Below are 57,671 nucleotides of genomic sequence, written 5' to 3'. Positions count from 1 at the left end.
TCTATCTCTTTTTCTCCTATCGCTGAAGATCAAGATGGTTTTGCGACGCATTATAGGGCTAATGTTGTGGTCAAAATTTCTTACAAAACAATCTATGGTGAGGATTTTTCTGTGAGTTTTGATGGGAGCAGTGATTATGCTGCGACTCAGGCAATGTCATCAGTTTCTGTTCAAATCGCACAATTTGAGGCAATCAAACTCGCCGGACAACAAGCCATCGATCAGTTTGTCGCCAAATTGTTCTATCAGGGGATCACTCATGATGCCAAAAAATCTCAATGAGTATTTGAGTGCAAAGGGGCAGGAAACACACCATTTCGATCCCCATAGAATCAAAAAGATCTTCCCCCTCTTTGCCAAAGATTTCTTGCAAACTTTTACGCCAAAAGTCATTCATATCGTGGGGACAAATGGCAAAGGAAGCACTGGACGCTTGATTGCACGCAACTTGAAAAATTATTTGCATTTCACTTCTCCTCATCTTTTTGCTTTCAATGAGAGGTTTTATTGTGATGGCTCTATTGTGAGTTTTAGGCGTCTTGAGGAAGTGCATCTTGAGATAAGCACAAGGGCTTATATGCAAGAAGTGAGTTATTTTGAATATGCCACTTTTTTGGCTTTGTTTTTGGCAAGAGATTTGGATTATTTGGTGTTGGAAGCTGGGCTTGGGGGGGAGTTTGATAGCACAAATGTGATTGAGGATAAGATTTCTGTTTTTACTCAAATTGGCTTAGATCATCAAGAAGTTTTGGGGGAGAGTGTTGTACAAATCGCTCAAACCAAACTCAAATCAATGGGAAGCGTCGCGTTTTTGGGGAGTCAAAATCATCTAGAGGTTTATGAAATTGCCCACAAAATAGCACAAGAAAAAGAATCAAACCTTACAACACTGCAAAAACCCCACTTGAATTTTTTGGAGCAAAACTTTTCTCTTGCGTGTGAAGTTTTGCGTTTCTTGGGTGTGGAGCCCAAGGTATTTGTATCGGATTTGTGTGGCAGAATGCAGAGGATTGCACCCAATGTGATTGTGGATGTGGGGCACAATGTCGATGGTGCTTTGGCACTCAAGAGGGCTTTGGGGAATGAGAAGGTGGTTCTTGTTTTTAATGCTTATTGGCAGAAAGACATTGAAGCTGTGCTAGAGGTGTTGCGACCTATAGTAGAGAAGGTGCAAATCATACGCATCTCAAACAATGAGCGTATTATCCAAGAACAAGTGTTGTGTGGAATACTTGAAAATTTGAAAATCTCTTATGATGTTTTTGATAACACGCTTTTGTCTTGCAAGCAATATTTGGTTTTTGGATCTTTTAGTGTTGTCGCTGAGTTCTTGAAACGCAGGGATGCTGGAGTGCTTGATGAAAAATAGATTCTTATTGAGTGTTGTGGATTGTGATGGATCAAGGCAATTTAATATCCACAAAAATGCAAAAAAGATCTTTTTGGCATTTACTTTGGGCGTCGTGTTGATGATTGGGGCAGGGTTTGTGCTGATGTATTATTTGATGGGCGAGATTGTGGATATTAGTCATAGCAAAGAAACAATGCTTGAAAAATACCGCTACATTTACGCACAAAATCAGACACTCAAAGATCGTATCAATCTCAAATCCAACGAGCTAATCGAGGTGAGCAAAAAGGTAGAGGATTTGGAAGAGATTGTCAATCTTGGCAAAAACACCGATGAAGTGGTCGCATCGCCTGTTGAGATCGATAGTGTGAGTGCATTTCAGAAGCAAATACTTTTGCAAGTGATTCCAAATGGGAATCCTCTCCAAGATTTCACAAAGATTGTCTCTTCTTCACAACGCATTCATCCATTGAAAAATATCACAGGGATTGCCTCGGGAGTGGATTATATCGTGGCTGTAGATACGCCTGTGTATGCGACAGCAGATGGCATCGTGGATTTGGTGCGTAATGGCAACAGTGGATATGGGCGTTTTGTAAAAATTGTGCACTCTTATGGATTTAGCTCGATGTATGCACATTTGTCCAAAATCGCAGTCAAACGCGGTGCATTTGTGCAAAAGGGGCAGTTGTTGGGGTATTCGGGCAATAGTGGAAATAGTGCTGGTGCGCGCTTGTATTATGAGATTCGATTTTTGGGTGGGTATCAAAATGCAATGGACTACATCTCTTGGAATGGAGGCAATTTTGAATCATTTTTCAAAAACACCGCACACATCAAATGGGCTTCTTTGCTCTGGGCGATTGAAGATCTCTCGCAATTACGCACTTATCGTTTAGATTATCAAGGAAAAACCGATGCAGGCTTGTGATAAACGCTTGGTGATTATGCTCACAGATGAGCAGGGAAGCAAAATCTTTAATATCCATATTTTGTTTAAATATTTTCTTTGGTATTTTCTTGTTTTTGTTGTCACTTTGATTTTTTTTGCTCTGGTGTCGATTCGCGTTTTTAACAATGAGCTTGACAACCTTGCTATGAGCAACCAAATGCTTGTCAATGAGTATGACAAAATGCTTATTTCCAACAATCAGCTCAACGAGCTAGTCAGCCGTCGCGTCGAAGAGCTTGAGCTGATTGGGGAGCGTGTGGAGTATTTGGAAGGAATGGTGGGGGTGCCATCTGATTCTGCAAACTATGAGAATCTAAGCTATGGGTTGCAAGAGAGGATCGAAAATGTGTCTTTGGCGAGTATTCAAAAAGCATTTGTGATGAAGTTTATCCCCAATGGCTACCCAATGGATTATTATCGGAGAATCTCTGATTATTTTGGCTATCGCCTCCATCCTATTTTGCGTAGAGAGCATTTGCACGCAGGGGTGGATTTTAGTGCAGAAGTCGGGACGCCAGTGTATGCGACAGCAGATGGTGTTGTGGAATTTGCAAGGAAAGACTATAATGGTGGCTTTGGAAATCTTATCAAGCTAGATCACTCATTTGGATTCCGCACCTTTTATGCACATTTGAGCAATGTGCTAGTGGCAAGAGGAGATTTTGTCAAAAAAGGGCAGATTATCGCTTATAGTGGCAATTCTGGTTTGAGCACGGGGGCACATCTGCATTATGAAATCCGTTTCTTGGGTGCATATATCGATCCCAAGAATTTTGTAGAGTGGAATATGAAGGATTTTGATTTAATTTTTAAAAAGGAGAAAAATATCCCATGGCAATCTTTACTCAAGATCATCAACACACTAATGAAGGAAGTGGAGCAACCATCATTGCAAGTGGAACAAAAATAAAAGGAGAGATTGACACTCAATGTCATTTGCATATCGATGGTGAGTTTGAGGGCGTGATCCACTCCTCGCATACTATCAATATTGGCAAAAGTGGCGTTGTGAATGGCGAAATCTATTCAGAAAAACTTATCGTGAATGGAAAATTTGTCGGCAGTGTGAAATCAAGAGTTGTTGAAATTATGCCTCAAGGCAAGATTGATGGAAAGGTAACAAGTCACGAACTTGTGATTGAGAGAAAAGGGATTTTGACCGGAGAGAGTATCGTCGAAGATGGGGATAGACTAGAGTAGATGATTGCAAGTTGTTTATATAAACTTGCAGAGCAAGGTTTGATTGATTTTGAGCTCTTGCTTGTTGCAGATCATAATGAGGCTAGTGAAGCTTGTGAGATGATGGAGTATCTTGCTTGTGGAATCAAGCCCTTTGTATTGCCTCATTTTCGTGCAATTTTTGGAGATGATTTGCGTAGCTTTTCGCAAGAACTCTCCGCACTTTTTGCGATTTTGCGAGAGTTTTATGCTTATGAGGGCAAAAAACTTCTGATCTCCCCATTTTCTAGCGTTGTGTATCGTATGCCTTGTGCAAAACATTTTGGTGGGCTAGAGATTGCCCCAAACCAAGATTTGGATTTGCAAGCATTCCAACAGAAAATCCTAGATTTGGGATATGAGGTTGTGGATCTTGTGGAAATGGAGGGGGAGGTTAGTTTCCGCGGGGATATTGTGGATATTTTTGTGCCTTCTAGTGCAAATCCATATCGTATTTCTTTTTTTGACAACATTGTTGAAGATATCAAAACTTTTGATTTGCAAACTCAAATTTGCCTCAATCTACATCATCAAACGCTAGAGATTCCTCCGGCTTTGTTTTCTTTGGATGCCAAAGAGGCAGAATCACTACAAGAAGAAATCTCTCAAAAATGCACTCAATCTTTGAGTGCGGATATGAGGAGTTTTGGGTTTTGGTTTTTGCAAAACAAAGTCTTGCTACCCAAAGTTTATAAGACTGCCATCACTCCTCAGGCAGTTGTGGAGGCACAGAGTTTTTTTGAATTCAAAGAGCAAAGCGATCTGTGTTTGCAAGATTTGGAAGAGTTTGTGGTGCTTCATCAAGATGAGAGGTATTGTGATGTGGCATTTGAGCTCAAAAATCTAGCGAACTTTATCGCTGGTTATGGGGATAGACAGATTGTTTTGTTGGCACCACAAGAATCGATGTTTGAGCATTTGAAATACTCCTATGATCTTAGTGGTGTGAAGTGCGAAGTGTCTCCTTGCATTGTGAATATCCTCACTCCCCAAAAGCTGATACTATCCATCAACAAAAAACAAAAAAAACTCAAAAAACGCCGCCCTAAGATTTTGCTTGATGAATTGAGTGTCGGGGAGTATGTAGTCCATAGCGATTATGGTGTGGGGATTTTCAGAGGGATTGTGCAGACGCAAGTTGTGGGGAGTGTGCGTGATTTTATGCGTATTGATTATCAAGGGGAAGATTCTTTGCTATTGCCTGTGGAAAATCTACATTTGATCGATCGCTATGTCGCAAATGCTGGAGGAGTGCCCACACTGGATCGTTTGGGCAAAGGAACTTTTGCAAAGCTCAAAGAAAAAGTGAAGGGGAAATTGTTTGAGATTGCTGGAAGTATCATTGCATTGGCGGCTAAACGCGATTTGTTGGAGGGGGATCAGATCATTTTAGAAGACTATGAGTTGCAAAACTTCCAAAAACATTGCGGGTTTAATTTGACACTAGATCAAAGCACTAGCATTCAAGAGATTTTGCAAGATTTGGGGAGTGGGAAGGTGATGGATCGACTTTTGAGCGGAGATGTGGGGTTTGGCAAAACTGAAGTGGCGATGAACGCACTCTATGCAGTTTGCAAGAATCATTTTCAAGGGGCATTGGTGGTGCCTACAACCCTACTTGCCTCTCAGCATTATGCGACTTTGCAAAAACGCTTCGAGCCATTTGGAATGCGTGTGGCTAAACTTGATTCTAATAGCAAAGACAAAAAGCGAGTGCTTGAGAATGTAGCAAATGGAGAGATTGATATTTTGGTGGCAACTCATAGTGTGCTTGGGGCTAGGTTTGCAAAGCTAGGATTGTTGATTGTCGATGAAGAGCACAAGTTTGGAGTTAAGCAAAAAGAAAAAATCAAAGAGTTGAGCCAAAATGTGCATTTGCTTTCTATGTCAGCCACTCCTATTCCTAGAACATTAAATATGGCACTCTCTTCAATCAAAGGTATGAGTGTCCTAAAAACTCCCCCCAAAGAGCGTGAGGGAGTGAAAACATTTGTCAAAGAGGGCGATGATGGGTTGATCAAAGAGGTGATTTCTCGCGAGATGCGTCGTGGGGGGCAGGTCTTTTTTATCCATAACCACATCGCAAGTATTGAGCAGAAAAAACAAGAGTTGCTTGATTTGATGCCTCATTTGAGGATTGGTATCATTCATTCCAAAGTCGGGGATTTGCAAGAAGAGAGGGTGATTGCAGATTTTGCAAAAGGGGAATATGATGTCTTGCTTTGCACCTCTATCATCGAATCAGGGATTCATCTTGATAATGCCAATACGATGATTGTAGAGGGGGCCGATCGCTTTGGAATCGCAGATTTACACCAATTGCGTGGAAGAGTGGGGAGAGGGAGCAAGATTGGCTTTTGTTATTTTTTGCTTCAAGATCAGGGGCGACTGACACAAGATGCGCGCAAAAGACTTTTGGCTTTGGAGCGTAATAGCTATTTGGGGAGCGGGGCTTCTTTGGCATATCACGATTTGGAGATTCGCGGTGGTGGGAATCTGTTAGGCGAGGCTCAAAGTGGGCATATCAAAAACATTGGCTATGGGCTATACCTCAAGATGTTGGAGGATTGTATCAATACCTTGAGTGGTCGTGAAACTCTGTATGCCAAAAGTGTAGAGCTCAAACTCAATGTGAGTGCCTATCTTAATCCCGAACTCATTGCTTCAGATCGTTTGAGGCTTGAGCTCTATCGCCGTTTGTCGTTGTGTAAAAGTGTGACTGATGTGTTTGAAATACAAGCAGAGATCGAAGATCGCTTTGGCAAACTAGATGTGTATAGTAGGCAATTTTTGGATTTGATTTTGATTAAAATTTTGGGCGGTGCTTGTGGGGTCAAAATGATTTCAAATTATGGGCAAAACATCAGCGTGCAGTTTAATGATGCAACCAAAGAAGTGCTTGTGGCAAATAGCAAAGATGACGATGATGTGTTAGCTAGAGTTTTGGAGTTTTTGAGAAAAAAGTCGCCTAATGTCTGCGTAGATAATAATTGATATAGAAGCGTATAAGTGTTTTTGTTTTGGGGTGCGGATAGTCTTTGTAGGCGATCTCTATGGTTTTGATGCTGTTGCGATCTAGCAAGATATAGCCACTCTCTTTGATGATTTTGAGATCTGAAATATCGCCATTGGGGTGCAAATAAAACTCTATGACATTGCCGCCACTTTGAGCCAACATCCCGGCATTGGGTGGGTAGCGTAGGTATCTCTGTGTGATTTTTCCGATATAGGAGAGATTGTTGAGAATGAATTCTTTTTCTTCAAAACCAAGTTGTCCAAAATCCGCTCCATAAAATTGAGAGATGTTTTGTTTTGTTTGGGTATCAGCGAGTTGGAAAGCGAGGGTTTCTTCAATAGGAGGTGCCTCACTGGCTTGATAAGTCGGAGTGGGGGGGAGGGAATCTTCTTGAGGCTTGTCTTGATTGGTGCTTGTTTGTTGCAATGGATGATTGGGGGTTGTTTGATTCTGAGGATTGTGGTTTTTTTGGGGTTTGGTTTTGGTCACTTGCTTTTGAAGGTGACTGCTGGATTTTTGTGTTTGAGGTTGAGCGTTTTTGGCGTATTTGGCTTGGGCATTTGCATCGCTAAAACGAAAAGAAGAAGCATTGATGCGTTCATCCCCAACTCCCTTTTTGAATCCTAATTCTTTGGAGTTGTGCAAAAACAAAGCTATCAATGCTAGGTGCAATAGAAGCGAGAGTGAGCAAGTGATAATAAGGCGATATTGTGTCATATCACTCCTCTTGAATGAGCTCCATAAAATCCTCTTGTTTGTTATGCTGTGTACTTGAATCAAGAAGGATCATTTCTTTTTGATTGCAAAGGACAAGATATGTTTTGTGATTGATTTCAATGGTGAGAAGCTTGAGATGTGAAGTCAAATAAACCTGTTGAAATGCAATGTTTTTTTGCAATGAATTCTGGTTTTTTCTTTTGACATAGAGGAGTAAGCCGATCAGAGAGAGGAGAATGAGAATGACAGCAGCATATTGCCACCAAAAATCTGAAGTCTCTATGGGGGTTTTGGCATCGATGGTGTCGGCATTTAGAAAAACGGGTGCCAACAATAAGAAAAAAAACTTTTGCAGTGTTTTGGCATTGAGTGACAATTCAGATTCTCTCTCGTGTGATGTAATACACAATTGCATCAGAATCAAGGATTTCATTGAGGCGGATAGCGAGGTTTTTCTCATACACCATCACCTCCCCTTTTCCGATCACTCTACCATTGACAAATGCCTCTACACTCTCTCCTGCAGGTTTTTGCAAATCGATCACAGAGCCTTTTTCGAGTTTCAAAATGTCTTTTAGGCTCAATCTTGTAGAGGCAAGTTGTGCGTCAAATACCACATCCATATCTAAAAGTCCGGCATAATTTGCCATCATTGTTTCAAAACTTTTGGCAAGTTCTACTTCTTTTTGCGTGTGTTCGTAATCTTGATTGAGAATGCTAGTTTCTGCCATTTTGTCACTCCATATAGATACTGCATTTTGTCCCATTTAGTTCAAAATGCAGTCCATTGTTTTGTTGGATTGTATAATCCTCTCCCCAAAATTGCGGTGTCCCAAGATTGAGATGTTTGTTTTGTTTGGAATATAAAACCTTGGCGTGTCCCACAACAAGATTGGCTAGTTCTTTGCTCAAGTCAAGCAAAATCTCTTGACTAGGCTGATCTTCAAAAAGCATTTCACTTGCTAGAAGTTTGAGAAAAGTCAATTCACAACAAAAAAAGATCTCTTGATTCTGAAGTTTGATGCTAGAAACAAAGCCTTGACGCACCCCTTCAGAGATTTGCGTGGGTTTGATATTGATGCTTGATTGGATAGTTTCAATAAAGCTAGAAATAAGAGGGTTCATTGACTTTCCTTGTCTTGTTTATGGTTTAAAATTTTGTTTTGTCACACATAAGTCCTGCACGAAACAATGTTGGCAATCAGGTTTGAGTGCCTTGCAAATATAGCGACCAAACAAAACGAATGCTTGATGTAAAGGACTTAAATTATCTCTAAATAATTTTACTAAATCTTCCTCTGTTTTTGCCGCCGTTTTTGATTTGCTAAGTCCTAAACGATGAGAAACTCTAAAAACATGAGTATCCACAGCCATAAAGTTTTGCTCAAAATACTCAATCAAAACAACATTGGCAGTTTTTTGCCCAACCCCCGGAAGCGTTTTGAGTTCTTCTTGTGTGTGGGGTATCTTGCCATCAAAATCTTGAATCACTTTTTGTGCCATTGCAATAAGGTTTTGAGCCTTGTTGTTAAAAAAAGAACAACTTTGGATGTGGGATTTTACCTCTTCAAGATCTGCTTGAGCAAGGATGGCAATGGTGGGATATGTAGCAAAAAGGGCTGGGGTGATGAGATTGACTCTTTTATCAGTGCATTGTGCAGAAAGCATCACACAGACAAGAAGCTCATAGAGATTGTTGTATTTCAATTCTGTTTTTGGATGCTGATAGTGCAACAAGAATCGTTTTTTGATGATTTGTGCCTTTTGGCTCATATTGCCTCAACGATAATGTTTTGTGCTTCTGTGTTTCTAAGAGCGATTTTGGTTTGATTGACTTGGACTGCAAGGGTGGCTTTGTTTGGCGTGAAGCAGTCGATTGTGATTTTTGCATCTTTGGAAATGCCCATCGAAAATAATCTATTTTTTAATGCCATATCTTGAGTGTGTATGGCACAAACTTTGTATGATTGGTTTGGGTTGCCCTCAAAAAGTGTCATAAGATCTCCTTAGTCTGATGTAAAGATTCTCTCGATGATTTTAAATGGCGCACTGATGATATCTTCGGCGATTGTGACTTCAGATTTTGGTTTTTCAAGCGTTCCTTTCAAAATTACACCTGTTGATATTTTACCTTCTTTGCCTAATAATAAATATCCAACAATTGGAATTTTGCTTAAAACTTCAGAGAGGGATTTGATTGTTGAAATTGTTAGGGCAATATCCATTTCCTGTGTCGCAAGTGTGATAATCCCACCACCGCTCACATCGATAGAATTGCCGACCAAATCGATTTTTTTGAGAGCAAGATATTCATCGTTGAGATTGATTCTAATGCGTCCTTGTTCGATTTGGTATCCATTGGCACCAAGCCCGGGTTTTTTGAATACAATCAGTGAGGGAATGGTATCAATCAAACCAAGCACATTTTGAAGTGTGGCGAAGTTTTTAAAGATTGTGTTTTGTATTTCAACTTCTGCACGCAATACTTTGTTTTTGTAGATTCCTTTGATGCCAAATAATCCACCTTCGACGATATCTTTGCCAAATAAGGTATTGACAAATGATGGACTAAAATTATTGGCTTTGAATTTGATAATGTCATCATAAAAATCCAAATTGGCAATACCATTTTTATACATCAAATCCCCTTTGATTTTGCCGTTTTTGTAATTGATGACAATCTCATCGCTAGGAACAATCACTTGTTTGTATTTGATTTTGGAGTTTTGAGATTCGAAATAGACTTTCAGAGTCGGCGTGTCTGAATGTTGCTGTTGTGCCTCTGTTGTTTCTTCTTGCTCCTGATTTTTTGCCAAAAAAGCAAGTATAGGGACTTTGTTGTCTTGAATTGCTGAGGTGGTGAAATAATAGTTCTTGAGCAGGACTTTGAGGAATTGATCTTGAAAATCGATTTGCAAATGATTGTCTGTGGTTGCGAGTGAGAAATTGTGGGGGTCTATTTTGATGGTGGCTTCAAGCTCTGTGATGGGATTCCAATGTGAATCAAAAATAGGATAGGTGAGTTGCTTAAGGCGAGTTTGGATGATGAAGTGTTCAAAATCTTTGGTTTGTAGGTTTGCACTACCTGCTTGGATTGCTAAATGTTGGAGCATTGGAGAGAAGGGATAGAGTTTGGAAAGATTTTCTAGATTGATTTGTTTGTTGGTATCAAAAATAATTTGGGTTTCAAACTCTGGAATCGTAAGAGTGGTTTGATCTGCGAAGTCAAGTTGGACATCAAAAGGCTGGGTGGCATTTTGGATTTTTAGGATTTGGGTGATTGGAGTGTCGCCAAATGAAATATCCAAAAGCTGTGGAGTGATCTCCCCTGTAAGTTGCTGGGTGTTCAAGTCGATTTGGCAATCAATCAGTCCTGAGAGTTTTGGATTTTCAAGTGCAACCTCGCTTTCTGTGATGTAGATTTTTTGTTCTTCTGGCGTGATGTCTAATTGGGTTTTGAGTGTTTTGGCAAACAATGGCATTCCAAAAATATCGAGTTGTGCATTTTGAGAAGTGATTTCTCCCAAAGCTTCAAAGCGTGTCGTGTCGTCTTGGTTAGTGGAGAATGCAAGCTGGAGCTTTAGATCAAGGAGAGAACTGGATTGATTGATGTCAAAATCCACATCATAGGCTTGTAGAAGTTGATGCATACGCTCATCCAAAACAGCATTTGTAGATCGCAGTGAAACAATGGTTTTTGGGTTTGAATCCAAATCAAGAATCTCCACTTTGCTCCCCTGAAGTGAGATGTCTGCATAGGTAGGATTCTCTAGCTCAAAACCCAATTTGTTGCTTTTGTAACGCATTGTGAGCAAAGGTGTTTGGATAGGCTCTAGTGCTTCTTGAAGTTTGAGATTGACATTGCTGACTTGGACTTCGGCATAGAGGCTTTTGAGGAGATTTTTTGTAAAACGCTCATCAAGCGTTGTGGTGAAGTAGAGATTGGTGATCCTGATGCTATCAAATGAAGCTTTTTGCATGAGCCAATCATCAAGCGTTGGGAGTTGGGCAATCTCTTTTTGGAATGCCTTGAGATTTTTGATGGGCGTGGTATAGATTTGGACATTGAGTTTTTTGAGATTGCTATCTCCTTTGATAATGGCTTTTTCACTTTCGTTTATATTTTCGCGATAGGTATTGGCGATAAGATTAAAAACTAATTGTTTTTTGTGTGGAGAGAAATTGAGACTGCCTTTGAGTGCGATCTGCATTTGCTCAAAGTCAAGTTTTTCGACTTCCAAGAGTAGATCGTCTTGCTTTTGGGTGATTTCAAAATGAGCTTTGAGCGAGGGGAAGATAAGCTCATATTGTTTTCCATCATACAGAATAGAAGCTTGTTCTTTGTTGGGGAAGATGATTTTTTTGATTTGTATTTTTTGGAAATATGACATCGCAATCAAGCTGTTTTGAAACCAACCAAAAGCATCTTGTGGATTGAGTGTGGAGCTTTCGCTTTGATCTGATGTGAGAACAAGCTCATCAAGCGTGAGCACTAGCTTATTGTCTAGCTTTAGATATAATCCATTCAAGGTGGTGTTGTAGATTTGGAAATGGCGTAAATGGATTCCAGAAGAGAGCAAAAAGAAAAAGTATAAGAGGGCTATAGCAATGAATCCCCCCAGAACACTCAATGTGATAAGGATTTTGTTTGATTTCTTTTTTGGTTTATGCATTTGTATTCTTTTTTATTGTAATTTAGTGATTTCTGTGCCAAAACTGATTGTCGTTCCCAATGGCTCAATTAAATCCATTATAGCATATTTGGGTAGCATACAAATTGATACCAATCGTTTGGATTCTTGGTTTTTGCGTTTTTTGGGGCATCCGCAAATGGGATGGATTGATTTGGGTGAGACACAAATCAAAAAGGCTGATTTGCTCTATAAAATCACGCGTTCCAAATCCGCACTTGTTAGCATTACATTGATCCCCGGAGAAACGACTTATTTCTTTTTTGAAGAAATTGCACGCGTGCTTCAAATACCCAAAGAAACTTTGTGGAGAGAGTATGTGGGTATGGTGGAGTGTGAAGAGGGCAATTTCATTCCACAGACTTATAGGGTCCCTTATGGCATTGGTGCCAAAGATTTGCTTGAGCACTTGCTCTCATACTCTCAAAAGCAATACATCACAATAGCTAGGGATTTTGGTTTGTCTATTGATAGTTTGCAGTGGAAAAAAACATTGAGCAAGGCTTCAATTATCCAAAAAGAATCTGCAGGTATTGATGAAATGCCTTTGATTTCTGCTGTCATTGACAATCGGATTGCTAGGGGTATGGCTTTGCAAATGGATGGAAGTTTGAATTATGGGAAGTATTCTCATAGTAAAGTTACCCCACAACGCATTCGCGAAGATCAAAGCCCTTATAATACCTATAAACACAAAGGTATCTCTGCGTGTCCTAGCGGTAGTGTTAGTGTAGAATCTATCAGGGCTGCATTGAAACCTGCTGATGTCCCATATCTCTATTTTGTGAGAAACAAAGAGGGGAAACATAGTTTTTCTACGAGCTATCAAGAGCATTTGAAAAATTTTCAAAAATAAAATGGTAATGTTAGGCTTTTAGTTAATATAATCTCGAGTTTAGAAGCTTTGTTAAGGAGGGCGTATGAAAGATGTGCCTGTATGGGTGATAGAAGAAAGGTGCAAGGGGTGTGATATTTGTGCATCGGTTTGTCCAGTTGGTGTTTTGTCGATGCGTTTGGATTCTAAAAAAATCTTAGGCAAGGTTGCTGAGGTTTCTTTCAAAGATAGTTGCATTGGTTGTCGTGAGTGTGAAACACATTGCCCGGATTTTGCAATTTTTGTAGCAGATAAAGGAGAATACAAATTTGCCAAAAGTAGCCACGAGGCACAAGAAAGAGGCAAAAAAATCAAAGCAAACCACTTTATGCTTCCGGCTGAATTTGGAGGATGTGAATGAGAGAGTTGATTATCAATGGAAATGAATTGGTGGCATTAGCTGCGATTGATTGTGGTTGTAATTTTTTTGGAGGGTATCCTATCACCCCATCAAGTGAAATAGCGCACGAAATGAGTGTAAGGCTTCCAAAAATCAATGGAACTTTTATCCAGATGGAAGATGAGATTAGTGGGATTTGTGTGGCTTTGGGTGCTTCAATGAGTGGCGCAAAAGCAATGACTGCAAGTTCAGGACCGGGCATCTCTCTGAAAGCCGAGCAGATTGGCTATGCGTTTATGACAGAAACTCCTTTGGTGATTGTAGATGTTATGCGTGGTGGTCCATCAACGGGACTACCCACAAGGGTTTCTCAAGGTGATGTGGAGTTTGTGAAGCATCCAACACACGGGGATTTTCAAGCTGTTGTTGTGGCTCCTTCTACATTGGAAGAAGTTTATATGCAAACAATCAAGGCATTTAATCTTGCTGAAGAATTGATGACTCCAGTGTTTTTGTTGCTTGATGAAAGCATTGGACATATGTATGGTAAGGTTTTTTTACCCGAAATCAATGAGTTGAAAATATCCAAACGCAAAGTTTTTGAAGGAGATCCAAAGGAGTATTTTCCTTATGGCGTTGCCGAGAATACCCCCGCAGTCCTCAATCCTTTTTTTGGTGGATATTATTATCATGTCACAGGACTTCATCACGGCAAAGGCGGCTTCCCTAGCGAAGATAGGGAGTTGGCTCAAGCATTGATTGATCGTTTGTGTGGCAAGATCAAAACGCGTGCAGAAGATTTGAGTGAATTTGTGGGTTATGAAGCTGATGATGCAGAAATAATGATTGTAGCTTATGGCTCTGTCTATCTTTCGGCAGTTGAAGCAGTGAATGCTCTAAGAAATGAGGGGATAAAAATTGGGATCCTTTCTCCAAAGCTTCTTTATCCCCTTGCCCCCAACAAACTTCAAGAGTTGTTGGGAAAAGCAAAATGTGTCATTGTGATCGAATTGAATCAAGGGCAATATCTTTATGAGATTGAGGGTGTTTTGCAAGAAAAAGTAGAGTTTTTGGGTCAAGCCGATGGGCGTCCTATCGATCCAGATGTAATGACACAGAGAATTAAGCAAATTATTTCAAGGAGACAATAATGGCTGTAGATTATAATGCATATTTACGCACAGATAAATTGCCTACTTTATGGTGTTGGGGATGTGGTGATGGCGTCATTTTGAAAGCCATTATTGGGGCAATTGACGCAAATGGTTGGGATAAAAAAGACATTTGTGTGGTGAGTGGAATTGGTTGTAGTGGGCGTATGAGCTCTTATATTGATTGTAATACCGTGCATACAACACACGGGAGGGCTTTGGCTTATGCAACTGGCATTAAACTTGCAAATCCTGACAAAAAGGTGATCGTTGTGTGTGGAGATGGGGATGCATTGGCTATCGGAGGAAACCATACGATACACGCCTGTCGTCGCAATATCGATCTTAATCTTGTTTTGGTGAATAACTTTATTTATGGTTTGACTAATTCTCAAACTTCCCCCACAACTCCACAAGGGTTTTGGACTGTAACCGCTCAATATGGAAATATCGATCCAAACTTTGATGCCTGTTCTTTGGCACAATCTGCGGGAGCGACATTTGTAGCACGAGAAAGCGTGTTGGAGCCCAAGAAAATGCAAAAAACCTTAAGCCAAAGTTTTGCTCACAAGGGATTTAGCTTTGTTGAGGTGTTTAGCAATTGCCATATTAATTTGGGTCGCAAAAACAAAATGGGCGAGGCTGTGGATTGCCTCAAGTGGATTGATTCTCTTAGTATTCCAAAGGCAAAATTTGAAATGTTGAGTGACGAAGAGAAAGTTGGAAAATTTCCTAGCGGTATTTTGTATCAGAGGGAAGCTCAAGAATATTGCGAAGCTTATGAGCAAGTGCGTTTGATGGCACGGGGAGAGAAAAAATGAGAAAGCAGTTGCGTTTTAGTGGAGTTGGAGGACAGGGGGTGTTGTTAGCTGGAGAAATATTGGCTGAGGCAAAAATGTGCAATGGTGGCTATGCCATTAAAGCTGCAAGTTACACAAGCCAAGTGCGTGGTGGTCCGACAAAAGTAGATATTTTGCTTGATGAAGAACCGATTTTTTATCCTTATGCAACGGAGGGAAGTATTGACTTTATGCTTTCTACCGCTCAAGTGAGTTACAATCAGTTCAAAACTGGAATCAAAAAAGGTGGGATCATTGTTGTAGATTCCAATCTTGTTACACCAAGCCAAGAGGATAAGAGCCATTTTAAAATTATTGAGATTCCTATTATTTCGATTGCCAAAAATGAGATTGGAAATGTAGTGACGCAATCTGTTGTTGCGTTGGGTGTCAGTGTAGAATTATCAAATGCGATTGAGCGTGATGTGGTTTTTGAGGTTATGAAATCCAAAGTTCCCAAAAAAGTATTAGATCTCAATATCAAAGCATTTGAAATTGGCGAACAATATGCTAGGCAGTTTCTTTAAGATGCTGTTTGGCACAATATCTTTTCTTATTTCAAATAAATTCCCCCCCTTTTTCAAAAACTTCAGCAGATTTTAAGTTTATTGTTTGTATGATTGCACTTCCCAATCAGTGAGACACTTTTTATCTCCTAGATTTTGGCTTTGTTTTTTAATTTTTATGATTCAAAAAACTATTGTTTTAATTTAGTCATTTAGAAATGTTTTGAAACATTGATTTGGTTGTTCTATTTTATAGCTTTGTCTTTTTGAGATATTGAAATAAGATAATGATCTTTGACAACTAAGCAAAAGAATGTTAAGTATTAACCTTTACAAGTCAAACAAAGACTTTAAAAAATAAGACTTAATATTCTGATGTCATTACAACTCTTATAACCCGTATAGATTTTTCTATATTGAAGTTATAACTTGTGATACACAGAGTTTTGGGACAAACACTTTTATGGAGAGTTTAGCCACTGATTCATTCTTTGGCTCAAACTTCCATTTTTTATGGAGAGTTTGATCCTGGCTCAGAGTGAACGCTGGCGGCGTGCCTAATACATGCAAGTCGAACGATGAAGCTTCTAGCTTGCTAGAAGTGGATTAGTGGCGCACGGGTGAGTAATGCATAGGTTATGTGCCCTTTAGTCTAGGATAGCCACTGGAAACGGTGATTAATACTGGATACTCCCTACGGGGGAAAGTTTTTCGCTAAAGGATCAGCCTATGTCCTATCAGCTTGTTGGTGAGGTAATGGCTCACCAAGGCTATGACGGGTATCCGGCCTGAGAGGGTGAACGGACACACTGGAACTGAGACACGGTCCAGACTCCTACGGGAGGCAGCAGTAGGGAATATTGCTCAATGGGCGAAAGCCTGAAGCAGCAACGCCGCGTGGAGGATGAAGGTTTTAGGATTGTAAACTCCTTTTGTTAGAGAAGATTATGACGGTATCTAACGAATAAGCACCGGCTAACTCCGTGCCAGCAGCCGCGGTAATACGGAGGGTGCAAGCGTTACTCGGAATCACTGGGCGTAAAGAGCGCGTAGGCGGGAAAGTAAGTCAGATGTGAAATCCTATGGCTTAACTATAGAACTGCATTTGAAACTACTTTTCTAGAGTATGGGAGAGGTAGGTGGAATTCTTGGTGTAGGGGTAAAATCCGTAGAGATCAAGAGGAATACTCATTGCGAAGGCGACCTGCTGGAACATAACTGACGCTGATGCGCGAAAGCGTGGGGAGCAAACAGGATTAGATACCCTGGTAGTCCACGCCCTAAACGATGAATGCTAGTTGTTGCCCTGCTTGTCAGGGCAGTAATGCAGCTAACGCATTAAGCATTCCGCCTGGGGAGTACGGTCGCAAGATTAAAACTCAAAGGAATAGACGGGGACCCGCACAAGCGGTGGAGCATGTGGTTTAATTCGAAGATACGCGAAGAACCTTACCTAGGCTTGACATTGATAGAATCTGCTAGAGATAGCGGAGTGCCACTTCTGTGGAGCTTGAAAACAGGTGCTGCACGGCTGTCGTCAGCTCGTGTCGTGAGATGTTGGGTTAAGTCCCGCAACGAGCGCAACCCTCGTCCTTAGTTGCTAGCAGTTCGGCTGAGCACTCTAAGGAGACTGCCTTCGTAAGGAGGAGGAAGGTGAGGACGACGTCAAGTCATCATGGCCCTTACGCCTAGGGCTACACACGTGCTACAATGGGATGCACAAAGAGACGCAATACCGCGAGGTGGAGCAAATCTCAAAAACATCTCTCAGTTCGGATTGTAGTCTGCAACTCGACTACATGAAGCTGGAATCGCTAGTAATCGTGAATCAGCCATGTCACGGTGAATACGTTCCCGGGTCTTGTACTCACCGCCCGTCACACCATGGGAGTTGTATTCGCCTTAAGCCGGGATGCTAAACTGGCTACCGTCCACGGCGGATGCAGCGACTGGGGTGAAGTCGTAACAAGGTAACCGTAGGTGAACCTGCGGTTGGATCACCTCCTTTCAAGAGAGATAAGCAAGCATTCATTTGCTTTGCTTCAACTTGACTTCTTTTGCTTAGTTTTCAGAGATTATTTATCTTTGGTGCATTGGGGCTTATAGCTCAGGTGGTTAGAGCGCACCCCTGATAAGGGTGAGGTCGGAGGTTCGAGTCCTCCTAAGCCCACCATAAGGGGAATTAGCTCAGCTGGGAGAGCGCCTGCTTTGCACGCAGGAGGTCAGCGGTTCGATCCCGCTATTCTCCACCAAGATTTCAAAGTCTAATCTAAGTCTTTATCAAAGGTTTAGATTAGACTTTTGTCTAAGCGTTATTTGATTTATCATTGTTAATAGCCTATAGTAATAAGACTACAATAACTCTGCTTTAAAAGAGTGTAGCAATACATTCAATAAGGCAGTGATGACTTAGAATCATTCATTACAAGCAGTTTTATCAATACTTTAAAAGCAATAAATAAGCTTTTAAGGGCAGATGGTGGATGCCTTGGCAAAGAGAGGCGATGAAGGACGTACTAGACTGCGATAAGCTACGGGGAGCTGTCAAGAAGCTTTGATCCGTAGATTTCCGAATGGGGCAACCCAATACATAGAGATATGTATTACCTTAAATGGAGCGAACCTAGGGAAGTGAAACATCTCAGTACCTAGAGGAAAAGAAATCAATAGAGATTCTCTTAGTAGCGGCGAGCGAACGGGGAAGAGGGCAAACCAAGTGCTTGCACTTGGGGTTGAGGACTGCAATATCCACTGCAATCATTTAGTAGAATAACTTGGAAAAGTTAGCCACAGAGGGTGATAGCCCCGTATATGAAAAGTGATTGCTAGGTAGCAGGATCCAGAGTAGGCCAGGACACGAGAAATCCGGGCTGAAGCCGGGGAGACCACTCTCCAACCCTAAATACTACTCTTTGACCGATAGTGCACAAGTACCGTGAGGGAAAGGTGAAAAGAACCGCAGTGAGCGGAGTGAAATAGAACCTGAAACCATCTGCCTACAATCATTCGGAGCCCTATGATTTATCAGGGTGACGGACTGCCTTTTGCATAATGATCCTGCGAGTTGTGGTATCTGGCGAGGTTAAGCAAACGCGAAGCCGTAGCGAAAGCGAGTCTGAAAGGGCGTTTAGTCAGATGCTGCAGACCCGAAGCTGAGTGATCTATCCATGGCCAAGTTGAAGTAAGTGTAATAGCTTATGGAGGACTGAACTCGTACCCATTGAAACGGGTTGGGATGAGCTGTGGATAGGGGTGAAAGGCCAAACAAACTCAGTGATAGCTGGTTCTCTTCGAAATATATTTAGGTATAGCCTCAAGTAATAGTAATAGGGGGTAGAGCTCTGATTGGGCTAGGGCTGCTCACCGCGGTACCAAACCCTGTCAAACTTCGAATACCTATTACCCTATCTTGGGAGTCAGGCGGTGGGTGATAAAATCAATCGTCAAGAGGGGAACAACCCAGACTACCAACTAAGGTCCCCAAGTTCTATTCTAAGTGGAAAATGATGTGAAGTTACTCAGACAACCAGGAGGTTGGCTTAGAAGCAGCCATCCTTTAAAGAAAGCGTAACAGCTCACTGGTCTAGTGATTTTGCGCAGAAAATATAACGGGGCTAAGATAGACACCGAAGTTGTAGATTTGCACCTTGTGTGCAAGTGGTAGAAGAGCGTTCGTATCAGCGTTGAAGGTATACCGGTAAGGAGTGCTGGAGCGATGCGAAGTGAGCATGCAGGAATGAGTAGCGATAAAATATGTGAGAATCATATTCGCCGTAAGTCTAAGGTTTCCTACGCGATGCTCGTCATCGTAGGGTTAGTCGGGTCCTAAGCCGAGTCCGAAAGGGGTAGGCGATGGCAAATAGGTTAATATTCCTATACCAACATTAGTGTGCGATGGAGGGACGCATAGGGTTAGGTGAGCCAACTGATGGAATAGTTGGTCGAAAGGTGTAAGTTGGGAGATTGGCAAATCCGCTCCTGTATCACAAACCTGACAGGCTCTTTGAAGTCTTCGGATGGAAGAGAGAATCACTGATACCGTCGTGCCAAGAAAAGCTTCTAAGTTTAGCTAATGTTGCCCGTACCGCAAACCGACACAGGTAGATGAGATGAGTATTCTAAGGCGCGTGAAAGAACTCTGGTTAAGGAACTCTGCAAACTAGCACCGTAAGTTCGCGATAAGGTGTGCCACAGCAATGTGGTCTCAGCAAAGAGTCCCTCCCGACTGTTTACCAAAAACACAGCACTTTGCAAACTCGTAAGAGGAAGTATAAGGTGTGACGCCTGCCCGGTGCTCGAAGGTTAAGAGGATTAGTCAGCCGCAAGGTGAAGCTTTGAATTGAAGCCCGAGTAAACGGCGGCCGTAACTATAACGGTCCTAAGGTAGCGAAATTCCTTGTCGGTTAAATACCGACCTGCATGAATGGCGTAACGAGATGGGAGCTGTCTCAACCAGGGATTCAGTGAAATTGTAGTGGAGGTGAAAATTCCTCCTACCCGCGGCAAGACGGAAAGACCCCGTGGACCTTTACTACAGCTTGACACTGCCGATGGGAGCATTATGCGCAGGATAGGTGGGAGGCTTTGAAATCTTCACTCCGGTGGAGATGGAGCCATCCTTGAGATACCACCCTTAATGTTTCTGTCTGCTAACTGGCTTATGTTATCCATAAGCAGGACAATGTCTGGTGGGTAGTTTGACTGGGGCGGTCGCCTCCTAAAAAGTAACGGAGGCTTGCAAAGGTTGGCTCATTGCGGTTGGAAATCGCAAGTTGAGTGTAATGGCATAAGCCAGCCTGACTGTAAGACAAACAAGTCAAGCAGAGACGAAAGTCGGTCATAGTGATCCGGTGATTCTGTGTGGAAGGGTCATCGCTCAAAGGATAAAAGGTACCCCGGGGATAACAGGCTGATCTCCCCCAAGAGCTCACATCGACGGGGAGGTTTGGCACCTCGATGTCGGCTCATCGCATCCTGGGGCTGGAGCAGGTCCCAAGGGTATGGCTGTTCGCCATTTAAAGCGGTACGCGAGCTGGGTTCAGAACGTCGTGAGACAGTTCGGTCCCTATCTGCCGTGGGCGTAGGAAAGTTGAGGAGAGCTGTCCCTAGTACGAGAGGACCGGGATGGACGTGCCACTAGTGTACCAGTTGTTCTGCCAAGGGCATCGCTGGGTAGCTACGCACGGATGTGATAACCGCTGAAAGCATCTAAGCGGGAAGCCAACTCTAAGATAAACTTTCCCTGAAGGTCGCAAGAAGACTACTTGCTTGATAGGTTGGATGTGTAAGTGTAGTAATACATTTAGCTGACCAATACTAATAGACCGTTTGGCTTATTTATTTAGATAAGCTCTTGTAATGTTTGAGCATCACTGCCTTATTGAGTGTATAGACTTATTACAAAGAAGCTTTTGGCTTCAAGGCTTGAAACAATGTGTTATAATCCCCTTAGAAAAGGGAATAGAGGATAAGCTTTTATCTTCTATTCCCTTTTCCCTGTGTCTATAGAGAGGAGGTCACACCCAGCTCCATTCCGAACCTGGAAGTTAAGCTCCTCATCGCTGATGATACTGCACTTTTCAAGTGTGGGAATGTAGGTCGATGCAGGGTTGGGATTTACTTCAATTCTTTCTTTTTTAATCTTTTTGCTTTTATGTTGATTGTTTTTATGAATTCTTATTTCTGTGTCTTGTTATGGCTTAATGGTTTGAAAACTTTAGGCTCAAGATGGTTGGAAAAGTTGAATGGGAGGAGGCTATACTCTTTGGGGGATTCTAGAATCTCTAAGGGTTTCCTTTTGAAATTGGCTTGAGAGGCTCTATACTCTTGAGGGGATTCTTTGGTTGTTGAATCTTGGTTTGAGTGAAGCACGGATTTGGGAGTTTTAGTCAAACATAAAAAGCCAAGAAGCGTGGTTTTTGCCAAAGTAATCCCAAAAAAGAGAAACTGAGAGATTTTAGAAACACACAAAATCACCCTTTTGTCCAAACCAACTTCAAAAGAAAGAACAAACCAAGTTTGAAATATCAAAATATGCTTTCGTAGAATAACGCTTGTTTGCTAATTCTAGAATCTCTTGGTTTCTTTTTTGGGGTTGGCTTGAATGAAACACGACTTTGGAGTGATTCAAAGTTGGCTTAAAGCTTTCTTTTTGGGTTAGTTTTGCAGAAACATACTTTTGGGGGATTCTGGAATCTTTGAGGCTTTCTTTGCAAGTTGGCTTGAGGGGCTATGCTCTTTTGGTGATTTTTTGTTGTTGAATCTTAGTTTGAATGAAGCACGGATTCTTGGTTTTTCAAATTTGATGAAATCTTGCTCGAGATTACTTTTGCACAAGCACGCTTTCTAATAATTGAATCTTAAAGTGCTTTCTCTCTTAAGGGGGACAAGGGGGTTTATTGCGAGGCACCCCCCTTATCCCCCTTAAAATCCCCCAAACCCCTGCCCGCTTTTTGTGTGTTACCCACATTAACTTGACTTTGTTTTGATTCCTTGGTGTTTCAAGTTTGTTTTTTAGAATCTCTTTGCAAACTCTCAAAAAACCCTAAAAAATACAAAAACCCTCACTAAGCTATAAAGGCAATGAAAACCGCCTCCTAAACCAACCTTGTAGGACCCAAAAAGATTCCAAGTCAATGTAATCTTGAACGAGCCTTGCTAATGCAATGCTGGGGTTATGGGGGTTGTTAAGGGGGATAAGGGGAACGCTTGCTATAAGTTCCCCTTGCCCCCCTTAAGAGAGATCCTAGGGGATTCTAGAATTGTATAAAGGGTGGTTTATGCAAAGCAACTTGAAAAGAGAATCCAAGCCAAGCTTGAAAAATTGGGAAATGTGTTTTTTCAAAGCAAACACCAAAAAGATAGAATCAGAAAGATTCTAGAATTGCCAAAGAATATAGCCCCCCCTCAACTCCCCCAAGAAAATAATCAAGCTAATTTAAAACAAGATTCAAATCAAGTTTGCAAACTCAAAAAGTGTGCTTTTGTAAAAGTAGGAATTAATTAAAGAAATCCCAAATAGAGGATTTGCAAACTTGCTCCAATCAAACCAAACACCCCGAATCCGTGCTTGTCAAACAAATTCCAAAACCTTCAAGAACTCCCTCTCATAGATTCTCAAATCACCCAAAACCACACTTCAATCAATCAAGATTGAGTGACTAAACCCTAGAACTCCAAAAAGTGTGCTTTTGCCAAAGCAACCTCAAAGAGAACCCCCCCAAAGATTCAAAAATTGCTAAAGAGTAGAGTTCCTCAAGCCAAGCCTCACAAAAGAGAATCTAAGAGATTCTAGAATCGCTCAAAAGCTTCTAGATTCCCCAAGCAGATTCAATATTCTCATTTTCAAGGCTCATTTTGCAAAACACATCATTTGCTAGTCATTTTTTGCGTTTGGATTCTTTGCTTGAGATTGGTTTGAGAGGCTACGCTCTTTGCTGATTTTGCCCTCTTTGATGTTTTGAGTTTTGATTTTTTGGATTTTAGAATCTTTTTGAAAAGTTTTGCCTCTTTGGAGCCTTTTTTCAAGCTCTTGAAAACCCCTAATCAAATATCAAACCTCGCTACTTCATAAGTTGCTTGTCAATGCTCTGGGTTTGGTGTGATTTTGCGGAATTTAGGTGGATTGGGTGGGTTTGGGGCAAGTATTGTAAAAATGTTATAATGCCTTCTAATTCATACTGAAGGAGAGAAGTTGAACAAAGTTGTTGCGTTTTTGGGTGAGATTGCAAATATTATGTATGTAGGCGGGATACTTTCTCATATCGTGATTGGTGCAATGTGCTCGGGGGAAAGTGTGGAATGTGTTTTTGATTCCGATGATACCTCAAATGCTAGAGCTTGCAAAACAATCTGTAGAAGCCGGGGTGTTGAGCCATGAGTTTCTTAAGCAGGAGGATTGTAGGGCAAAACAATGCGTTGCCATTGTTGATTGAAATTCTTATGGGGGCATTTAAACCTAAGATTAGAGGTAGGTAATCATACCGCTAATCCCTTTGAAGCAAGACAATGCTTGTCGGTTATTTTTGTGGGATTGGATTTTTTGTTGAAGTTGGTTTGTGGGGGGGCTAAACCTGATTTTGAAAACTCAAGCTAAGTTTGAGTATCACAAAGTGATTTTTGGATGAGAGAAGTCTATTTGTTGTCAATCTTAGGGCAAAAGCATAAGATTTTTATAAGATAGGTTGGTGTGTTGAGATACAGAAACTTTTGTGAGGATCAAAAAGCTTTGTGCAATTTATCTTGCTAGAAAATATGGCTTTGGGAGGGTGCGACTAGAGGAGGGGCAACAATCTAGTCTTTTAGTTGATTGGGGGATTAGGGTCTGTGGTGTTGAATCCATTCCAAAACTTCTTTGGCGTGATTTTTGGCTTTGACATTTTTCCAAGAGTGCAGTATGTCGCCATTTTGGGCAATCACAAAAGTGGAGCGTATGATCCCCTGATAGGTTTTGCCATAAAGTTTTTTCTCGCCAAAGGCACCATATTGAGCACTGACACTTTTGTCTCCGTCGCTAAGCAACATAATCCCAAGATCGTGTTTGGCGATAAAATTCTTATGGCTTTTGACACTATCGGGACTGATTCCCACGATGTTTGTTTGGCATTTGTCAAACTCACCAATGAGTTGCGTAAAATCTTGAGCTTCCAAGGTGCAACCTGCCGTGTTGTCTTTGGGATAGAAATAAAGCACAAGTGTGCGATGCAATAAGTTTTGTAGGGAAGTCATCATCCCATCTTGATTGGGAAGGCTAAAGTGTGGGGCTTTCATTGCTCAGTTCTCCTTGAATATAAGTTGCAATCGTTTGCAAAACGCTATCTTTGATGCGTAGCTGAAGTTCCAAAAGGCTAAGCTCAAATCCCGTGTCCTTGAGCTTGACATAATCTTTGGAAGTGATGAGTAGGCTTGTGGCATTGTATTGCTGAATCTTTTCTTGAAGCTCTTTTGTTTGGAAAGTGGCGTGATCGGGGTAGTAGATTTTGCCTACGACATCTGGCAAGAATTCCTCAAGTCTTGAGGGGCTAGCAATGGCTGTCACAAGGAGCATACGCTTGGTTGCGTTTTTGACACTGACTTCACGAACATAATCCTCGCCTTCTTGTATGACTAGATCAGCTTCTTGATCAAGATGTTTCCATTCTCGATACATTCCACTAGGGAGACAAAAAGGATAATACGGCTGAAGTTTGGGCTTGAGGACAATGTTTAATTTTTTGAAATTAAATCGGAATCCATCATCCAAAAATACGATTTCATTTCTCATTTCTTTGGCTTGTAAAATCGCCTGTTTGCGATTTTTGCAAACAATGACCGTTGCGTGTTTCACGCTTTGGGCGATCAAATAGGGCTCATCGCCTGATTCTTGAGGACTGCATTGTATGGTGCCTTGATTGGACACTATGACCAATCCTTTGCTTTTACGCTTGTAGCCTCTAGAAATAATGGCGATTTTGCGATCGGGGAAGGCGTTGGCTATTTGTATGATGAAAGGTGTTTTGCCACTGCCTCCGACGACTAGGTTGCCAACACTGATGATAGGAATGCCAAAATCAAGCTTTGTCGATAATTTTCTTTTGAGGTATGCACATAGGCAATAAAAATAAGAAATAGGCAACAAAAGAAAGATAAGAATCTTTTGCCACCATAGAGGTTTGTAAAAATATCGATCAATAAGACGCATTACTCCTTGTCAGCCTTCAAGATATTTCTAATTGCCTGAATCACTTGCGTTACATCATCATCAGACATTCCCAAATAAATGGGCAGAGAGAGTGCCTCTTGATAGACATCAAGGGCATTTGGGAATTGCGTAACTTTTAGTTCAAATTTGTTTTTGTAATAGCTTAAGAAGTTGATTGGGATGAAATGCAACATCGTTTCGATCCCTGCTTCTTTGAGTTGTGAGGCGATTCTGTCGCGACCTTTGTTGAATCTCACAATAAATAGAGAGTAGATATTGGTTTCTTTTTCTTGAGGAAGCATCACGCCTTCTAAGTCCGACAAGCCTTCTTGATACATTTTTGCAATCTCTTTGCGTCTTAGCTCTTGCTCTGCATATTGTTTGCAAGTGAGATATGCAAGGTGTGCAGAAACGATGGACACAGAATGATCTAAGCTCATATCGATAACATCATAAAACAAGCCACTATTGGCATTTTCTCCGATATAAGAGTGGTAGCGTAGTGTCCGACATTTTTCTGCAAAAATAGCATTGTTTGTGAGAACTGCTCCGGCAAGAAACAATTTGCCCTTCATACTTGGGAGATAGGAGAGGATAGTGAAATCTGTCCTAAGATCTGATCCTACAAAATTCCCTTTTGTATTTTTGAGCCAAATGGATGAGCTGATATCTTCGATAATGCCTATATTGTATTCATCTTTGATTTTGTAAAAAGGCTCCATATCACAAAGCATTCCGCCAATATGAGACACAATGATTGCTTTGATACGATCGTCTTTTTTCCCTGCTTTTTTGGTCAAAATCTCTTCGCATTTCTCTGGCAGCATTGCTAGGTTTTCTGGATGAATATCCACAAAGATTGGTTCTGCTTCAAAATATCGGATACACTCTGGCACAAATGGGTGGCAATAGACAGAGCAAATGACGCGATGGTTGCGTTTGATACCTATTGTTTGCAACGCAAGTAGGAGTGCAGAGATTTTTGAACGCACGACAACAGAATGTTTGACTTGTGTGATTTCTTGAGTTTTTTGCTCCAATAATTCCACATAATCTATGGGTTTTTTTTGTCGATTCGAGTCGGATGTGGAATAATTCAAAATAGTCTGTGAAATGGATGGCAAATCATCGGTGTGAATATCGTATAAAAAAAACGGGATATTTGTATTCATTGTGCTGACTCCTTACTTTTGTGGGTGCGTGAAGTAAAAATACTTGGACCCTTGTTTTTAAAGCTATTCTTGCTAATCCTCGTTAAAACACTGCTAAGCAAAGATTGTGAAAATTCGCCCCGAATCATATCAAAAATTACATCTGTCTTATACAAATTTAATTTTCGCTCTTCAATTTTTTGTAACAAATGGTCAATTTCTTGGTATGAGAAGCCCAAATCCTCCTCATCGGTCTGCCCCTCAAAGAGATCTGCACTTGGTTTTTTGTGGATGATAGAGTGCGGAATCTCAAGATGATGAGCAAGTTCAAAAAGCTCTGTTTTGTAAAAATTGCCAATCGGATTGATAGCATAGGCTAGATCACCATAAATGGTGCCATAGCCCAATATGCGTTCTGTTTTGTTGCTTGTGCCAACAACTAGGGCATGTTCTTGTGCAGAGTAGTCATAGAGTATCATCATCCTTAGTCTGGCACACAGATTGCCAAAACGCTCTTTGCTCATTTTGGGGTATTTTTGCAAGATAGGCTCATAGTCTGATAGGCTGATAATATGGTGGGGGATGTCGAAGTGATTGGTAAAATCGCGTGCGTCTTGTAGATTCTCTTTGGAGCTTAGGCTTGTGGGCATTAGAAGTGCCGTGGCGTTTTTGCCAAATGCCATTTGGGACAATCTCCCGACAATCGCACTATCCAAACCCCCACTAAGACCATAAACGACGCGAGAAAATCCGCGTTTTTTGGTTTGAGTTTTCAAAAATCTAATCATCGCGTTAATGATTTGCTTGTGAGATTGTGTGATCAATGTATTCAATGTCAATCCTTTTGTTGCATATAAGTAGCATTGTTGCATATAAGTAGCAAATGGTTGGTGGATTATATCAGTTGTGTGTCTCACATTGTTTTTTTTAGCTAAAATTAAGAGTTTTTCTAAAATTTTTAGCTGAGTTTTTGTTGTTGGATTGGCAATGGAGATGATGATTGATAAATTTTTGGAGGACCAAAAATTGACAGAAGGAGTGTAGAGAGGATGTCTGAAAATCAAAGACGAGATTTTATCGGTATGGCTCTTGGTGGTGGCGTTGCCTTTGGTGCAGTGGCTTCGCTGATTGCAATGAAAAAAACTTGGGATCCACTTCCAAGTGTGGTATCTGCGGGTTTTACAACGGTTGATATTTCTGCGTTGCAAGAGGGGGAAATCATGACCGTAGAATGGAGAAAGAAGCCTGTATATATTCTTAGGATGGCAAAAGATGATCCGGATGCAGAAAAGTTTTTAGGAAAAAGGAATATCAAAATCGGTGATGCAATTTATACGATCGGAGTTCAGATCTGCACACATTTGGGATGTATCCCCGGATACGAATCAAGCAAAAAGGAATTTTTGTGTGCATGTCATGGAGGACGCTTCAATTCATCAGGGATCAATGAGCCCGGAACGCCACCTCCTGTGCCAATGGAGATACCACCATTCAAACTGATTGATGGCGGCAAAAAATTGCTTTTGGGTGAAGCTGGAGAAGAATATCAGCAACTTGCAATTAAAGGAGGTAAATAATGGCTGAAATCAAAAAGGCAAATGGGTTGATTGATTGGCTTGATCAAAGAATCGCAATCAGAACGCTTACAAAAGTTTTGATGACAGAATATTGGGTCCCAAAAAACATCAATTTTCTTTGGGCGATGGGTGTGGTGCTGCTTGTGCTATTTACAATGCTTTTTGTTTCTGGATTGTTTTTGTTGATGTATTACAAACCTGATACCAATCTTGCTTTTAATAGCGTGAATTACACGATTATGACAGAGGTGGCTTATGGTTGGTTGTGGCGTAACATTCACGCAGTCAGTGCGAGTATGGTGTTTTTGATCATTTATATCCATATGTTTGTAGGGATTTATTATGGCTCTTACAAAAAAGGAAGAGAGATTATTTGGATTAGCGGAATGCTTTTGTTTGTTCTCTTTTCTGCAGAGGCTTTCAGTGGATATATGTTGCCTTGGGGGCAGATGAGCTATTGGGCTGCTGTGGTGATTACCAATCTTTTTGGTGGGATTCCTTTTATTGGACCTGATGTTGTCGAGTGGATTAGAGGGGATTATAGTGTGGCAGATGCGACATTGACAAGATTTTTTATGTTGCATGTTTGCTTGTTGCCTGTATTGATTTTGAGCGTTATTGCGTTGCATTTCTATACTTTGAGGGTGCCACATGTGAATAATGAAGAGGGCGAGCATCTTGATTTTGAACTTGAAGCCAAAAAATATATGGAAGGACAGAAAAAAGAATCAAAAGTGATTCCATTTTGGCCCGCATTTTTATCCAAAGATATTTTTGTTGTCTTTATTTTCTTGACATTGTTCTTTTTCCTTGTGTGCTATAACTATGGTTTTGCCCTTGATCCAATCAACTTCGATCCTGCAGACAATCTCAAAACCCCCGCACATATTTATCCAGAATGGTATTTTTTGTGGAGCTATGAAATTTTGAGAGGCTTTTTCTTTAGTGCAGATTTTGGTCTTGCGATGTTTGGATTGGCTAATGTGATATTTTTCTTATTGCCATTTTTGGATCGCAGTCATGTCGTGGATCCTGCACACAAGCGTCCAGCATTTTTCATCTGGTTTGTGTTGTTGCTTGTGGATATGATTGTCTTGACAATTTTTGGGAAACTTCCTCCGGAGGGGGCGAATGTATGGGTTGGCTTCGGTGCTTCGGTGATATTTATCGGGTTGTTTATTATGCTCCCATTGATTACAAGATGTGAAAAAGGAGGTGTTAAATGAGGGAAATAAAGATTTTGGCGATTCTAGTTGTGATTGTTGGAGTGATTTATTGGGGCGTTGAACCCCTTGCTCACTCTGTGTTTCATCCCAAAAAAGCACCAGCAGATTATCAATTCAAAGATGTGAAAGATTTGCAGGTGATGTTGCCAGGCAATGCAGAATCAGGCAAGGTGCTTGTGGAGAATAATTGTGCAGGGTGCCATAATGTCACAACTCCAGAGAATGAATTGAAAGCGCGTAATGCTGATGGAGTTCAAGGACCAGATTTGAAAGAGATGGGTTATTTGTATGCTCCTGAATTTTTGAGTGCGTTTTTGAAAGATCCACTCAAAGTGGCAATGCTTGACAAAAAACTTGAGGGCAAAGAAGATCTCTACCAAATGAGTGTTATTGCCGGCACGCTTGATGATCAGCAAATCGCTGATATTGTGGCATATCTCAAGAGTATTGCTCCTCAAGAAATGAGCAACCGAGAGGTGTTTGTCCAAGCTTGTTCGAGATGTCACGAGATGAAATATGACGGAATCAATGGGCTCAAAGGGATTCAAGTAGCAACCCCATCAAAGCTTGTGCAAGAGTATCTTGGAGCACCCGCACCAGATCTTTCGATGATGTTTAGAAGTAAGGGTGCGCATTATTTGGAGCTATTCATCAATGATCCTCAAAAAATGCTTCCCGGAACCTCTATGCCACGCGTAGGATTGAGCGAAAAGGCAGAGAAGCAAGTCTTGTCTTATATGGAAGAAATCGCAGATCCCAAAAAAGCAGAGAGAGAGTCTTTGGGAATCAAGCTAATGCTTTATTCTGCCATTATGGCTGTGATAGCTTATCTTTGGAAGCGTAGAGTTTGGAAAGATTTGCATTAGCAAGAAATGGGGGTAGGGGGAATAAATGAGCTAGGATCTCATCCTAGCCTTGATTATTGGATATTTGTATAAACCGCCTGAACATCGTCGTCTTCTTCGATTTTGTCTAACAATTTTTCACTTTCAAGTATTTGTTCTTCAGTGAGTGTGATGGGATTGTTGGGGATACGCTGTAGATTGGCTTTGCACACTTCAATCCCCAAAGCCTCAAAGCCCTCATTGAGTTTGCCAAAATCGCTGTAATCACCATAGGCGATATAAGAAGTTTTGCCCTCGATCTCTACGCTCTCAAGCTCGTCCAATCCATAATCAATGAGTGCCAACTCAAGTTCTTCTAGATCGATTGTTGGATTCTCAAACTCAAAGACACTTTTGCGTGAAAACATAAACTCTAATGAGCCATTTGGCACAATTGAAGCACCTGGCGTTTTGTTGAAGTAGCTTTTGAGGTTGGCGATTGTGCGAGTGGGATTGTCTGTGGTGCATTCAATCATGATTAGCACCCCATTAGCCGCTTTGCCCTCATAGGTAATCTCTGTGAAAACGCCATCTTTGCCACTTGCGCGTTTGATGGCTGATTCGATGTTGTCTTTTGGCATATTTTGTGCCTTGGCATTGGCGATGGCTGTGCGTAGTTTGGCATTCATGTCAGGATCGCTACCACCCTCTTTGGCTGCCACGGTGATGGCTTTGGCAAGTTTGGGAAAAATTTTGCTCATTTTATCCCATCGTTTTTCTTTGGCTGCGCGTCTGTATTCAAATGCTCGTCCCATAGTTTTTATCCTTTAGATTGGTATAAGTTTTGATAGAGAATTTTATCACAATGTTTGCTGTCTGAAATTTTTTGTAGCCCCCATCAGCCTTGGCATTTTTCTATCCTTGCATAAATGCAGATTGCTTTTGGGAAATTATTCATAGTTTGCTAGAATTCAAAATCCATATAAATAACAAGACGAGAGATCAATGATTTTTGAAACCCAACAATATCAACAAGATTGTATCAATAACATCATCACACTTCTCAAAGATTTTGATTTTGACACACACGATACAGCAAGCCTAAAAAAGTGTTTTGAGCATTTCTACTCTCACACCCCTCAACCTATCCAAACCCTAAGCAATCGCAGAAATATTGATATTTTGATGGAAACAGGCACAGGCAAAACTTTCACTTATCTCAACACAATCTTTTTGAGCTACACAAAGAATATCATCAAAACAAATTCATCATTTTTGTGCCTAGAAAAGCTATCTTAGAATCCGTCAAGCAAAACATCAATCTCACTGGGGATTATTTTTCTCGGCATTACAACACACACACATCAAACCTTATTATTACAAGGCTCTGTTACAATAAACTATTGATTTTTAAACTTCATTTTGTTATAATCCCCAAATTTAAAAGAACCATACTAAATTAAAAGGTAATAAAATGACAACCAACAAAGCAGAGCTTGAAATCATAAAACAGCTTTTTAATGCTCTTAGTGATGATGATAAAAAATCCTTTCTAAAATCTCTTAAATCAAAAAAAGAAATAAGTAAAAAACTAAATTTTACAAGAGAATTAAAAGAATGCCCCCATTGCAAATCAACACACTTTGTAAAAAATGGTAAAGTGCAAGGCAGACAAAGATTTATGTGTATGGATTGCAAAAAAACATTTACCCATACAAATAACACTATTTTTTATGGTGTCAAAAAAGATATTAAAGTGTGGAAAAAATACATTCATTGTATGATTGAAAAATATTCTCTTAGAAAAACAGCTCAAATCTGTAATATTTCTCTTCCTACTGCTTTTGCTTGGAGACATAAGATTTTAGATAGTCTGCAAGAAATGATGAATACAATAGAACTCAATGGAATCATAGAAGCAGATGAAACTTTTTTTCCTTTATCATTCAAAGGCAATCATAAAAATTTTAATCTACCACGCTTAGCTAAGAAAAGAGGCACAGCAAACACTAAGCGTGGTTTATCAAAAGAACTTGTTTGCATACCTGTTCATCACGATGGGCTATCAGTTTGGAGAATCCCAAATCTTAGAAAACCAAAGCTCACAGATTTACAAAAGGTTATTCACAATAAAATTGCACAAGAGAGTATCTTTGTAACAGATGGTTTTAGAGCTTAAAATCTTTTTCAATGAATTAGACGATATGATAATGGGGAGAAGCAATAATGTTTATACAAAATAATATTGTTTTTGAGTATAAACATATTAAATCTTATAAAATAAATTAAAATTTCATTCAAAGTATTGCTATAAATGCAGATAAAAAATAAGGAAATGGATATGCTAGAAATAAATTTTAATGATCAAGGTGATATTTATAGTTATATAAGACAAAAATGGCTTGTTTCGAAACCTGAAGAAATAGTTCGTCAAAATTTCGTATGCAAACTTGTAAATGAATATGGTTATGACCTAAATCAAATGGAAGAGGAATTGTCAGTATCTAAAAATGTACGAGGAGGAGGCAATGCAAGAGCTGATATAGTCATTTGGCGAAGTATCGATGATAAAAACAATAGCAAGACTCCTCTTATTATCATAGAGTGTAAGGCTGATAATATTACGATTGATACAAATGATTATTATCAAGGCGAAAATTATGCAAGATATACAAATGCTCCATTTTTTGTGACACACAACTCAAAAGAAACTAGATTTTTTAAAGTCATAAAAGACAAAATGCCTGGACATACTATTGAGATTTCCAATATTCCAAAAAATGGTGATAGTGATAAACAAGTAGAAAGTTTATTAAACTCCCTTGTTGCTTTTAAAGAAGATGAATTTGCTAAACTGCTTGATAAGTGCCACAACATAATAAGAAGTGCGGATAAACTAGATCCTGCTGATGCTTTTGATGAAATTTCAAAAGTACTGTTTATGAAAGTGTATGTTGAAAGAGTTCTTTTAAAAAATGAACTTAAAGAGAATGTTTTTACTCTTGCATATATAGATAATATACAAAATAGTCCTATGGTTGCTCCAAATTCTACTGCCATAAAAACGCTTTTTGAAAACACAAAGAAAGGATTTGCAAAAGATCAAATTTTTCTAAGCACCGATGAGATTAAATTAAAAGAAACTACAACGAAAAAAATTATCAAAGAGCTTGAAATTTATAATCTATCACTTACTTCTGTAGACATCAAAGGTATAGCTTATGAGAAGTTTTTGGGCATTACATTTCGTGGAGAACTAGGACAATTTTTTACACCGCGAAGCGTGGTTGATTTTATGGTAGAAGTTGTAAATCCTTGTGAAAATGAAGTTTGTTGTGATCCAAGTAGTGGAAGTGGAGGATTTTTAATCAATATTTTTAATAAGATTAGGCACGATATTCAAAAGGATATTGTTAACAAGTATGAAAAATTTAAAAGAGATTTATTAAGAGATAAGGAAGATGAAGATATTACGAACGAACAAGCAAAGCGTTTGAAAGATGAGTATGACAAATTGCAAAAAGAACTAGACAATACAAAAAATGGTACAAGGCTTCACAAACTATCAAATCTTTGTATATTTGGCACTGATGCTTCGCCTAGAATGGCACAAACTTCCAAAATGAATATGATTATGCACGGAGATGGACACGGTGGTATCCACGAACACGATGGACTTTTAAATGTAAATGGTATCTTTGAAAATCGTTTTGATGTTATCCTTACAAATCCACCATTTGGTTCACAAGTGAGTAAAGATGATTTGATAGAGCCAGAGAATAGTGTTATGCGATTTGCTACTCAAAATGAACTAGCAGACAATCCAAATGAAAAAATAGTTCCAAAAGCCGAATTTTCCGAATATGTTAAAGAATATTACCAGAGATATGGTAAAGAAACCTATCAAAAAGCACAATTAAAAGTTCTAACAAATATTGGTAAGCCTATTGCTAGTCTGTTTGAGTTAAAACCAAATTTGATAGCCGATAAAACAGAACATTTATTTATAAATCGCTGTTTGGATTTATTAAAACCAAATGGCAGACTTGGTATAGTTTTGCCTGAAACGATTTTAAATTCAAGCGATACTGAATATGTGCGTAAATTTGTTGAGGGGCGTGCCTTTATAAGAGCTGTTGTATCACTTGGAGAAGCGACTTTTAAATCTAGCAAAGCAAGTGCAAAAACTTCTATTTTATTCGTGCAAAAGTTTAGCGACAATGACAAGAGAAAATGGGATAATTTAGTAGCACAACATACAGCTGATTTATACAATGAGAACACTAGCAAGATTTCAAATTTAAAAACTATCATAGACTATAAGGTAAAAAAAGGAGAAATAGCAAAGTTTGGCAAAGATGATAAAGCAAAAGCAAAAAAAGAATTGGCAATTTTAGACAAGCAGATTATTGACACTGCTTGGCAAAGAGCCAAAGAGAACTTTGATTATCCTATCTTTTTAGCTCACGCAGAGCATACGGGTATAACAAGTACAGGTGAAACAGGTAAAAATATAGCAAATGATTTAGTAGATATTAAAGAGAATGTTTATGATGATAAAACTAATAAATATGATGAAAAGATAAAAGAAAAAGGCATAGCAACACTATTTAAAGAGTTTATAAAAGAGTATAAAATCTCGTGGAGTAATTTTAATGAGTAGTGTAAAAGTTGTTAGATTTAAGGATTTTATTCGTTGGGATACTGGTTTTCATTTTGGAACACAGGATTTAAAATCTAAATTTAAGCTTGAATACTTAGAAAAAATTCTAGTACCAAGAAAAGAGAAAATAAAACCAAATGAATATGATGGTATAACACCAATAGTTGCCAAAATTCCATTTTCTTCATCACATATTGAGTTAAGAAAAGAATTAAAGACTAGAATGGATATGTATGCTGTATATAATGGAGATTTACTTGTGTCAAATATAAATTTTCATCAAGGTGCTGTTGCAATTTGCAGGGAAGGCAGAATCTATGCTTCTACACATTATCAGCCTTATATTATCAATGAAGAAATGATAAATAAAGAATTTTTGTATTTAATACTAAAACAAAGCTCATATTTAGAATACATAGCTACAAAACGAATCAAAGGTATAAAAACAGAGAGTAAATTTAACTTTATTAAAACCTTGCAAATACCACTTCCTCCGCTTTCTTTTCAAAACAAAATCATTAACGATCTAAAGGCAATGGAGAATGAAATTAAAATTTTGCAAGATGTAAAAATAGGAATTGAAAAAGAGATTAATGAATGTATTAGCAAGGTGCTAGAAATAGATACAAACACTCAAGTTTTAAATAAAACAGGTACAAAAGTCGTTTGCTATAAAGACCTAAAATTATTTGATTATAAAAGCAATGTGGTTGAACTAAACGAATTTGTAAGTTCATATCCAAAATATAAATTTAGTTATTTTTTAACAAGAAAACTAAATAGGGTTAAGATAATCGATAAAACATTATATAAAAGGGTTAGAGTAAAAACAAAAGCAAAGGGCTTATCATTGCGTGATAATGTTTTTGGTGAAAATATAAGAACTAAAAATCAGTTTGTAATCAATAAAGGGCAGTTTTTAATCTCAAAAATAGATGCTAGAAATGGTTCTTTTGGTATAGTTGATGATGAATTAGACAATGCTATAGTGACAGCAGATTTTTTAAATTTTGATATAAATAGAAATGTTGTTAATGATAAATTTTTGATTATGATTTTAAAAACACCTTACTATATAGAAATATTTAATTCATTAAGCAGTGGAACAACAGGGCGCAAAAGAATCAATGAACAAAAACTTTTAGATATTGATATTTCACTACCACTTATTGCAGAGCAAGATAATCTTATGTTAAGACTTACCAATATAGATAAAAAAATAGAAAAATTTTCGACAGAATTAAATTTGCTAAGAGAGAAAATTATAAATGATTTAAGCTCAAAATAACTTAAGAGGATTTTTTCTTATCAATTTTAATAGTTTTTTGTAAAGATCCTCTTGATTGTTTTTAGTATTATATCTAAACTCACATTCTTTTAAATGCAAATAAAAATTCTCTTTTTTTATTCCTTTAAATTGAAAAGTCTATGTTTTGCATATCCCCAGAAATTTTCAATTCCATTAATATGCTTTTTTCCTTTTGTAAATTCACTTTTGTAATGTTTTATTCTATAATGTTCTTTAGCTCCATAATCCACTAAACCATCATAAGCTTTCCCAAAAAGAGACAAAGTGGCGAGGAGAATATACTTTCTTTAAATTTGCTATTCTGCCTACTCAGGATAATAGAATCTTTGTAATTTTGCTTCTCTAATTTCTTTGCATTTTATGAATTGAAACCACTTTTTCAAACCATTTATTTGTTCTTTACTCAATGTGTAATGATTTCTTAAATGCGATTGAATGCTTTTCAAAAACTCTTTTTTTTCTTCAGCTACATATTCCATTGCTACTCCTATTTTGTATTCATAGGCATAACAAGTCAATAAATGGTTTAATCTAAATTTTGGGAGTTTCTTTTCTATATTTAAAATATGTCTAACAGCATCATCTAAAAGCTCAAGAGACTTCATGTATGTTTTGTAATAATTTTCAAGAACATCATATTTAATGCCATTAAATTCACTCATTACTTCTTGCCTTAAAAGCAAATAGGTTATCGCATCAGCTCTATCTTTATTTTTATTGACTGATTGATGATTTGTTTTATTTCCAACAGTTTTAATGTTTTTTTCAAAATTTACAAGAAGTGATTTTGTTAAGTCTGGAATAGTGCTCAAATCAGTATTTGTATATTGACTTACACACTCTTTCCCTGCATATCCAAAAAATTTACCTGTATCTTTATCAAATAAAAAATATGCCTTTCCAGATGTTAGCGTTCTATTATTACAAATAGATTTGGTATTTGGTGGAACAAAATCTTTTTTTCTTGCTTCAAGGTTTTTATATATCATTCTATCAGCCATTCAAGCATTTTTTTTATTGCATTGGAGTAAAAAGAGGCAATGATACTAATGATTGCCATGATAGTTAGTACCCAGTGATTCTTAATCTTCTGAATAAAATTAGCAAAAGCTGTCAGTGTATTATTTACTATTCTTTTTATTGTTCTTTTTATCTTGATAGTTCTGCATTTAATACGCCTAGAAAAGCGAGTTTCCTGCCTTCTTAAAATGCGTTCTGCTTTTACTAATTCCAACGCTTTTTCAAAACCACGCTTTTCAGCCCGATAAATCTTATATTCTCCTATCTTTCTAAACTCTTCAATTTCAGGGGAAGGAATAATCATTTCTCTCAATTCTTTGAGATCATTGCATTCGGATATGGTTTTCATCTTGTCTTGAATATCGGTTACTTCTTGTATCAACATTTCACGGTCTTTATTCTTTTTATAGTTTTCTTTAGCTCTAGCATATTGCGTTAAAATATCTTCATTTAAATATTTTTTAAATATAAAATGTAGATTAAAGATTGGATCAAAAATATCACATTCCACTTTTTCACCAAGATTAATTTCCAAAAACTCCCACAACTTTGTTGTAAAGAACACAAGCTTATTTGATAGAGGAATTTTCTTTTCACGCATAATTTCTTCACTCCATGCTATGCTATTTGTTAGACCTGTATCACTAATTAACAAAGCTTTGGAGCTAAATAAATATGAAGGATTATCTTTTCTAACCATACTAACAAAACTCAAAGATTTTAAAGAAAAATCAACTTCTTCCTCTGTTTTTCCATTCTCAATAAATTTATCTCGTGTTGTTATATCTTCAATATTATAATCTGCATTCTGTTTAAGTAATGCCTCATAGCTTAAAGAATAACGAGTGATATTAAATTCTTTTTTTAACCGATAAAAGAAATTTGATTATTCTGTTTCAATTGCACCATCATCCTCAAAATTACTCATCAAGTATTCCATAACAGATGTTGGAATGTAGTTTAAATTTTTATTTTTTTTGTGATATTTTGCTGCTTCAAAAATATCTCTAACTTCTTTTTCAACTATGTCAGTATAATGCAAGGGCAATAAAAGATATCCATATTTTTTAACCAATTTAAAAAAGGCATCAAAAATTTTCTTATACTCACCCTTGTTATATCCTGCAGCATGAAATAAAATTTCTGTATCAAGAAATAAAATAATCTTTTCTCTATTGTTTCTTTTTGCATCTATTTTATTTGATAGACCCTCATATAGAATCAAGCCTTGTTTCATAATCTCTATGTTTTCCTTAAAATTTTTATGTTCCTCCAAAATTTTACTAAAATCTAAAAGCCATTCTCGATCAATCTTGTTATTATCTTTATTACCTTCAAGCAAAAAAGAATAAAGATTTTTGTCAAAATTTCTATCATTTTTTAAAGGTGATATTTCTTTTAAAAAATTACAATAAGATTTGCGAGTTTCTTCAAGTTCAATTGAAGTTGATTTTATTTCATTGTTAACCACTTTATAACCAGTTTCATCTCTCTTAATAAACTTCTTTCCCTTTCTTTGAATTGCATCTTGAAGTGCAAAAATAGGAATGTCTAATCCAAATGTATCTTGAATTTTTTTATTGAGTTCTCCTAAATTAAAGGGTTTTGCCAAAAAATATTCACAAATTACCTGTTGACAAAAAATAAAAAGAATCTCATCCTGTTGTTTTCTTTTATTTAAAAAAACTTTATAGGTTGCCACAGAAGCCAAGAGGCTTTGAATATTATCTGTCATAATTTTTACCACCAATCAATTTTAATAAGTACTTTAAGTAAGATATTCCAACACAATATAGAGCATTTATATTGTCCCACATCAATATTTATAACATGATATACTACTATTTCTTTAGGCTGTTCTTCATCTGCAATTGCAAATCTTTGTTTTGTTTCTACCAATATCACAAAATCATTTTTTGCAAACCGTATGTCAGGTTTAAAATGTTTAACTGAATGTCCGACTAATTCTTCAAGCTCTTTACGCCCCCCTCCCCAACTATTTTTAAAGGCTTTTACATAACTATATTCACCATTTTCTATATTTTCTATTTGATAATCAGCCCCACTTGTATCAATAATTTTTTTTCTAGTCATTGTTTATTCCATATTATTTACGCTACCAAAAGTGGTATTGCTGATCTATTTGACACTTCTACACTCTGACTAATACAATTTGTATTTACTATATGATTAAGAAGTATTTGCTCTTTATCTCTTTGTGTCTCTTTTGCAAAATTCACAAAGTTATGATAGACAAGATAATTATTAAGATACTTTGTAGAAACTCCTTTGAAATTGTAAATTATCATAGCTTTTAATCTGCTGTGATAATTATTGATTGTTTGAATATTAAATGCTCCTAGTTTATATCTATTTCTAGGGATACGAATATGATTGAGATTCATATCAAGAGAAACTTTAAGATAGGCTCTAAAACCATCTGTTACAAAGATACTCTCTTGTGCAATTTTATTGTGAATAACCTTTTGTAAATCTGTGAGCTTTGGTTTTCTAAGATTTGGGATTCTCCAAACTGATAGCCCATCGTGATGAACAGGTATGCAAACAAGTTCTTTTGATAAACCACGCTTAGTGTTTGCTGTGCCTCTTTTCTTAGCTAAGCGTGGTAGATTAAAATTTTTATGATTGCCTTTGAATGATAAAGGAAAAAAAGTTTCATCTGCTTCTATGATTCCATTGAGTTCTATTGTATTCATCATTTCTTGCAGACTATCTAAAATCTTATGTCTCCAAGCAAAAGCAGTAGGAAGAGAAATATTACAGATTTGAGCTGTTTTTCTAAGAGAATATTTTTCAATCATACAATGAATGTATTTTTTCCACACTTTAATATCTTTTTTGACACCATAAAAAATAGTGTTATTTGTATGGGTAAATGTTTTTTTGCAATCCATACACATAAATCTTTGTCTGCCTTGCACTTTACCATTTTTTACAAAGTGTGTTGATTTGCAATGGGGGCATTCTTTTAATTCTCTTGTAAAATTTAGTTTTTTACTTATTTCTTTTTTTGATTTAAGAGATTTTAGAAAGGATTTTTTATCATCATCACTAAGAGCATTAAAAAGCTGTTTTATGATTTCAAGCTCTGCTTTGTTGGTTGTCATTTTATTACCTTTTAATTTAGTATGGTTCTTTTAAATTTGGGGATTATAACAAAATGAAGTTTAAAAATCAATAGTTTATTGTAACAGAGCCTATTACAATGATGAAAAATCTTTGAAAGCAATCATCAATGGCTATCTCAAAAACACTCAAGAGCTTTCTGTTTTGGTGCTGACTAATAGTGCCATTGATAAAAGTGTCAATCGCTTGAAGAGACAAGATGAGAATCTGTTTAGTGACAAAACACTTTTGCAATCCATTATGGCATTTCAGCCCATTTGTTTTATTGATGAGCCCCACTTGTTAAAAGGAGAAAAATTCAACGCAGTTTTTCAAGACTTCCAAACCTTGCATTTTCGTTTTGGTGCGACTTTTCCACAAGAGGAGGAATATCAACTTAGCAATCTTGCTTATTGCCTTGATAGTGCAAGTGCTTTCCAACGCTATTTGGTCAAACAAATCAATGTGCATACGCTTTTTGAAGATTCCCTTATGCCCAAACTGATTGATTTCAATAGCAGAAATGCCACTTTTTCTTATGTGATAGACAATGTCACTCATAAAGCAAGAGTGTCTTTTGGGGAATCTTTGGGACAAATCCTGCATTATCCACAATGGAACGATGTGGAGATTTTGAGAAGCAAAAAAGATTCGATTTTTCTTAGCAATGGAGCAACAATCCAAAAACTAGGCAATGCCTATCAACTCGATGATCATCAAATCAAACATCTTATTGCCAAAGCCATTGATTTGCATTTTGCAAAAGAGGAGCATTTGTTTTCTCAAGGGATTAAAGCCTTAACACTCTTTTTTATTCCACATATTGATGATTTTAGAGAAGACAAAAACAATCCCGACAAGAAACCAAGAATCAAAGCAATCTTTGAGGAACTCTATCTCCAAAAACGCAGGGAAATTTTGGCTCAATCCACTCTTTCGCCAACATACAGAGCCTATCTTGAAAAAGATTTTGACAAGGAAAACAAACTTTGTGTTGATGGTGGATATTTCAGTGGAGACAAGGGAAGTAATGATGAAAAAGAAGCTCAAGGGGTGAAGCTGATCCTAGAGGAAAAAGAACAGCTCCTCTCTCTTGATACCCCCTTGCGTTTTATTTTTAGCGTTTGGGCTTTGCAAGAGGGGTGGGACAATCCAAATATTTTCACCATTGTCAAGCTTGCAAGTTCCGCCTCACAGACAAGTCGTCATCAGCAAGTGGGAAGAGGGCTTAGACTCGCAGTCAATCAAAATGGTTCAAGAATCACGCATCAATATTGCAATGGAGATGACAATGCCTTTTATGATGTGAATGCTCTAGATGTGTTGATCAGTGGAGAGGAGGGCTTGTTTATCGAAGAATTGCAGCAAGAGGTTCAGGAATCAAGCTTTGCTTTCAATCAAAGGAGCCTTTCAAGAGGTATTCTCATCCACCAGCTAAAATTCTCTCCAAATCAAGCAGATGATTTTATCTACCATTTAAGAAGAATCAGCCAAGCTATCGAAAGCGACGAAAATGATTATCCAATCATCAAGCCCATTATCTCTGTGCTACAAGAAGAAAAAGAGGCTTTTATCGCTATGTTGGGTGAAGAACGCTATCAAACCAGCATAGAATATTTCAAAGCCTCTACCAATCGATACAAACAAATCAATGATGCCAACAAAAAACGCCCTGCTACAAAGATCAGAAAAAATCTTGCACAAGATTTCAAAGAGTTATGGCATACAATCAATCAAAAAGCAACAATCACTTACAAAGAAATCGCACTAGATTCTCTTATCGCAAGCATTGCAGATGCTTTCAACAAGATGTCTATCACACCCCAAAGCATAATGATCACTTCCAAACACCTCAATCCCCAAAGTGGCAAAATCGAATATCTCAAAGACGAAAAACAATGCGATCAAGTTTTTGCAAATCAAGCCCTGATGATGCAAAATTATCTTGAATTTGCCAAAAGTGAAAAACTCCCCCTCAATTTTTTGCTCAAACTCTATGCCAAGCTTGACTCAAGCAAACTAGCCCAAAATCCCAAACAGGCTTTGGGAGAGCTCAAAAAAATTATCCAAGACAACATCCACACCAATGTGATCTCAAGCGTTTCTTATGATTTTGCACAAACGCAAATCAGCAATACGGATTTGTTGTTTGATGTAGATGGCACACCCAAAAAAGAAATCTTGTGTGAAAAACTAGGGCGACATTTGGATGATGAAATATCTCCTGCCAATTATCTCTATGAGCAAGTGGTTTATGATAGCGATATAGAAAAACAAGTCATCACCAAAGATCCACAATCCATAGATGACTACACAATCAAGGTTTTTGCCAAGCTCCCCAAGTTTTCGATCCCCACTCCTTACAAAAACTATGAGCCAGATTTTGCCTATCTCATCAAGCAGGGAGAAAATCAAAGTATTTTTTTGATTTGTGAAACCAAAGGCTATGAGAGCGAAGAGAAGATCCCGCAACAAGAACGCCACAAAATCCAATATGCCAAAAAGTTTTTTGAAAAACTGCAAGAACACTTAGGCGACAAGATAATCATCAACTTCCAAACTAGAATCAATACACAAGAACTTAGAGATTTGTTATCTAACATCACAAAGGACAAACAATGATAGACAAAAATCAAGCACAACAAAAAGGATTGAACATCATTGAGAGCAAAGAGATAAATCCTCTCCAAACAATGCTTCAAACCCATTTCCCACAAACCATAAGCGAGGGGGCAGTCAATCTCAAAGCGATCGCCTCTCTTTTGGGTATAAGCGAGCGACTCACTCAAGGCTATGAGCTCAATTTTGTAGGCAAAGGCTTAGCCAATGCCCTTTATAATTCAAAAGTCGAGCTTGAGCTAAAAATGGATTGCTCAAAAAGCAAAAACCCTCAAAACACTCAAAACTCTATCATCATAGGGGATAATCTTGATGTGCTAAAGATTCTCAAATCAGCTTATTATGAAAAAATCAAAATGATTTACATTGTTCCTCCCTACAACACCAAAAATGATAATTTCATTTATCCTGATGATTTTAGGACAGACTACAAGACAATCTTGCGTGAAGTGGGACTGCTCACAACTGATGATGAAGGCAATGAAATAGAGAGCAAAGAACTCCAAAGCTTTAGAAATATCACGGGCTCAAGAAGCCATAGTGGTTGGCTTAGTTTTATGCTACCAAGATTGAAACTTGCTAGAGATTTGCTTAGAGATGATGGTGTGATTTTTATTAGCATTGATGATAACGAACAGGCAAATCTTAAGATTCTTTGTGATGAAATTTTTGGGGAAGAGAATTTTGTGGCAGATTTTATTCGCAAAACAAAAAGCACTACCAATGACGCAAACACAGGATTAAACTATCAACACGAATTTTTGCTTTGCTATGCAAAAGACAAGAATCTTGTAAATTTGTTAGGAGGGCAAAAAGACTTAAGCAAATATAAAAATCCAGATAATGATCCAAATGGAGCTTGGGTATCAAGTGATCCGAGTGCAAAAAGTGGAGATATGAAAACAGGATACTTTGCAGTTAAAAATCCATATACAGGAAAGGAGGATTATCCTCCAGAAGGAATGTTTTGGCGTTTTTCTAAAAATACTCTACAAAAACACATTGATGCAGGAAGGATAGTTTTTAAAAAAGAACATGGTGATAATGAAAGAGGTTTTATCTATAAACGCCATTTAAAAGATCTAAAAACCACATTAAAAACTTTTGACAGCCTTAGTTTTGTAGATAATAATTTTATGAATCAAAAAGCCACAAAAGAACTCAAAGCCTTAGAAATGGCAGAAGCTTTTTCTTACCCAAAAAGCGTAGAGTTTATTAAAACAATTCTTAATCATTCTACAAATGATGATTCTGAAATTGTTCTTGACTTCTTTGCAGGGAGTGGCACAACAGCCCAAGCCGTTATGGAGCTTAATGCCGAAGATGGAGGCAATCGCAAATTTATCTTAGTGCAACTTCCTGAAATCATTGATAAGGACAAAAGCAAAATAGCCTATGATTTTGTCAAAAATGAATTAGGCAGAAATGAGCCAAAGATTAGTGATATCACTATAGAGAGAGTCAATCGTGCAGGAGATAAGCTAAAAAGTGAGGGTGGTTTAGATTCTCAAAATGTAGATACTGGCTATCAAGTCTATGAGCTTGTATCCAAACCAAAAATCAGTGATATGGGCAGTATCATCCCTCACAATGCCAACAATACTCCCTATGACATTGCACGCAAGCCTTTGCATATCCCTTTGGGAGTGATTGTTGAAGATAGGCTTTTTGTATGTGAAGATATTTTGTGCGTTGTAGGGTTGGATAAACAAACAGAACAAGCGATTTTGGATGATGAGGATAGGCTGATATTCATTGACGGGTGGAGCGATAGTATCACTTTGGAATCTTTCCTTAATCTCAATATCCCCAATAATGATAGAGTGCATATAGTGTATTGAAACAAAGAGATCATCCAAGATAGCGGGTCTCGCTCAATGGAGAAGAATGGCAGGTGCTTTGATTTGTGCAAAATAAACTCTAGATTTGTTAGAATCATCGCTTGATTATGTGACAAAGGTAAAAGATGACAGAAATTTATGCTGTTGCTTTGATTGATGAGAGAGAGGGGCGGCTAGAAGAGGCATTGAGGGGGTATCACAAATGTATAGCGATGGGTATCAATGCTCAAGAGTCCAAAGTCGCGTTGGTGCGATTGAAAAAATGGCGAAAATTTGCAAACTGCAATTCCAAAAGAAAAAAAATGTTTGAAAGTGCAGGGACATTGGAAGAAATACAGGAATTTGAAAGGTGGCTATTGAAGTGAAAGAATTAAAAGATGTGATTTTGGAAACGCTCTCACAAATTGATGACAAAGAAACGCACAGAGGGCAACCGCAGGTGTTTAATCAACAAAAAAAAGCAGAAAAACTAGAGACAGCAAATCAAGATCGCGAAATCTTATCTGCTGCCATTATTGATGAGAGAGAGTTTCTACTTGCCAAACGCGAGAAACTTTTGGTGCTTTTTGAGGGTTTGCTCTCCCCTCAAACCCAAAGTATGGAGAAAAAATTTGAGCTTGTAGTCCGTTATCTGCAATATTTGCTTAGCGAAATTGACAAAAGATTGCAAGAGATTTGATGTGTATTTGATATAAAGTAAAGTTTTTATTAACTTTATTCCAATAAAATCTCCCCACTTATCTAGCTATGATAAGCAGATAAGGTTTCTCTCCTCTCTTTTGAATATTTTTAGGTATTTTAAACAATAAAAAGGGTTTCTCCTTTGACCCTTTTTATTTTGTTTAGATGACTTTTTTTGATATGATTTCCTAGAATTTACTCAAATGATTTTGGATTGCTGTAGGAGACAGATATGCTAGAAATTTTGATGATTGAAGATGATGTAGAGCTTGCAGAACTATTAAGCGAATATTTGAAGCAACACGATATGAATGTGACAAATTATGATGAGCCTTATACAGGAATGAGTGCAGTAAATACAAAAAAATACGATCTGCTGTTGCTAGATTTGACATTACCAAATCTCGATGGGCTAGAAGTGTGTCAAAAGATTGTAAAGCAAAAAAACATTCCTATCATTATTTCATCGGCTCGTAATGACATCAATGATAAAACAAAGGCTTTGGAAATGGGTGCTGATGACTATGTGCCAAAACCCTATGATCCCCAAGAGCTTGTAGCACGGATTCACGCAGTTTTGAGGCGTTATAGTGCAAAAATGCAAGAAGAACAGAAAAAAAGCCCACAAGGCGTGTTTGAAGTCAAAGAGCTTAGCCGTGAGATTTATTTCAAGGGACGCAAACTCGAGCTGACCAAAGCTGAGTATGAGATCATGTCTTTGTTGTTGAGCAAAGTGGGGCAAGTGTTTTCTAGAGAATCAATTGCCATTGAGACAAAATCAATCAATCCAGAGAGCTCCAACAAAAGCATTGATGTGATTATCGGACGCTTGCGTGCCAAGATCGAAGATAGTCCAAAAGCTCCGCAATATATTATTTCCGTGCGTGGAGTAGGCTACAAGATCGAAACGCATTAGAAATGCTTCGCGTTTTTGGACATACCTCACTTTTTACCAAAATTGTGGGGTTGTTTGTTTTTTCATTGGTTTGTTTTGCGAGTTTTTTGTTTTATTTTATTAACGATCAGATTGAGCAAGAGGACCTTAGAGAAGAATTGAGGTATCGCTATTTTATCAGCACCATTGGTGCAAATATCAATGTCAATGGCAATATCAAAGTGATTTATCAGTATCTAAGAGAGTTTGGTTTCATCCAAGTAGATGAGCCTGAAGTCAAAGACAAAATGCTGCACGCCAACAAACTCCCCCCGTTTTTTCAAGGTTTTGCTGCCAAGACTTTGAAAACAGAGCAGGGGATTTATATCCTAGTGGAAACACCCACCAATGCAGTGCTTTATCGCTATTCCCCAGAAAAATCCCTATTTCATTTTTATGTGATTAGTTTTGTGGTTGTGGTGTTGCTTTCTTTTATGTTTATTTTGCTTCTGCGTGCTTTGTTGCCCCTAAGGGTTTTGCAGACGAATATTAGAAAATTTGCTGATGGAGATTTGGAGATTTCTTGTCGTTTGGATCAAGATGATGAGATTGGAGAATTGGCTCAAGAGTTTGATAATGCGGTGAGCAAAATCAAAGCACTCAATGATTCTAGGACTTTGTTTTTGCGTTCTGTGATGCATGAGTTGAATACCCCAATTACTAAGGGGCGTTTGATTTCTGCGATGTTGAAAGATGAGGTGCTCAAGGGTCGATTGAACTCTATTTTTGAGCGATTGGGGAGCTTGATCGGAGAGTTTGCTAAGTTGGAGCAAATGAATTCCAAAAACTACAGAATCAACAAAAAAGAGTTTTTGTTGCAAGAAGTGGTAGATGAGGCAAAAAAAATGCTGATGATTGATAATGATGAGCAGGTGATTTTGCAATCTCATAATGATTTGATCAAGGCAGATTTTGAGTTGTTTGCATTGGTTTTGAAAAATCTCTTTGACAATGCGATCAAATATGGGGATGACAAAAAAGTGATTGTGGCGACACAGAAGCAGAATTTGGTGGTAAGCAACAAGGGAGAGGCACTAAAAGCTGAATTCAAAGAATATTTGAAGCCTTATTTCAAAGAAAACAATTCGCAAGGTTTTGGCTTGGGGCTTTATATCATCAAGAATGTTTTGGAATCCCAAAGGTTTAGTATCGATTATTATCATCAAGATGGTATGAATTATTTTGTGATTGAGGATTGTGTCGTGGAGAATTTTTGTAAATTACCGCCAACAAAGGAGAAAGAATGAGATTAAGACGCACAAGAATGCACCCTGTGATGCGTGATATGGTGAGGGAAACTTCTTTGGATATTGCAGATTTTATGTATCCCCTTTTTGTGATTGATGAGCAAAATGTCAAAAACCCAATTGCCTCGATGCCTGATGTGTATCAAATGAGTATTGAATATTTGCTAGAAGAATGTCGTGAGCTTGTGGAGTTGGGGATTTATAGTGTGTTGCTCTTTGGTATCCCTGCTTACAAAGACGCAAAGGGGAGTTCGGCTCTGGATAATAGTATTGTTGCACGGGCAACACACGCGATCAAGACAAGATTCCCACAGATGTTTGTGGCTGTGGATCTGTGTTTTTGTGAATACACTGATCACGGGCATTGTGGGATTTTGGATGGGGGGAGCGTGGATAATGATGCGACTTTGGAGATTTTGGGCTTACAGGCTTTGCATTTGGCACAATCTGGAGCTGATTTGATCGCCCCTAGCGGAATGATGGACAAAATGATTGCACATTTACGCAAGGTGCTTGATGAATCAGGTTTTTATAACCTTCCGATTATGAGTTATTCGACAAAGTTTGCAAGTGCTTATTATGGACCCTTTCGCGATGTGGCACAATCTACACCAAGCTTTGGCGATCGCAAGACTTATCAAGAAGATGGTGCAAATCGCAGAGAGGCACTTAGAGAATCTCTCAATGATGAAAAAGAGGGGGCTGATATTTTGATGGTGAAACCTGCTCTGGCATATTTGGATATTGTGAGAGATATTCGTGAGGCGAGTCTGCTTCCTTTGGCAGTTTATAATGTGAGTGGAGAATATAGTATGCTCAAATACGCAGGAAAGGCTGGGGTGATTGATTATGAAAGGGTTTTGCTTGAGACGATGATAAGTTTCAAGAGGGCTGGAGCAGATATTATCATCAGTTATCATAGTAAGGAAATGGCACATATTCTTAAAACAAGGTAGCAAATAGTAAAAAGTTGCATTTTTTTTAACTTTTAATCCAAGTATTTAGCATAACATATTGCATTGAGATTATAATTTTTGCCAAAGAATTTATAAGCAAGGAGTTTGAATGCAACATTTAGAAGGCAGAGAATACAATGTGTTTGATGAAGTGTTAGCCAAAGCAAAGGCAAAGGGCAAAATCAGAGTCGCTGTCGTGCAACCTACCGATGAGACAAGCTTGGGTGGGGCGATTGATTCTGCAAAAGCTGGATTGATCGATCCTATTTTAGTCGGAGAGAAGCAGAAAATCTTAACAACAGCTGAAGAATTGGGTGTTGATGTAAGTGCATTTGAAATCATTGATGTGGTAGGAGATAAAGAATCAGCGGCAAAAGCTGTGGAGTTTGCCACACAGGGAGTTGCAAAGGCTCTGATGAAGGGCAATCTACACACAAATGACATTATGGGTGCAGTTGTCAAGAGAGATGCGGGGTTGCGAACTGACCGAAGTATCACTCATACTTTTATTATGGATATTCCTGCGTATCACAAGGCTTTGTTGGTTGCTGATGCAGCGATCAATATCGCCCCTGATGTGAATGTCAAAATGAGTATCATCAAAAATTCAGTAGAACTAGCTCATAAGCTTGGGATCAAAGTGCCAAAGGTGGGGCTTTTGAGTGCTGTAGAAATGCCTTATGAAAAGATTCCTAGCTCTATGGAGGCATTTGAGCTAACCCAAAGAGCAAAAGATGAAGTGAGTCAAGCGATCGTGTATGGTCCTTTGGCATTTGACAATGCGATTTCTGCACTTTCGGCAAAAATCAAAAAAATCGATTCAGAAGTTTGTGGCGATCCTGATATTTTGATTGCCCCACAGATTGAATCTGGAAATATTTTGTTTAAAGCTTTGGTGTATTTGGCTTATGCTAAGGTCGCAGGAATCGTGCTTGGTGCAAAAGTGCCCGTGATTTTGACTTCAAGGGCTGATAGTGTTGAGGCGAGAGTGGCTTCATCTGCGTTGGCAGTTTTGGCAAGTGAGTAGAGGAGATAGATGATGAAAGAAATTATATTGGTTATCAATGCTGGGAGTTCAAGCCTAAAGTTTAAAATTTTTGATTTGAATCACGAGGCGATTGCCTATGGACAGGTGGAGGGGATTGATTTGGCTCCAAGCTTTAAGGCGAAAGACGCAGATGGCAATGTGATTGCAGAGTATGCTTGGGGACGCGAGGATGCTCACAATCATTCGATGGTTTTGGGGTATTTGGTAGATTGGATTACAGGGACTTTTGAAGGGTATAGATTGAGGGCTTGTGGGCATAGGATTGTGCATGGAGGGACATTGTTTAATGCTTCAGTGTTGGTGACGGATGAAGTGGTAGAGCAGATTGAAAGCCTTATCCCACTTGCTCCATTGCACCAACCCCATCATTTACGCGTAATCAAACTAATGAAACAACGATACCCCGAACTTCCTCAAGTCGCAGTGTTTGATACGGCTTTTCATCAAAGTATGCAGGGCAATGCTACGATGTATGCTATTCCTTATGAGCTTTATCAAGAAGGGGTGCGTCGCTATGGGATGCACGGCACCTCGTATGCCTATATCGTGCATAAACTTCAAGAAAGTCAATCTGCTTTTGCAGACAAAAGGCTGATTGTAGCTCATATCGGCTCTGGTGCGTCTTTGTGTGCGATCAACAATGGCAAATCTGTGATGACCACGATGGGGATGACTGCTCTTGATGGTGTTTGTATGGGGACAAGACCCGGAAGCATTGATCCGGGTATTTTGTTGTATTTGATGGAGAACAAAGGCTATGGTGTCGATAAGATCCGTGAGTTTTTGTATTACAAAAGTGGTGTGGGCGGTTTGTCTGAATTGAGTTCTAATTTTTATACATTGGAATGTGAAATGGCTCAAAATGAAGGGGCAAAACGCGCTTATGATTTTATGACTTATCGCACGGCAGAAGAGATTGCAAGATTGATGGTGAGTTTGGGTGGAGCTGATGCGATTATTTTCACTGCCGGTGTGGGTGAAAATTCTGCATATTTTAGGGCTGAAGTGTGTAGGCAATTGGAATATTTGGGAGTGAAGATTGATGCACAGAAAAATCAAAGTCGCAATGATGAGGTGATCAGTGCCCCTGAGAGCAAAATAGCGGTATTGACAATCCCAACGAATGAAGAATTGATGATTGTCCTAGATACTATTGCACTGACACACGCATAAATTTGCTAGCGGCGTTCTCAATCTTTTAGAGCAAAGTGCTTGCGACATACAAACAAGCACTTTGGGATTTGAGAATCAAATCTTGCTGGGTGGAAAAAGTAGGATAATCTTTCAAAATCTCTCGTTCTTGTGGGCTTAGCCCTCCCTCCGGACCAATCAAAATAGGGAGATCTACTTTTGTGAGTGCTGTGCCACCAAAATCAAACACCCCGATTTTTGGATAATGTGCCAAAACATCATCAAGGTTTTCTAGGATTTCTATGTGCATTAAGTTGCTTCTGCCGCATTGCTGTGAGGAATAAATGAGAATCTTGTGGATTTTGTTGCAATCAAGCTTCTCTCTTTGGCTGAAATGTGCAAAAAACAAAGTCAGCTTCCCAACCCCCAATTCATTGAGCGATGGAAGGATTTTGTAAAATTCTTTTTGATCAAAAACTGCCAAAATCAAGTGTGTGTATCTTGTGGGAATGACGGGTTTTGGCGTTTTGTCTATCAGAGTGATCGTGGCTTCTTTGCGTGTGATAGATTGATGTTGGTATCGATAGAGAAAGTCATCTTTGAGATTGCGTAATGAAAGTGTTTCTTGTGTTTTGGTGCGTCTTGATTTGTATAGATGTTGATAAGTTTCACCCTCAATCGTGAGTTGGGTGGCTCCAGCATTTTCGTGGTAGATGAATTGCATAATCAAATGCCCCAAAAGACAATGGCAAAGAGCAACAAATCAAGGCTATAGATTTTTTTGCAGAATCGAATGTAATCAAGCATTGCTTGTTCATTGGTCCGTCTTGCGATTTTTAGCCGTTTGATTCTTGTGATTTCTGCGATTAGGACAAAAAGGCAAAAAAGAGACATAGCAACAATGCGTAAAGAAAAGAATACTTGCTGCATGAAAATAAGTGTCAAGCCACTAAAAATAGCAACGCTTAGTAAAAAAAAGATCAAAGGCATATAAAACCATATTTTTTTGTTGAGGGTTGCAAAGTTTTTGATTGTATAAAGGTTGAATAGGTTGAGGACAAAGGGTAGGGCAAAAAATGCACTAAAAAATTTGTGATAAAAAGTGAGCGATGAAAAAGCTTGAGCGATTAGATTAAGCTCGTTCATTTGATTTCCTTGTGCTTCTTGCATAGAGATAGATAAGGGCAAAAACAAAGAAAACACTTCCAGCGATTTCTTGATATATCGTAGGCACACTGAAAGGCAGGATAGGAGCGTCTGTGCCAAGATTGGCGACAATATATCCTGCAAGTAGAATCCCCATCAGACTTTCTCCCACAATGAGCCCTGATGCTAGCAATGTCCCTCGTTTTTTGAACGATTCTTGATCCTGTGCATTGTTTGAAACTTTTTTTGAGGCAATGTAAGCCAAAAGTGCTCCAGTAAAAATTGGGATTGTGATAATTGGTGGGAGATAGACCCCCATTCCGATTGCCAATGGGGGCAGAGAGATTGATTTTTTGGATAGCAGGAAGTTCAAGAAAATGAAAAATATGCCAAGCATAATCCCTAGATTGATATAGTGCCAATTAAGGGTGTTTTTGAAAATCCCATCAGCGATTGTTGCCATCAAAATGGCTTGTGGTGCCGAAAGTGCATTGGCATTGCTCATCCCTTCTCTTGGTAGATGATCGATAAATCCATACGCATCGTATAGGAGGTTTAGGACAGGTGCGACGACTGAAGCCCCCACGATACAACCTATCATCAAGACTACTTCTTGTTTCCACGGAGTTGCTTTGACAATCGCACCGGTTTTGAGATCTTGCAGATTGTCGTTGGCAATCGTGGCAACTGCAAAGACAACAGATGTCGCAAAGAGGCTAAGTGCGATAAAAAATTGTTTGTCTTGCATGGGTAGATTGAGCAAATGCGTAAGGAACAAAACGCACAGAGAGAGGAATACAACGCCAATAATGCCGATTCCTGAAATTGGAGAAGAGGAGGAGCCGACAAGTCCCGCCATATAGCCACAAGTGGCAGAAACCAAAAAGCCCACAAAAATAGATGCGAGACTCATTATGATGACAAATGTCCATAGTGCAGAATGCGAAAATGAAGCCTGACTGATGAAGTGGTGGAAGGTGGCAATAATCAAAAGAGACACACAGATAAAGCAAACAACGAGGTATTTTGCGGGTATATCAGAGCGACTAGAGAAATGCAGAGAGTTTTTGAGTCCTCTAATTGTTGGTTTGAGAATAGTCAAAAAAGTCCAAATCGCTGATACGCCAATAAGTCCAACCCCAATAAATCGCACATCTTTTGCCCAAATTTGATTGGCGATTGTGGCTAGTTCTTGACCTGCGTGCAATGCTTCACTGCTAAGAAGTGGCACAAGAATCCCCCAAGTCAAAAAAACACCCACCAAAATCGCTATCCCAACACTAATGCCCACAAGCCATCCTGCCCCAATCAAAGCGAGAGAGAAGCCCATTGGAATCTGAAAAACAGCTTTCCCTGCTTGTAGGAAAATACCAAATCCATCAGAGGTGACTTTCAGCCCTTGTGCAAGAAAGATCGAAAGGCTAGAAAGTGTGGCTCCACACAGCATTTCTTTTGCCCCGCTATCGCCGTCTTTTTCACCGAGTTGCAACACTTCAGCAGCAGCAACGCCTTCTGGATAGGGGAGTTTGTTTTTTTCTACAAGTTCGATACGAAAAGGGATGGTAAAAATCACTCCCAAAATCCCACCACAGGCACAGATTGCAAATGTTTGCCAAAAATGGAAATGATTCCAATATCCCACAAAAAAGAGTGCAGGGATGATAAAGACAATCGCAGAAAGCGTTCCTGCAGCAGAAACTTGCGTTTGCACAATGTTGTTTTCCAAGATATTGTTGTTCCCCAAGAGTTTGAAAAAAGCCATTGCAAAAACTGCAGCAGGAATTGATGAGGCAAAAGTTAGTCCAGCTTTGAGTCCTAGATAAACATTTGCAGTTGTAAAAATAATCGTAATAAAAACCCCCAATAAAATTCCACGAATCGTGATTTCTTGGCACCTTTCCATCGATTTCCTTATGTTTGCTTGATATTTTGTTTTGGAGTATAGCAGATTATTGAGATAGAATAAAACAAGCATTTCTCTAAAATATTAAGTTTGGTTGAATGTTTGTGGATTTGGGACAAATGATGATTTTGTTTTTTGAGTATTTTGGTGTATATAAATTTCAAAAAGTTAAAAATTCATTTCATTTTTACAAGATTTTTGAGCTATATTTCCAAATGTCATAATAAAACTAAATCTAACAGAAAGGTTGGCAATATGAAAAAAGAAACACACGAAAAAACACAGGTTAAGGAAGTTGGATTGCACGAGGCGTATGCACAAGATCCACAAAAAGCGGATTTGGCAATCTTTGGACGCGAAGTAGATCCTATCACGCGTAGAGGCTTTTTGCACAAATCCTCATTGTTGGCAATGGCTTCAATTTTGGGTGCAAATATCCCATTTGCTTCCAATATGCCCGGCGGCATTATCCCTGCATTGTTGGCAAATAGCGATACGCCCTTTAGCGTTCCTGGCAAAGATGGCTTGATCTATCTCAACGATCGCCCTGTCAATGCGGAGACTCCACCGCAATTCTTGGATAGTCCTTTTACAGAGCCAAAGTATTTTTTCATTAGAAACAATGGAACTCCTCCTCCTCTTGAGAGTATCGATCCAAAGACTTGGAAGCTAGAAATTGCTGGAGAATCTTGCAAAAAGCCAAAGAGTTTCACAATCGATGAGTTGAAGAAAAAGTTCAAGCACTATACTTATGCGTTGGTTGTGGAGTGTGGCGGAAATTCTCGTAAAGAAGTTGTCCCTGCAACCAAAGGTAATCAATGGGAAAATGGAGCAGTGGGCTGCGGAAGATGGACTGGTGTGAGATTGAGAGATGTTTTGGAGTCTTGTGGAATCAAAAAAGACGCAGTGTATATTGGCTACTATGGTGCAGATTTGCGTTTGGATGGCAATACAAGCAAAGAAGTGATTTCTAGAGGTGTTCCTATTGCTAAGGCTCTTGAAGATGAAACACTGATTGCGTGGGAATATGAGGGGCAAGATATTCCATATATGAATGGCTATCCTTTGCGTCTTGTGATTGGTGGAGTTCCTGCTTCTGCATCTGGAAAATGGTTGAAAAAGATTGTTGTGCGTAACAAGGTGCATGATGGAGAGAAGATGAATGGTCAGTCTTATCGTATTCCTTGTAAGCCTGTCGCCCCCGGTAGCAAGGTCGCTGATAAGGATATGTGCGTGATTGAAAATATGGTTGTCAAATCATTGATCACTCACCCTGTGTCAGGTATCAAGAGCAAACTTGCCAATACTCTTGAAGTGCGTGGTAAAGCTTGGGCAGGAGATCGCTCTGTGAAAGAAATGTATGTGAGCATTGACTTTGGCGAAACTTGGCAAAAAGCAAAACTCAAAAAACCACTCAATCGTTTGGCGTGGCAAGAATGGAGTGCTTCAGTGAAATTCCCTGAGACTGGATATTACGAAGTGTGGGCAAGGGCTGTCAATGACAAAGGGGTTTCTCAACCAATGGTATTGCCTGGATGGAATCCTAGAGGTTATCTCAATAACGCTTGTCACAGAATCGCTGTTGAAATCATTTAATTGAGGTGCAAAATGAATAAAAAGATTTTGAGTCTTCTCCTTGCGGGGAGCTGTTTGTTGCTTCAAGCAGATGAGCCAAAAATAGATCCAGAGACAGGACTTAAGATTGCAAAGGGGTTTGAAGAAGTCAAAAATAATTGCACGATTTGTCACTCTGCAAATTTTATTGTCCAAAGCAAAAATACCAAAGAAGAATGGTTAGCAACGATTAGATGGATGCAGGCGACACAAGGATTGTGGGAGTTTGATCCACAAACCGAAGAGACTATTTTGAATTATTTGGCTGTGAATTATCCTCAAAGCAATACTTCAAGAAGGCGTCCTCAACTCAAACCAAAATATCTTCCAAAACCTTAATCATATTTGAGCTATTTGTCTATCAAACAAATGGCTCAAAAGTCTATCAACTTGAGCTAAAATCAAAAAATTTCATTTGGAGTATTGTCTAAAACCCTTTCTTTAAATATAATCATAAAAAATAATTTTGGAGTCAAAAATGGTAACCCTCAAAGAAGCTTTGAGTCTAGATGAAGCACAATTAAAGGACATCAAAAAAGAGATACAAGCAAAAGCTGAACAATCTAAATTGAATGCATATATTGGCAAGATTGAGGCAAGTAGAGATACAGGCATTCCGATTTTAATCAAAGACAATATCAATGTGCGTGGATGGGAGATCACTTGTGGAAGCAAGATTTTGCAAGGATATATTGCTCCTTACAACGCAAGTGTGATTGAGAGATTGCATCACAATGGCATGTGTGGATTTGGTCGTGGAAATATGGATGAATTTGCAATGGGAAGCACTTCTGCCAATAGTGCCTATGGTCCAACACTCAATCCTTGTGATATCTCAAGAGTGCCTGGAGGGAGTAGTGGGGGAAGTGCAGCCGCAGTTGCTGGTGGATTGGCTATTGCAGCACTTGGAAGTGATACGGGTGGATCCATCCGACAACCTGCTGGGTTTTGTGGTTGTGTTGGCTTGAAGCCTACCTATGGTCGCGTGAGCCGTTATGGTTTGGTTGCATATAGCTCAAGTTTGGATCAAATCGGACCGATTGCCCAAAATGTCGAAGACACTGCGATTTTGTTTGATGCGATTTCTGGAGAATGTAGCTTTGATTCTACAAGTGCAAAACAAGCACCCACGCAAACCGCCTCAAAGCTTGATGCAACCAAACGATTCAAAATCGCAGTTTTGCGAGATTTCTTGAAAGATGCAACACAAGACATTCAAGATGCTTATGAGCACACAATCTCTGTTTTGAAGGAGATGGGACATGAGATTGTTGAAAAACAAATGCTTGCAACAAATTATCATATTGGTGCTTATTATATTATCTGCACCGCTGAGGCGAGTTCAAATCTTGCACGATTTGATGGTGTGCGTTATGCACATCGAGCACAAGACATTCAGAATCTACAAGAGCTGTATATCAAGACACGCTCTGAAGGTTTTGGCGCTGAGGTAAAAAGGCGTATTTTGCTTGGAAATTTTGTATTAAATAGTGGATCTTATGAGGCTTATTATCTCAAGGCTCAAAAGGTGCGCAAATTGATCAAAGAGCAATACGATAATATTTTTGCTGATGCGGATTTGATTTTGTGTCCTATTGCTCCAAGTGTTGCCCCAAAGTTTGGTAGCACAAAAACAGCTCTTGAAATGTATCTTAGTGATATTTATACTATTTCTGTAAATCTTGCAGGATTGCCTGCTATTTCCTTGCCTGTCGGGCTTGGAGAAAATGATTTGCCAATAGGTATGCAGATTATTGGCAAAAGCTTTGATGAGCAGAGTGTGTTGGACGCTGCGTATGGTTTGGAACAGAAAATTGGACAAATAGGAGTTAGAAAATGAAAATTGTGCAACAGGCTTTGACATTTGAAGATGTATTGATGATCCCTGCGTATTCTGAAATTTTGCCCAAAGAGGTGAGTTTGCAGACATATTTAAGCCGTAATATCAAGCTCAATATCCCATTTGTCAGTGCGGCAATGGATACGGTGACAGAGTGTCGCACGGCAATCGCAATGGCAAGGGTAGGGGGCATTGGTATCATTCACAAAAATATGGACATCGCATCACAGGTCAATGAAATCAAAAAGGTCAAGAAAAGTGAGAGTGGTGTGATCAATGATCCAATTTCACTCAAAGCAGATTCTACTCTTTTGGATGCCAAAGGTATCACAGATAATTATAAAATTTCTGGAGTTCCGATTGTCGATGATTATGGGATTTTGATTGGAATCTTGACAAATCGAGATATGCGTTTTGAGACAGATTTGAACAAAAAAGTGAGCGAATTGATGACTAAAGCTCCATTGATTACTGCACAAGA

The 57,671-nt window shown here is 38.7% G+C and carries 51 protein-coding genes, 2 tRNA genes, 3 rRNA genes and 3 pseudogenes (2 of these 59 only partly in view); 37 read left to right on the top strand and 22 right to left on the bottom strand.

Features of this window, described 5'->3' with window-relative positions:
* The 6 genes in view from lptE to BBW65_RS02615 are tightly spaced (each overlapping or abutting the next) and all read left to right on the top strand, a layout consistent with a single transcriptional unit that may run on beyond the window.
* Nucleotides 1-282, top strand: the 3' portion of a protein-coding gene (lptE, locus tag BBW65_RS02640; protein WP_066339312.1) for an LPS assembly lipoprotein LptE. The gene continues 240 nt to the left of window position 1, outside the view; the window shows 282 of its 522 coding nt (coding positions 241-522); its start codon lies off the left edge, out of view; its stop codon occupies nucleotides 280-282.
* On the top strand, nucleotides 260-1,369 hold the full coding sequence (locus tag BBW65_RS02635; RefSeq protein ID WP_233702091.1) for a folylpolyglutamate synthase/dihydrofolate synthase family protein: 1,110 nt from the start codon (nucleotides 260-262) through the stop codon (nucleotides 1,367-1,369). Before lptE ends, BBW65_RS02635 begins: the two co-directional genes overlap by 23 nt.
* Nucleotides 1,359-2,282 carry a M23 family metallopeptidase gene (locus tag BBW65_RS02630; RefSeq protein WP_066339308.1) on the top strand — a complete coding sequence of 308 codons (924 nt, stop codon included), beginning with the start codon at nucleotides 1,359-1,361 and terminating at the stop codon, nucleotides 2,280-2,282. The genes BBW65_RS02635 and BBW65_RS02630 overlap by 11 nt, the downstream gene beginning before the upstream one ends.
* Nucleotides 2,269-3,213: a M23 family metallopeptidase gene (locus tag BBW65_RS02625; RefSeq protein ID WP_066339306.1), complete on the top strand. Its 945-nt coding sequence runs from the start codon at nucleotides 2,269-2,271 to the stop codon at nucleotides 3,211-3,213. Before BBW65_RS02630 ends, BBW65_RS02625 begins: the two co-directional genes overlap by 14 nt.
* Nucleotides 3,135-3,503, top strand: coding sequence for a bactofilin family protein (locus BBW65_RS02620; RefSeq protein WP_066339303.1), 369 nt, complete (start codon nucleotides 3,135-3,137; stop codon nucleotides 3,501-3,503). The genes BBW65_RS02625 and BBW65_RS02620 overlap by 79 nt, the downstream gene beginning before the upstream one ends.
* Nucleotides 3,504-6,515 (top strand): DEAD/DEAH box helicase, encoded by a 3,012-nt coding sequence (locus BBW65_RS02615; protein WP_066339301.1) that lies wholly within the window; start codon nucleotides 3,504-3,506, stop codon nucleotides 6,513-6,515.
* Here the strand turns inward: BBW65_RS02615 and BBW65_RS02610 are convergent.
* Genes BBW65_RS02610 through BBW65_RS02580 form a run of 7 tightly spaced genes read right to left on the bottom strand, consistent with a single transcriptional unit; the run spans nucleotide 6,490 to nucleotide 11,927 of the window.
* Nucleotides 6,490-7,254: an energy transducer TonB gene (locus tag BBW65_RS02610; protein ID WP_066339299.1), complete on the bottom strand. Its 765-nt coding sequence runs from the start codon at nucleotides 7,252-7,254 to the stop codon at nucleotides 6,490-6,492. The genes BBW65_RS02615 and BBW65_RS02610 overlap by 26 nt on opposite strands.
* A 1-nt stretch (nucleotide 7,255) precedes the next feature.
* Nucleotides 7,256-7,669: a hypothetical protein gene (locus tag BBW65_RS02605; RefSeq protein WP_199919465.1), complete on the bottom strand. Its 414-nt coding sequence runs from the start codon at nucleotides 7,667-7,669 to the stop codon at nucleotides 7,256-7,258.
* Nucleotides 7,632-7,985 (bottom strand): flagellar motor switch protein FliN, encoded by a 354-nt coding sequence (gene fliN, locus BBW65_RS02600; protein WP_066339295.1) that lies wholly within the window; start codon nucleotides 7,983-7,985, stop codon nucleotides 7,632-7,634. The genes BBW65_RS02605 and fliN overlap by 38 nt, the downstream gene beginning before the upstream one ends.
* A 4-nt stretch (nucleotides 7,986-7,989) precedes the next feature.
* On the bottom strand, nucleotides 7,990-8,379 hold the full coding sequence (locus BBW65_RS02595; protein ID WP_066339292.1) for a chemotaxis protein CheX: 390 nt from the start codon (nucleotides 8,377-8,379) through the stop codon (nucleotides 7,990-7,992).
* A gap of 18 nt (nucleotides 8,380-8,397) precedes the next feature.
* Nucleotides 8,398-9,027 carry an endonuclease III gene (gene nth, locus BBW65_RS02590; RefSeq protein WP_066339291.1) on the bottom strand — a complete coding sequence of 210 codons (630 nt, stop codon included), beginning with the start codon at nucleotides 9,025-9,027 and terminating at the stop codon, nucleotides 8,398-8,400.
* Nucleotides 9,024-9,251, bottom strand: coding sequence for a FeoA family protein (locus tag BBW65_RS02585; RefSeq protein ID WP_066339288.1), 228 nt, complete (start codon nucleotides 9,249-9,251; stop codon nucleotides 9,024-9,026). Before BBW65_RS02585 ends, nth begins: the two co-directional genes overlap by 4 nt.
* 9 nt (nucleotides 9,252-9,260) lie before the next feature.
* Entirely contained in the window at nucleotides 9,261-11,927 is a 2,667-nt protein-coding gene (locus BBW65_RS02580) for a YhdP family protein (protein WP_083986010.1), read from the bottom strand.
* Between the two features lie 34 nt (nucleotides 11,928-11,961).
* Here BBW65_RS02580 and BBW65_RS02575 point away from each other — a divergent pair, with 34 nt between their 5' ends.
* The 10 genes from BBW65_RS02575 to rrf all read left to right on the top strand — a co-directional run bounded on the left by BBW65_RS02575 (nucleotide 11,962) and on the right by rrf (nucleotide 21,265).
* A complete protein-coding gene (locus tag BBW65_RS02575; RefSeq protein ID WP_199919464.1) occupies nucleotides 11,962-12,801 on the top strand; it encodes an endolytic transglycosylase MltG in 840 nt (279 codons plus the stop codon).
* Between the two features lie 64 nt (nucleotides 12,802-12,865).
* The gene (locus BBW65_RS02570) at nucleotides 12,866-13,180 is read left to right on the top strand and encodes a 4Fe-4S binding protein (RefSeq protein ID WP_066339276.1); all 315 of its coding nucleotides are present in this window, start codon (nucleotides 12,866-12,868) and stop codon (nucleotides 13,178-13,180) included.
* Nucleotides 13,177-14,310, top strand: coding sequence for a 2-oxoglutarate synthase subunit alpha (locus BBW65_RS02565; protein WP_066339267.1), 1,134 nt, complete (start codon nucleotides 13,177-13,179; stop codon nucleotides 14,308-14,310). Before BBW65_RS02570 ends, BBW65_RS02565 begins: the two co-directional genes overlap by 4 nt.
* Entirely contained in the window at nucleotides 14,310-15,131 is an 822-nt protein-coding gene (locus BBW65_RS02560; protein WP_066339265.1) for a 2-oxoglutarate ferredoxin oxidoreductase subunit beta, read from the top strand. The genes BBW65_RS02565 and BBW65_RS02560 overlap by 1 nt, the downstream gene beginning before the upstream one ends.
* On the top strand, nucleotides 15,128-15,676 hold the full coding sequence (locus tag BBW65_RS02555) for a 2-oxoacid:acceptor oxidoreductase family protein (protein ID WP_066339263.1): 549 nt from the start codon (nucleotides 15,128-15,130) through the stop codon (nucleotides 15,674-15,676). Before BBW65_RS02560 ends, BBW65_RS02555 begins: the two co-directional genes overlap by 4 nt.
* 489 nt (nucleotides 15,677-16,165) lie before the next feature.
* A 16S ribosomal RNA gene (locus BBW65_RS02550) occupies nucleotides 16,166-17,663 on the top strand.
* 88 nt (nucleotides 17,664-17,751) lie between these two features.
* Nucleotides 17,752-17,828 (top strand) — tRNA-Ile (locus BBW65_RS02545).
* Between the two features lie 3 nt (nucleotides 17,829-17,831).
* A tRNA-Ala gene (locus BBW65_RS02540) sits at nucleotides 17,832-17,907 on the top strand.
* A 204-nt stretch (nucleotides 17,908-18,111) separates the two neighbouring features.
* A 23S ribosomal RNA gene (locus BBW65_RS02535) occupies nucleotides 18,112-20,996 on the top strand.
* A 153-nt stretch (nucleotides 20,997-21,149) separates the two neighbouring features.
* Nucleotides 21,150-21,265 (top strand): 5S ribosomal RNA (gene rrf, locus BBW65_RS02530).
* Together the 16S, 23S and 5S rRNA genes with 2 tRNA genes alongside form the textbook arrangement of a ribosomal RNA operon.
* 1,765 nt (nucleotides 21,266-23,030) lie before the next feature.
* On the opposite strand, the gene BBW65_RS07850 is transcribed toward rrf, so the two are convergent.
* The gene (locus BBW65_RS07850) at nucleotides 23,031-23,204 is read right to left on the bottom strand and encodes a hypothetical protein (protein ID WP_199919463.1); all 174 of its coding nucleotides are present in this window, start codon (nucleotides 23,202-23,204) and stop codon (nucleotides 23,031-23,033) included.
* Between the two features lie 144 nt (nucleotides 23,205-23,348).
* Between BBW65_RS07850 and BBW65_RS07845 the strand changes: the two genes are divergently transcribed.
* Nucleotides 23,349-23,534 (top strand): hypothetical protein, encoded by a 186-nt coding sequence (locus BBW65_RS07845; protein ID WP_066339249.1) that lies wholly within the window; start codon nucleotides 23,349-23,351, stop codon nucleotides 23,532-23,534.
* 437 nt (nucleotides 23,535-23,971) lie between these two features.
* Here BBW65_RS07845 and bcp read toward each other — a convergent pair whose 3' ends face one another.
* Genes bcp through BBW65_RS02490 form a run of 4 tightly spaced genes read right to left on the bottom strand, consistent with a single transcriptional unit; the run spans nucleotide 23,972 to nucleotide 27,306 of the window.
* Nucleotides 23,972-24,424 (bottom strand): thioredoxin-dependent thiol peroxidase, encoded by a 453-nt coding sequence (bcp, locus tag BBW65_RS02505; RefSeq protein WP_066339246.1) that lies wholly within the window; start codon nucleotides 24,422-24,424, stop codon nucleotides 23,972-23,974.
* A complete protein-coding gene (locus BBW65_RS02500) occupies nucleotides 24,405-25,334 on the bottom strand; it encodes a tetraacyldisaccharide 4'-kinase (RefSeq protein WP_066339241.1) in 930 nt (309 codons plus the stop codon). Before BBW65_RS02500 ends, bcp begins: the two co-directional genes overlap by 20 nt.
* Nucleotides 25,334-26,506 (bottom strand): DegT/DnrJ/EryC1/StrS family aminotransferase, encoded by a 1,173-nt coding sequence (locus BBW65_RS02495; protein WP_066339240.1) that lies wholly within the window; start codon nucleotides 26,504-26,506, stop codon nucleotides 25,334-25,336. Before BBW65_RS02495 ends, BBW65_RS02500 begins: the two co-directional genes overlap by 1 nt.
* Nucleotides 26,503-27,306: an NAD+ synthase gene (locus BBW65_RS02490; RefSeq protein WP_066341777.1), complete on the bottom strand. Its 804-nt coding sequence runs from the start codon at nucleotides 27,304-27,306 to the stop codon at nucleotides 26,503-26,505. The genes BBW65_RS02495 and BBW65_RS02490 overlap by 4 nt, the downstream gene beginning before the upstream one ends.
* A gap of 228 nt (nucleotides 27,307-27,534) precedes the next feature.
* Between BBW65_RS02490 and petA the strand changes: the two genes are divergently transcribed.
* From petA to BBW65_RS02475, 3 genes are read left to right on the top strand one after another with little or no spacing between them, the layout of a single operon-like run.
* On the top strand, nucleotides 27,535-28,062 hold the full coding sequence (gene petA, locus BBW65_RS02485) for a ubiquinol-cytochrome c reductase iron-sulfur subunit (protein WP_066339238.1): 528 nt from the start codon (nucleotides 27,535-27,537) through the stop codon (nucleotides 28,060-28,062).
* Nucleotides 28,062-29,288, top strand: a complete 1,227-nt coding sequence (locus BBW65_RS02480) for a cytochrome b (protein WP_066339236.1) — start codon at nucleotides 28,062-28,064, stop codon at nucleotides 29,286-29,288. Before petA ends, BBW65_RS02480 begins: the two co-directional genes overlap by 1 nt.
* On the top strand, nucleotides 29,285-30,154 hold the full coding sequence (locus BBW65_RS02475) for a c-type cytochrome (RefSeq protein WP_066339234.1): 870 nt from the start codon (nucleotides 29,285-29,287) through the stop codon (nucleotides 30,152-30,154). The genes BBW65_RS02480 and BBW65_RS02475 overlap by 4 nt, the downstream gene beginning before the upstream one ends.
* 53 nt (nucleotides 30,155-30,207) lie before the next feature.
* On the opposite strand, the gene BBW65_RS02470 is transcribed toward BBW65_RS02475, so the two are convergent.
* Nucleotides 30,208-30,927 carry a YebC/PmpR family DNA-binding transcriptional regulator gene (locus tag BBW65_RS02470; RefSeq protein WP_066339232.1) on the bottom strand — a complete coding sequence of 240 codons (720 nt, stop codon included), beginning with the start codon at nucleotides 30,925-30,927 and terminating at the stop codon, nucleotides 30,208-30,210.
* A 190-nt stretch (nucleotides 30,928-31,117) separates the two neighbouring features.
* Here BBW65_RS02470 and BBW65_RS07780 point away from each other — a divergent pair.
* From BBW65_RS07780 to BBW65_RS02450, 4 genes and pseudogenes are all read left to right on the top strand, one after another.
* Nucleotides 31,118-31,476: pseudogene (locus BBW65_RS07780) on the top strand (DEAD/DEAH box helicase family protein); the annotation flags it as partial.
* Between the two features lie 110 nt (nucleotides 31,477-31,586).
* A pseudogene (locus BBW65_RS02460) lies at nucleotides 31,587-32,288 on the top strand (IS1595 family transposase); the annotation flags it as partial.
* Nucleotides 32,289-32,453: 165 nt separating this feature from the next.
* On the top strand, nucleotides 32,454-34,775 hold the full coding sequence (locus BBW65_RS02455) for an N-6 DNA methylase (RefSeq protein ID WP_233702088.1): 2,322 nt from the start codon (nucleotides 32,454-32,456) through the stop codon (nucleotides 34,773-34,775).
* Nucleotides 34,768-36,063 (top strand): restriction endonuclease subunit S, encoded by a 1,296-nt coding sequence (locus BBW65_RS02450; RefSeq protein ID WP_066339212.1) that lies wholly within the window; start codon nucleotides 34,768-34,770, stop codon nucleotides 36,061-36,063. The genes BBW65_RS02455 and BBW65_RS02450 overlap by 8 nt, the downstream gene beginning before the upstream one ends.
* On the opposite strand, the pseudogene BBW65_RS08000 reads toward BBW65_RS02450, so the two are convergent.
* From BBW65_RS08000 to BBW65_RS02425, 6 genes and pseudogenes are all read right to left on the bottom strand, one after another.
* Nucleotides 36,055-36,332: pseudogene (locus tag BBW65_RS08000) on the bottom strand (transposase); the annotation flags it as partial. The gene BBW65_RS02450 and the pseudogene BBW65_RS08000 sit on opposite strands and share 9 nt — an antisense overlap.
* A 57-nt stretch (nucleotides 36,333-36,389) precedes the next feature.
* Nucleotides 36,390-37,073, bottom strand: coding sequence for a hypothetical protein (locus tag BBW65_RS02445; RefSeq protein ID WP_066339210.1), 684 nt, complete (start codon nucleotides 37,071-37,073; stop codon nucleotides 36,390-36,392).
* A complete protein-coding gene (locus tag BBW65_RS02440; protein ID WP_199919461.1) occupies nucleotides 37,070-37,804 on the bottom strand; it encodes a hypothetical protein in 735 nt (244 codons plus the stop codon). Before BBW65_RS02440 ends, BBW65_RS02445 begins: the two co-directional genes overlap by 4 nt.
* 186 nt (nucleotides 37,805-37,990) lie before the next feature.
* The gene (locus BBW65_RS02435; protein WP_066339205.1) at nucleotides 37,991-38,839 is read right to left on the bottom strand and encodes a hypothetical protein; all 849 of its coding nucleotides are present in this window, start codon (nucleotides 38,837-38,839) and stop codon (nucleotides 37,991-37,993) included.
* A 5-nt stretch (nucleotides 38,840-38,844) separates the two neighbouring features.
* The gene (locus tag BBW65_RS02430; protein WP_066339201.1) at nucleotides 38,845-39,198 is read right to left on the bottom strand and encodes a hypothetical protein; all 354 of its coding nucleotides are present in this window, start codon (nucleotides 39,196-39,198) and stop codon (nucleotides 38,845-38,847) included.
* 17 nt (nucleotides 39,199-39,215) lie between these two features.
* Nucleotides 39,216-40,232, bottom strand: coding sequence for an IS1595 family transposase (locus BBW65_RS02425; RefSeq protein ID WP_066339199.1), 1,017 nt, complete (start codon nucleotides 40,230-40,232; stop codon nucleotides 39,216-39,218).
* A gap of 112 nt (nucleotides 40,233-40,344) precedes the next feature.
* Between BBW65_RS02425 and BBW65_RS02420 the strand changes: the two genes are divergently transcribed.
* From BBW65_RS02420 to BBW65_RS02380, 9 genes are all read left to right on the top strand, one after another.
* Entirely contained in the window at nucleotides 40,345-42,852 is a 2,508-nt protein-coding gene (locus tag BBW65_RS02420) for a restriction endonuclease (protein ID WP_066339197.1), read from the top strand.
* Nucleotides 42,849-44,690 carry a site-specific DNA-methyltransferase gene (locus BBW65_RS02415; protein WP_066339195.1) on the top strand — a complete coding sequence of 614 codons (1,842 nt, stop codon included), beginning with the start codon at nucleotides 42,849-42,851 and terminating at the stop codon, nucleotides 44,688-44,690. The genes BBW65_RS02420 and BBW65_RS02415 overlap by 4 nt, the downstream gene beginning before the upstream one ends.
* Before the next feature lie 125 nt (nucleotides 44,691-44,815).
* Complete coding sequence (locus BBW65_RS02410; RefSeq protein ID WP_066339192.1) at nucleotides 44,816-45,055, top strand: hypothetical protein; 240 nt, start codon at nucleotides 44,816-44,818, stop codon at nucleotides 45,053-45,055.
* A complete protein-coding gene (locus tag BBW65_RS02405; protein WP_083986009.1) occupies nucleotides 45,052-45,369 on the top strand; it encodes a CiaD-like domain-containing protein in 318 nt (105 codons plus the stop codon). Before BBW65_RS02410 ends, BBW65_RS02405 begins: the two co-directional genes overlap by 4 nt.
* A 234-nt stretch (nucleotides 45,370-45,603) precedes the next feature.
* Nucleotides 45,604-46,287 (top strand): acid response regulator transcription factor ArsR, encoded by a 684-nt coding sequence (gene arsR, locus BBW65_RS02400; RefSeq protein WP_066339189.1) that lies wholly within the window; start codon nucleotides 45,604-45,606, stop codon nucleotides 46,285-46,287.
* A 2-nt stretch (nucleotides 46,288-46,289) separates the two neighbouring features.
* Complete coding sequence (locus tag BBW65_RS02395) at nucleotides 46,290-47,552, top strand: ArsS family sensor histidine kinase (protein WP_066339182.1); 1,263 nt, start codon at nucleotides 46,290-46,292, stop codon at nucleotides 47,550-47,552.
* The gene (gene hemB / locus BBW65_RS02390; RefSeq protein WP_066339180.1) at nucleotides 47,549-48,508 is read left to right on the top strand and encodes a porphobilinogen synthase; all 960 of its coding nucleotides are present in this window, start codon (nucleotides 47,549-47,551) and stop codon (nucleotides 48,506-48,508) included. The genes BBW65_RS02395 and hemB overlap by 4 nt, the downstream gene beginning before the upstream one ends.
* A gap of 109 nt (nucleotides 48,509-48,617) precedes the next feature.
* Nucleotides 48,618-49,535, top strand: a complete 918-nt coding sequence (locus tag BBW65_RS02385) for a bifunctional enoyl-CoA hydratase/phosphate acetyltransferase (protein ID WP_066339178.1) — start codon at nucleotides 48,618-48,620, stop codon at nucleotides 49,533-49,535.
* Between the two features lie 9 nt (nucleotides 49,536-49,544).
* On the top strand, nucleotides 49,545-50,729 hold the full coding sequence (locus BBW65_RS02380) for an acetate/propionate family kinase (RefSeq protein ID WP_066339175.1): 1,185 nt from the start codon (nucleotides 49,545-49,547) through the stop codon (nucleotides 50,727-50,729).
* A 25-nt stretch (nucleotides 50,730-50,754) separates the two neighbouring features.
* Here the strand turns inward: BBW65_RS02380 and BBW65_RS02375 are convergent, their stop codons facing one another.
* The 3 genes from BBW65_RS02375 to BBW65_RS02365 are packed head-to-tail and all read right to left on the bottom strand — an operon-like array spanning nucleotide 50,755 to nucleotide 53,736.
* Nucleotides 50,755-51,411 (bottom strand): 16S rRNA (uracil(1498)-N(3))-methyltransferase, encoded by a 657-nt coding sequence (locus BBW65_RS02375; RefSeq protein WP_066339173.1) that lies wholly within the window; start codon nucleotides 51,409-51,411, stop codon nucleotides 50,755-50,757.
* Between the two features lie 2 nt (nucleotides 51,412-51,413).
* On the bottom strand, nucleotides 51,414-51,833 hold the full coding sequence (locus BBW65_RS02370) for a hypothetical protein (protein ID WP_066339170.1): 420 nt from the start codon (nucleotides 51,831-51,833) through the stop codon (nucleotides 51,414-51,416).
* Nucleotides 51,820-53,736, bottom strand: a complete 1,917-nt coding sequence (locus tag BBW65_RS02365) for an OPT family oligopeptide transporter (RefSeq protein WP_199919459.1) — start codon at nucleotides 53,734-53,736, stop codon at nucleotides 51,820-51,822. Before BBW65_RS02365 ends, BBW65_RS02370 begins: the two co-directional genes overlap by 14 nt.
* 255 nt (nucleotides 53,737-53,991) lie before the next feature.
* On the opposite strand from BBW65_RS02365, the gene BBW65_RS02360 reads away from it, so the two are divergent.
* From BBW65_RS02360 to guaB, 4 genes are all read left to right on the top strand, one after another.
* Nucleotides 53,992-55,332 carry a sulfite oxidase gene (locus tag BBW65_RS02360; RefSeq protein WP_066339168.1) on the top strand — a complete coding sequence of 447 codons (1,341 nt, stop codon included), beginning with the start codon at nucleotides 53,992-53,994 and terminating at the stop codon, nucleotides 55,330-55,332.
* Between the two features lie 12 nt (nucleotides 55,333-55,344).
* On the top strand, nucleotides 55,345-55,689 hold the full coding sequence (locus tag BBW65_RS02355) for a hypothetical protein (RefSeq protein WP_066339165.1): 345 nt from the start codon (nucleotides 55,345-55,347) through the stop codon (nucleotides 55,687-55,689).
* Between the two features lie 127 nt (nucleotides 55,690-55,816).
* On the top strand, nucleotides 55,817-57,190 hold the full coding sequence (gene gatA, locus BBW65_RS02350) for an Asp-tRNA(Asn)/Glu-tRNA(Gln) amidotransferase subunit GatA (protein ID WP_324609205.1): 1,374 nt from the start codon (nucleotides 55,817-55,819) through the stop codon (nucleotides 57,188-57,190).
* Nucleotides 57,187-57,671, top strand: the 5' portion of a protein-coding gene (guaB, locus tag BBW65_RS02345; RefSeq protein WP_066339161.1) for an IMP dehydrogenase. Its footprint extends 961 nt past the window's final position; the window shows 485 of its 1,446 coding nt (coding positions 1-485); its start codon is at nucleotides 57,187-57,189; the stop codon falls past the right edge of the window. Before gatA ends, guaB begins: the two co-directional genes overlap by 4 nt.

It is taken from the genome of Helicobacter enhydrae (assembly GCF_001693335.1).
Classification (GTDB): domain Bacteria; phylum Campylobacterota; class Campylobacteria; order Campylobacterales; family Helicobacteraceae; genus Helicobacter_G; species Helicobacter_G enhydrae.
This window is presented reverse-complemented; position numbering and strand designations above follow the sequence as displayed.

Excerpts from the sequence above, each read along its gene's own strand:
- BBW65_RS02370 (WP_066339170.1), bottom strand. The coding sequence starts at position 51,833 with ATGAACGAGCTTAATCTAATCGCTCAAGCTTTTTCATCGCTCACTTTT.
- BBW65_RS02385 (WP_066339178.1), top strand. The coding sequence starts at position 48,618 with ATGCAACATTTAGAAGGCAGAGAATACAATGTGTTTGATGAAGTGTTA.
- BBW65_RS02415 (WP_066339195.1), top strand. The coding sequence starts at position 42,849 with ATGATAGACAAAAATCAAGCACAACAAAAAGGATTGAACATCATTGAG.
- arsR (WP_066339189.1), top strand. The coding sequence starts at position 45,604 with ATGCTAGAAATTTTGATGATTGAAGATGATGTAGAGCTTGCAGAACTA.
- BBW65_RS02445 (WP_066339210.1), bottom strand. The coding sequence starts at position 37,073 with ATGATATATAAAAACCTTGAAGCAAGAAAAAAAGATTTTGTTCCACCA.
- hemB (WP_066339180.1), top strand. The coding sequence starts at position 47,549 with ATGAGATTAAGACGCACAAGAATGCACCCTGTGATGCGTGATATGGTG.
- BBW65_RS02585 (WP_066339288.1), bottom strand. The coding sequence starts at position 9,251 with ATGACACTTTTTGAGGGCAACCCAAACCAATCATACAAAGTTTGTGCC.
- nth (WP_066339291.1), bottom strand. The coding sequence starts at position 9,027 with ATGAGCCAAAAGGCACAAATCATCAAAAAACGATTCTTGTTGCACTAT.
- BBW65_RS02430 (WP_066339201.1), bottom strand. The coding sequence starts at position 39,198 with ATGACTAGAAAAAAAATTATTGATACAAGTGGGGCTGATTATCAAATA.
- BBW65_RS02475 (WP_066339234.1), top strand. The coding sequence starts at position 29,285 with ATGAGGGAAATAAAGATTTTGGCGATTCTAGTTGTGATTGTTGGAGTG.
- BBW65_RS02625 (WP_066339306.1), top strand. The coding sequence starts at position 2,269 with ATGCAGGCTTGTGATAAACGCTTGGTGATTATGCTCACAGATGAGCAG.
- BBW65_RS02580 (WP_083986010.1), bottom strand. The coding sequence starts at position 11,927 with ATGCATAAACCAAAAAAGAAATCAAACAAAATCCTTATCACATTGAGT.
- BBW65_RS02635 (WP_233702091.1), top strand. The coding sequence starts at position 260 with ATGATGCCAAAAAATCTCAATGAGTATTTGAGTGCAAAGGGGCAGGAA.
- BBW65_RS02560 (WP_066339265.1), top strand. The coding sequence starts at position 14,310 with ATGGCTGTAGATTATAATGCATATTTACGCACAGATAAATTGCCTACT.
- BBW65_RS02395 (WP_066339182.1), top strand. The coding sequence starts at position 46,290 with ATGCTTCGCGTTTTTGGACATACCTCACTTTTTACCAAAATTGTGGGG.
- BBW65_RS02360 (WP_066339168.1), top strand. The coding sequence starts at position 53,992 with ATGAAAAAAGAAACACACGAAAAAACACAGGTTAAGGAAGTTGGATTG.
- BBW65_RS02615 (WP_066339301.1), top strand. The coding sequence starts at position 3,504 with ATGATTGCAAGTTGTTTATATAAACTTGCAGAGCAAGGTTTGATTGAT.
- BBW65_RS02570 (WP_066339276.1), top strand. The coding sequence starts at position 12,866 with ATGAAAGATGTGCCTGTATGGGTGATAGAAGAAAGGTGCAAGGGGTGT.
- BBW65_RS02620 (WP_066339303.1), top strand. The coding sequence starts at position 3,135 with ATGGCAATCTTTACTCAAGATCATCAACACACTAATGAAGGAAGTGGA.
- BBW65_RS02595 (WP_066339292.1), bottom strand. The coding sequence starts at position 8,379 with ATGAACCCTCTTATTTCTAGCTTTATTGAAACTATCCAATCAAGCATC.
- BBW65_RS02365 (WP_199919459.1), bottom strand. The coding sequence starts at position 53,736 with ATGGAAAGGTGCCAAGAAATCACGATTCGTGGAATTTTATTGGGGGTT.
- BBW65_RS02605 (WP_199919465.1), bottom strand. The coding sequence starts at position 7,669 with ATGCAATTGTGTATTACATCACACGAGAGAGAATCTGAATTGTCACTC.
- BBW65_RS02425 (WP_066339199.1), bottom strand. The coding sequence starts at position 40,232 with ATGACAACCAACAAAGCAGAGCTTGAAATCATAAAACAGCTTTTTAAT.
- BBW65_RS02565 (WP_066339267.1), top strand. The coding sequence starts at position 13,177 with ATGAGAGAGTTGATTATCAATGGAAATGAATTGGTGGCATTAGCTGCG.
- BBW65_RS02630 (WP_066339308.1), top strand. The coding sequence starts at position 1,359 with ATGAAAAATAGATTCTTATTGAGTGTTGTGGATTGTGATGGATCAAGG.
- BBW65_RS02435 (WP_066339205.1), bottom strand. The coding sequence starts at position 38,839 with ATGACAGATAATATTCAAAGCCTCTTGGCTTCTGTGGCAACCTATAAA.
- petA (WP_066339238.1), top strand. The coding sequence starts at position 27,535 with ATGTCTGAAAATCAAAGACGAGATTTTATCGGTATGGCTCTTGGTGGT.
- BBW65_RS02555 (WP_066339263.1), top strand. The coding sequence starts at position 15,128 with ATGAGAAAGCAGTTGCGTTTTAGTGGAGTTGGAGGACAGGGGGTGTTG.
- fliN (WP_066339295.1), bottom strand. The coding sequence starts at position 7,985 with ATGGCAGAAACTAGCATTCTCAATCAAGATTACGAACACACGCAAAAA.
- BBW65_RS02495 (WP_066339240.1), bottom strand. The coding sequence starts at position 26,506 with ATGAATACAAATATCCCGTTTTTTTTATACGATATTCACACCGATGAT.
- BBW65_RS02410 (WP_066339192.1), top strand. The coding sequence starts at position 44,816 with ATGACAGAAATTTATGCTGTTGCTTTGATTGATGAGAGAGAGGGGCGG.
- BBW65_RS02375 (WP_066339173.1), bottom strand. The coding sequence starts at position 51,411 with ATGCAATTCATCTACCACGAAAATGCTGGAGCCACCCAACTCACGATT.
- BBW65_RS02470 (WP_066339232.1), bottom strand. The coding sequence starts at position 30,927 with ATGGGACGAGCATTTGAATACAGACGCGCAGCCAAAGAAAAACGATGG.
- BBW65_RS02610 (WP_066339299.1), bottom strand. The coding sequence starts at position 7,254 with ATGACACAATATCGCCTTATTATCACTTGCTCACTCTCGCTTCTATTG.
- BBW65_RS02440 (WP_199919461.1), bottom strand. The coding sequence starts at position 37,804 with ATGGTTAGAAAAGATAATCCTTCATATTTATTTAGCTCCAAAGCTTTG.
- BBW65_RS02355 (WP_066339165.1), top strand. The coding sequence starts at position 55,345 with ATGAATAAAAAGATTTTGAGTCTTCTCCTTGCGGGGAGCTGTTTGTTG.
- BBW65_RS02500 (WP_066339241.1), bottom strand. The coding sequence starts at position 25,334 with ATGCGTCTTATTGATCGATATTTTTACAAACCTCTATGGTGGCAAAAG.
- BBW65_RS02450 (WP_066339212.1), top strand. The coding sequence starts at position 34,768 with ATGAGTAGTGTAAAAGTTGTTAGATTTAAGGATTTTATTCGTTGGGAT.
- BBW65_RS02380 (WP_066339175.1), top strand. The coding sequence starts at position 49,545 with ATGATGAAAGAAATTATATTGGTTATCAATGCTGGGAGTTCAAGCCTA.
- BBW65_RS02455 (WP_233702088.1), top strand. The coding sequence starts at position 32,454 with ATGCTAGAAATAAATTTTAATGATCAAGGTGATATTTATAGTTATATA.
- bcp (WP_066339246.1), bottom strand. The coding sequence starts at position 24,424 with ATGAAAGCCCCACACTTTAGCCTTCCCAATCAAGATGGGATGATGACT.
- BBW65_RS02480 (WP_066339236.1), top strand. The coding sequence starts at position 28,062 with ATGGCTGAAATCAAAAAGGCAAATGGGTTGATTGATTGGCTTGATCAA.